Origin of the sequence: Yoonia sp., from assembly GCF_014859355.1 — a bacterium.
Taxonomy (GTDB): domain Bacteria; phylum Pseudomonadota; class Alphaproteobacteria; order Rhodobacterales; family Rhodobacteraceae; genus Yoonia.
Genome location: NZ_JACUUJ010000012.1, coordinates 1 through 57,364 on the forward strand (window position 1 = coordinate 1; position 57,364 = coordinate 57,364).

Genomic DNA, 57,364 nt, shown 5'->3' on the forward strand with positions numbered 1-57,364 from the left:
CCCCTTTGAAACAAAAAGAAAAAAGGACCCCGAAAGGGCCCCTGTGCAGATTCGGGAGGTCAAGGTGGCGGAGGAGGTGGGATTCGAACCCACGGTAGACTTTCACCTACGTCGGTTTTCAAGACCGGTGCATTCAACCACTCTGCCACTCCTCCGACCACGCCCTGTTAGCGACCAATTTCCGATTCGAAAAGCAGCTTTGCAGCGGCACCTGTTTTACAAAGGCTGCAGACCTGCCTTTCAAATGCGCCAAACCGGCGTTATCTTGCCAGAAGAGCCATGCAAAGTAGGTTGTTTTGCTGGCGCAATGTAGGCATCCGTGCGAAGAAACGCGAAGATCAAATCGGCGACGAACGGGCAAAAGCCCAGCGCAACGATCAATGGGCAAGGGGGCGGACAGATGATGTGCGAAAAGATCAGCGCGGGGCATAAATTCAGAAGTCTGGCATTTCTTGTCGCAGCGATGATTATCACGGGATGTAGCGAAGACGGTGGTTTTTCTTTTCCCGGCACATCCAAAACCGCGACAAACGAAACTGCGGCCCAACCTGCGGCGGCGCAAGGGCGCAGCGTGGAACAAGACGTTGAGCGGCCGGATATTTTCGCGATAACGGATCGGGGGCTATGGGATGGGCGGCCATCGCTGGGGGGCATCTGGGTGGCGCATCCCGATGTGACCGATCCAGAACGTGTGCGGATTACCAATCAGACCAATGGCCAGACAGTCATTGGAGCCTTGTTTCGCCGCGAACGTGAAAACCCCGGCCCATTGCTGCAAATGTCATCGGATGCGGCGGATGCATTGGGTATTCTGGCCGGCGCTCCAACGGAAATCAGCGTGGTGGTGCTGCGGCGCCAAGAGGTGCTGACAGCACCAACACCAGAGGAAAATCCGGTCGTTGCGGCCCTTGCTGCGCCTGTTAGCGTGCAGGAAACCGCGCTTGATCCGGTAGATGCAAGTGCCGTCAACCCCGAGGCCACTGGTGCGGTTATTGTGGCCGCGCAACCCCCGGACACAACTGCGGCGGGCGCGCCAGACCTAGCTGGTCGGCTGATACAGATTGGGGTGTTCAGTATCCAGGCCAACGCCGAAGCGGCGGCAGGCAGACTGCGCGCTGCCGGTCTTGCTGCACAGTCCCTGCCCGAAGAGGCCGGTGGCAGGACGGTCTGGCGCGTTGTTTCTGGCCCGGCGACCGATGCCGATGCGCAAGCGGCAATGCTTGCCCAAATCAAACAGCTTGGCTTTGCCGATGCTTTCGGTTTTGAAATTTGACACAGACCCACGATGCGGAGACCCGAACACATGCCCAGATCATCCATCCTCATTGCGATTTTCGGTTGCGTTCTCAGCGCGAGCGCAAGCGTGGCGCAAACCTTTGATACGCGGGCGACAGCGGCTTACGTCTTCGACCAGACCACCGGCACCGTTCTTTTGGCCAAGAATGAAGATATCCCCCTGCCCCCGGCATCCATGTCCAAGCTGATGACCATTTACATGGCATTTGAAGCAATCGTAGACGGCCGTTTGTTGATTGACGATATTTTGCCGGTTTCTGCCCATGCAGCCAGCTATGGCGGATCGTCGATGTTTCTGGACACCACTGATCGTGTCACGGTCGAGGATCTTTTGCGCGGCGTCATCGTCTTGTCGGGCAATGATGCAAGCACCGTGCTGGCCGAAGCCCTGTCACCCGACGGAACAGAGGCAGGGTTTGCGCTCATGATGACACAGCGGGCGCAACAGTTGGGGATGGAACATTCTGTCTTTGCCAATGCAAACGGCTGGCCTGCCGACGAACATCGCATGTCAATGGAAGATCTGGGGATTTTGACTGACCGGTTAATAACGGATTTCCCCACGTTCTATCCACTTTTTGCCGAAACCGAATTTGCCTTTGACAATCGCGTTCCGTCAAATTCGCGCAACCGCAACCCGCTGTTGACGCTGGGGATCGGGGCTGACGGTCTGAAAACGGGCCATACCCAAGAGGCAGGTTACGGGCTGGTCGGTTCTGCAAAACAAGACAATCGTCGGGTCATTTTCGTGATTACCGGATTAGAGTCGCAGGCCATCCGAGCCGAGGAATCCGAACGGATTGTCAACTGGGCCTTCCGGCAGTTCGCGCAAAAGGATGTGGCCAGCGCAGGCACCCGCCTCGCAGAGGCCCCCGTCTGGATGGGTGACGCAAACACCGTTGGGCTGACGGTGGCAAATGATCTGTCGTTGCTGGTTCCGATCCTGAACCAAGGCACGATTGATGCACAGGTGGTCTATCATAGTCCAATCGAGGCACCCATCACCGCAGGCCAGCCATTGGGAGAGCTTGTGATCACCCTGGATGGGCTGCCTGAAAAGCGTCTGCCGCTTGTGGCGCAAACCGATATCGGGCGCGGTGGATTTGCCGCACGTATGCGCACGGTCGCCGCCGTGCTATGGCAGAAGTTTGGCCCCCAGGCAGACCAGACCACCGAGGGCGCATGACCCTGCCGCGCTTTATCACTTTCGAAGGTATAGACGGTTCCGGCAAATCAACACAAGCCCGGCGTTTTGCACAACATCTTCAGGCGCAGGGCACTGGGGTCGTTCTCACCCGTGAACCCGGCGGCAGCCCCGGCGCAGAGGACATTCGCAAGCTGCTTTTGACCGGTGACCCCGATCGCTGGTCTGCCGAAACCGAAATACTGCTCTTCACTGCCGCACGCAGGGACCATCTTGAAAAAACGATCAATCCCGCGCTTGCGGCAGGAAAAACCGTCGTTTCAGACCGTTTCGCAGATAGCACAAGGGTTTATCAGGGCGCAACGCGCGGTGATCTACGGCCCATGGTGGATCAGTTGCATGCTTTGATGATCGCGCGAGAACCGGACCTGACCTTCGTCATTGACATGGACCCTGTGCTTGCCTTGGAACGCGGCCTTGCCCGCAAATCAGGCGAAGACCGTTTCGAAGATTTTGGCCTGCCCTTTCAGGAAACCCTGCGACATGGGTTTCTGGCGCTTGCGCATGCCAACCCGAACCGCTGTGTCCTGATTGACGGCAACCGCACCGCCGATCAGATCGCCTCAGAAATCGCAGCCCACGCATGACAGACGCGTCCAATCCCGAACCCGACCGGATCGAGGGCGCGCCGCATCCGCGCGAAACGCCGGTCCTGTTTGGGCAGGGCATGGCAGAACGCGATTTTCTGGATGCCTTCACCAACGGTCGTTTGCACTCAGGCTGGCTGATCACCGGGCCACGCGGTGTGGGTAAGGCGACGCTGGCGTGGAAGATCGCAACCTTTTTGTTGGCAGGGGCTGCGCCTTCGCTTTTTGACGATCAGACCCTTGCCGTTGATCCCCAACACCCCGACGCACGCTTGGTGCAATCCGGTGCGCACCCACGGCTGGCACTGATCCGCAGGCCCTGGGACGACAAGGCAAAGGCGCTGAAGGCCGATATCACGGTTGACGCGGTGCGCAGCCTGAAAACCTTTTTCCAACTTTCGGCGGCAGATGGCGGGCGGCGGGTGGTGATCGTTGATGCGGCAGATGAACTGAACCGCAACGCAGCCAACGCGATCCTGAAAGAACTGGAAGAGCCCCCAGCAAACACCACATTGCTGCTGGTCGCGCACCAACCGTCACGGCTTTTGCCAACGATTCGGTCACGGTGCCGGGAATTGCGCTGTGCCCCCTTGTCAGCTGGCGATCTGGAAAAAGCACTGAATCAGGCGGGCCATCCGGCAGGCAGTGCCGAAAGTCTTGCTGCGCTGGCTGGCGGATCGCCCGGTGACGCGGTGCGACTGCTCAATCATGACGGACTGACGCTTTACGCTGCATTGATCCAGCTTTTTGACGGCCTGCCACAGATCAACCGGCCTGCGGCGTTAAAAATCGCCGAAAGTTGCACAGGCCGGGCCGGCAGCACCCGTTTTGGACTGACACTGGACCTGATCGACCTGTTCCTTGCACGTGCGGCCAAGGCCGGCTTGATGGGCGCACCCAGCGTACAAGGCGCAAACGGCGAAGCACGCCTGTTGTCCCGCATCGCCCCCGATGATCGCGCCGCGCGCCGCTGGGCGCAATTGCAACAGGACCTTTCCGAAAGGTCGCGCCATGGGCGCGCAGTGAACCTTGACCCTGCCGCGCTGATCCTTGATATGATCTTCAAGATCGAACAGACGGCACAAGGTGTCGCCGCAGCCTGAAAGCCGCGATATGACCCAAGCAAAAATCGTTGACAGCCATTGCCATCTGGATTTTCCGGATTTCGACACCGAACGCGATGCCGTGATCGCGCGCGCGCTGGATGCTGGCGTGGAACGTATGGTGACGATCTGCACAAGACTGCGCCAAGAACCGCAGGTGCGCGCCATCGCCGAACGGTATGCCCCCGTCTATTATGCCGCAGGCACCCATCCGATGAGCGCAGCGGCAGAGCCGCTAGCCACGGTGGATGAGCTGATCGCCCTGGCAGAACACCCCAAGTTTGTCGGCATTGGCGAAAGCGGGCTTGATTATCACTACACCGCCGAAAGCAAGGATATCCAACAGCAATCGTTGCGCATCCACATTGCTGCGGCGCGGCAGACCCGTCTGCCACTGATCATCCACGCCCGTGCGGCGGATGACGACATCGCGCAAATCCTGTCGGAAGAATATGCCAACGGCGCGTTCACTTGCGTGCTGCATTGTTTTTCCAGCGGGGCCGCGCTCGCCAGAAAAGCGCTTGATCTGGGGTTTTACCTGTCGATGTCCGGCATCGCCACCTTTCCCAAAAGCCAGGACATCCGTGACATCTTTGCAAATGCACCGATTGACCGGATCCTTGTGGAAACCGATAGCCCGTATCTGGCGCCGCCACCCCATCGGGGCAAACGCAACGAACCAGCCTTTACCGCCCATACCGCAAAAATCGGTGCCGATATTTTCGGGCAGAGCTTTGCCGATTTTGCCGCACAAACAACCGCCAACTTTGATCGTCTGTTCTGGAAGGCCCACGCATGACTGACACCCTAAGTTTTACAATTCTTGGCTGTGGATCATCGGGCGGCGTGCCGCGTCTGGGTGGCGACTGGGGCGATTGTGATCCGGCCAACCCCAAAAACCGCCGTCAGCGGTGTTCGTTGCTGGTGACACGCACCAGTGGAAGCCATGTGACCCGCGTGCTGATCGACACATCACCCGATATGCGCAACCAATTGCTTGAAGCAGGGGTCGGGGTCGTGAACGGTGTGGTTTACACACATTCACATGCCGACCATGTCCACGGCATCGATGATCTGCGCATGATCGTTTTCAACACCCGCACACGGATGCAGGTCTGGGCTGATGGCGACACAACCGATGCTTTGCTGTCCCGGTTTGGATATGCTTTCGTGCAACCCGCAGGCTCTGCCTATCCGCCGATCTGTGACCTGAACACCATCATCGGCGATGTAACCATCGACGGGCCCGGCGGGCCGATCACGCTGACACCCTTTCAGGTCAAACACGGCAACATAGACGCCCTTGGTTTTCGCGTTGGCGGCGTTGCATATTTGCCCGATGTCTCTGACATCCCAGAACCGGTTTGGGCGCAGCTTCAGAACCTTGACTGCTGGATTGTCGATGCATTACGCCGCAAACCGCACCCGACCCATGCGCATCTGGCCAAGACACTTGACTGGATCGCGCACGTCGCCCCGGGGCAGGCGGTTTTGACAAATCTGCACAACGATCTGGACTATGACACCCTCGAGGCCGAAACCCCCGCCCATGTCCACCCTGCTTTCGATGGCATGACCTTGACCTTCCCTGTCCGGTAACGGCTTCTTTCGCGCGAAAATATCCCCGCCGGAGGCCTGAAAATAGAACGCGGCGCAGCCGCACCTTTAGGAAAATGGTGATGGCAGCTCTGCTTGATGTGATCCTGCCGGTCTTTCTGGTGATCGGCTTTGGCTATCTTGCCGTCTGGAAAGGTGGCTTTAGCGAGGCGGGCGTCGATGGCCTGATGAAATTCACCCAAGGCTTCGCAATTCCCTGTTTGTTGTTCCGGGCGATATCGACCCTTGATCTGGGCCAGAATTTTGATCTTGCCTTGTTGTTCAGTTTTTACGCCGGTGCGCTTGCCGGTTTCTTTGCAGGCTTGCTTGGCGCGCGTTTCATCTTTGGCCGCGATTGGGAAGACAGCGTTGCAATCGGGTTCTGCTGTCTGTTTTCAAACTCGCTTTTGCTTGGTCTGCCGATTACGGAACGGGCCTATGGGTCTGATGCGCTGATGGCAAATTATGCAATTATCGCAGTGCATTCACCCTTTTGCTATGCGGTCGGCATCACGGCGATGGAAATCGCACGCAACCGGGGCAGCAATATTGCCGCCCTGCCCGGCAAAGTGATCAGCGGCATGTTTCATAACGCCTTGATCATCGGGATTACGGCAGGGTTTATCGTCAACCTTGGCAATATCCCCCTGCCCGCTGTGCTGACCGATGGCATCGACCTGATGGTGCGCGCGGCACTGCCTGCAGCTTTGTTCGGGCTTGGCGGCGTGCTTTACCGTTATCGGCCCGAAGGCGACATGCGCACCATCCTTTACGTTGTAGCGGTGTCACTGGTTCTTCATCCTGCCGTTGTTTGGGGGCTGGGGCGCGCCAATGATCTCAGCGTTGAAGCATTCCGCTCGGCCATGCTGACCGCGGCAATGGCACCGGGGATCAACGCGTATGTCTTTGCCAACCTTTATGGCAGGGCCAAACGGGTGGCGGCCTCGGCTGTGTTGATGGGGACAGCACTTTCGATCCTGACAGTTTGGGTCTGGCTGGCTGTCCTTCCCTAACCCAATGCAAAAAATGCGGCTATTTTCACAGCCGCATTTTGCAACGATCAAACCGGCAATGGACAGGTCAGCCCGGCGACATGCCGCGCAACCGCTCGGATCGGCGGCGCAACATCTCGACCGTTGCCAGCAGCAGAATCGACACGCAGACCAGCACTGTCGCAACCGCCAGAATTGTCGGGCTGATCTGTTCACGCAGCCCCGTAAACATTTGCCAAGGCAGTGTTTTTTGCGCCGCGGCCCCGACAAACAAAACCACCACCACTTCGTCAAATGACGTGATAAAGGCGAAAAGCCCCCCTGAAATGACCCCGGGCAAGATCAATGGCATCTGCACCCGGAAAAACGTGACCGTGGGCGTAGCACCCATATTGGCAGCAGCGCGCGTCAGCGATTCATCAAAACCCACAAGTGTTGCGGTCACTGTGATAATCACAAAAGGAATTCCAAGCGCCGCATGGGCCAGGATCACCTTGACATATCCCGTCACGGACCTTGACATGCCCAGATATTCTTCCATCCACAGCCCCATCTGGCTGTAGAAAAAGAACATCCCCGTCGCAGAAATGATCAGCGGCACAATCATTGGTGAAATCATGATCGCCATGATCGCGCGCCGAAAGGGCACATGGCTTTGGCTCAATCCGATGGCGGCCAATGTCCCTAAAGACACAGAAATGATCGTCGCAAATGGCGCGATGATCAGCGAATTTTTCAGCGGCCGGGTCCATTCGGGGTTGCTGAAAAAATCGCGGTAGTGTTTCAGCGAATAACCTTCGGGATCCAGCGCCAACATTTTTGGCGTGAAGGTGAAAAAGTTTTCCGCGTTAAACGACAACGGAATGATCGTGACAATCGGTGCGATCAAGAAAAACAGAACTAAGCCAACAATCACGCGAAAGCTATAATGCCAGATTTTCTGGCCCGTTGTGGCGTATGGTGGCAATGTGCTCATCGCTCAGCCTCCCAGTTTGACGTTATCAATGCCTACGATCCGGTCGTATGCCCAGTAAAGAAGCAGGACAGCCGCCAGCAAAATTGCGCCAAGCGCAGCCGCCAGCCCCCAGTTAAGCGAGGTCGAGATGTGATAGGCGATCCGGTTCGAGATAAAGACACCCCGTGTCCCGCCCACGATTTCCGGCGTGATATAATAGCCGATCGACAGGATGAAACACAGGATAGACCCCGCACCGATCCCTGGAATGCTTTGCGGGAAATAGACCCGCCAGAACGCTGTCCAATTCGTTGCCCCCAGCGATTTCGCGGCGCGCAGATAGCTGGGCGGGATCGTTTTTAGCACCGAATACAGTGGCAAGATCATGAAGGGCAGCAGGATATGTGTCATTGCAATGATCGTGCCAGTCGCATTGTTGATTAACGAAAGTCGGTTGTCATCGGCAACCAGGCCGATCCAGACCAGCAGTGAATTGATCACCCCCTGATCCTGCAACAGAACCTTCCAAGCGGATGTGCGCACCAGCAGCGATGTCCAGAAGGGCAAAAGCACAAGGATCATCAAAAGGTTGGCTGTGCGCGCTGGCAGGTTGGCCAGCATCCAGGCGACAGGATAGCCAAGCAGAATACAACTGCCCGTAATGGTCAATGACATCACCAATGTGCGCCAGAACAAAGTCAAATATATCTGTTGGTTTTCCGGTCGCCATTCAATGCCGTTCGGGGTCTGTTCCAGATCGATCGAATTCAGGAAATACCCGGGTGTGAAAGGCGGGCTATACGTCTGGATGGTCTGCCACACACGGGGTTCCAGCCAACCACTGTCAATCTCGGCAAATGCGTCCTTATAAGATGGTGCAGCAATATCCGGCACAATCGCCAGCGCAGCCAAAAGTGAATCTGCACCCGGGCCGTCATACGCCGCCAACCGTGCGCCGGCTTCTGGGTCACGCAGATCATCCGCCAATGCGGCATAGACCGCTTCCCACGGGGTTTCTTCGGCGATGACGTCATTGTCGACATTCGCCGTATAAAGTGCCCAACTCGCGTATTGCTGGGCCGTCAAGGGCAGCGCCTGCGCAATGTCACCGCGCAAGGCAAAGTCAACGTCAAGACTGATGTCGGCGGATGTCAGACGTTTCAGCCGGTCGCGCTGCTGGATCATCAAGCCGCTGGCGATTGCCCCGCCATTATCGTTCATCAGGTCAAACCAGAACGCGCCATCACCCCAAGCGGGGTTCAAGTCTTCGAAAGCGTCTTGATAAAGCTCACCTATATCGCTCAGGCTGCGGCCAGATTTGCGAAACAGGGACGAAATCCCCGCCTGTTCATAATTCAGCCGCGACCCCAGTTTCGTGTGTTCCTTGGCCTCTGCAGCAACGAACATATCATAGAACAAGGCCTGAAACACCGTTTCGTCGGGGGCTTCATTTTGATCGGCATCCCACGCGGCCAGCGCCGCGACTGTCTTGGGAATCGTATTGCCCACGATCTGATTTTCGACAGACCGGAACAGCATCTGCCCGATCGGTATGACAAAGGTCAGCATGATAAAGAGCAGTAGCGGCGCGATCAGCATCAGGGCCCGCATCTTTTGACGCCGCAGGGCACGGTTCAGGCTGGACTTGAGCGGGCGGCCATCGGCGGCCAGAACTTGCTCACTCATGTGTTAAACCCCTTCTACCAGCACGATCTGGCTGGTTGCATTCTTGCGCCGTATTTCGGCGACTTCCTGATATTCCGACGAATAGTACAGCGCCTTTGCGCTTTCGTAGTCGGGAAATTCAAAAATCACATGGCGATCAAAGGCTGGTCCTTCGGGCACTTCGGATGTGCCTCCACGCACGATGGGGCGGCCGCCATAGGATAGGATCATGGGTGTGTCGCGTGTGATATATTCCTGATAGGCCTCAGGATCATTCACGGTGATATGGCCGATGATATAGCCTTTTGGCATCAGTTGTTTTCCACCCGCGCGACAAATCTTGAACATGCAGGGTGGGCAAAACCCACCCTGCAAAGGCTGTAGCTTAGCGTGCCAGCCAGCTTTGGAACTTGGCGTCCAGATCGTCGCGGTAATCAGCCCACCATTCGTAGTTGTAAACGAATATGTTCTGCGCGTTTGCCGGGTTGGTTGGCATGTGCGGGGCCATATCGATCCCCAGCGTGGCATGTTGACCAACCAGCGGTGCAGACGACTGACGTGCCGGACCATAGGCGATATATGCAGCCTGATCCGCCAGGCGCTGCGTATCGGTCGCAAAGCGGATAAAGTCCATGGCGCGCGCCAGGCGATCCTCTGGCAGGCCGGTAGGAATAATCCAACCATCAATGTCATACACCTGCGCGTCCCACAGCATGGCGACGGGCTGGTCCTGCTCTTCGATCAGGCTGAACAGACGGCCATTGTAGGTGGACCCGATCAGAACCTCGCCATCAGCCAAAAGCTGGGGTGTGTCGGCACCGGCCGACCACCAGACAACGCTGTCCTTGATGGTGGCCAGCTTGGCGAATGCCATGTCCTGGCCTTCTTCGGTTTCCAGCATGTCATAGACGTCTTCCTTGGCAACGCCAGAGCAGAGCAACGCCCATTCCATGTTATTGATCGGGCGGCGTTCCAGCGACCGCTGACCGGGGAATGTTTCCAGGTCAAAGACATCACAGATTTCGGTGGGTGTATTCCCGCCCCATGCTTCCACGTCCGTACGATAGCCGAATGCGGTCGAATAGGCGATTTGCGGAATAAAGCAATCAGACACCAGCAACTCACCAAAGTCTTGGGTTGGTGTGGAGCCATCGTCACCCGCTAACAGCACCTCGTCGACGTCGATTTCCATTGCCAGACCTTCGTCGCACAGGCGAATGGCGTCGGCTGCAACAACATCAACAACATCCCATGTGATATTGCCCGCTTCGTTCATCGCACGCAGCTTGGCAACCGCCTCGTTCGAGGATTCATCCCATACGGCGGTGACGCCCGGATTCATCTCAAGATACGGCTTGAGATAGGCTTCGTTCTGGCTGTGCTGATAGGCGCCACCCCAGCTGACAAGCGTCATCGAGTCGACCATATGCGCGTCTGCAAATGCTGATGCGCCCGCCAATGTCAGCGCGGATGTCGCCATTAGTGTTTTTGTCAGTTTCATTTTATACTCCCGTTAATCTACCCGTTATCCAGTTTATTTGCAGGGCCGCCCGTCGGGCATCGGCGGTCCATCATTCCGCTATGCATCAAGCGCGCGGCAATCCTCTGCCAGCCAGCCGATGTCGATCTGCTGGCCCGGCTCCAAGCGCACCTGATCAGGTGCGTTGCGTGTCTTGATGATGAAATCGTCGCGTCCGGCAACCCGCAGGCGTGTGCGGAAAATGTCACCCATATAGATGAATTCAAGCACTTCGGCTTTCAGCGTATGGGCACCTTCTTGCAGGCGGCTTTTATCAAATTCGACCCGCTCTGGCCGGATGGACACCAGCGTCCGGTCACCCACATTCGCCACATTCACCGGAACCGCGTCGATTACGTCACCGCTGTCTAGCTTGACGATGCAGGTATCGCCGCGGATTTCCTGCACGACGCCATCCAGCGTGTTATTTTCACCAATGAACTGTGCCACAAAACTGTTCTGCGGCTTTTCATAAAGCTCGTCCGGCGGCGCCAACTGTTGGATCCGGCCATCATCAAAAACGGCAACGCGGTCTGACATGGTCAGCGCCTCGGTCTGGTCGTGGGTCACGTAAACCACGGTGATACCCAAATCATGCGCCAGGTTGGTAATTTCAAACTGCAATGTTTCGCGCAACTGCTTGTCCAGCGCGCCCAGCGGTTCGTCCATCAGCACCAGCTCCGGTTCAAACACCAACGCGCGGGCCAAGGCGATCCGCTGTTGCTGACCACCCGAAAGCTGTGCCGGACGCCGCCCGCCAAAGTCACCCATCTGCACCATCTCCAGCGCGCGCTTGACCTTTTCCTCGCGCAGCGACTTGCCCATTTTGCGAACTTCCAACGGAAACGACAGGTTTTCTGCCACCGTCATATGCGGAAACAGCGCATAGTTCTGGAACACCATCCCGATGCCGCGTTTATGAGGTGGGATATCGTTGATAGATACGCCATCCAACCGGATCGCCCCATGCGTCGCCGTCTCAAAGCCGGCCAGCATCATCAGGCAGGTTGTCTTGCCAGACCCCGACGGGCCAAGCATCGTCAGAAATTCACCTTTTGGCATCGACAGGTTGAGATCTTTCACAACCAGTGTCTCGCCGTCATAGCTTTTTTGCACACGTTCGAATTCAACGAACGCTGCGCTGTTTCCAGCTTGTGACAAACTTTTTCTCCCCAGCGGTCCGGCAGTTTTTTCTGCTCGTCTTTGTGCCTTGACTAAAACAAGTGGTCTTTGGTTATGCAACCGGAAAGACAAGAAAGAAGGTAAAAATAGGTAAAGCAGGTCTTTTTGCCTAATTTTTACCATCATGTCAGGACATTTATCCGCCGCATACGCAGATGAAGGACGAATTAACGGGATGTGGTTTTCACAAAAAAGCGCGTATCCGGTAAATTTCGTGAATCGCCGGCCCGGCAACGGCTGACTTGGGGCCTGCCGCATCTGCAAAGGGTCAAGGTTGCCTTGGCCTGCGGGGGTCATTAGTAGTTGAAAAATACAGATGGATACCATGCATATGGCGCAGCCCGCCCGCCACGCACAGCCTTTCAATATTCTGATCATCGGTCAGGCGGGCCGCCTTGCGTATGAGGCAGTGCTTTTCTTGGCGTCATTGCGTTCGCATTCGCCCGGCTTTGCAGGCCAGGTCTATGTGGGCGAACCACAGCCCGGGCCGCTGTGGGATCACGACCCCCGGATGCCCGCCGATATCAAGGCGGTGCTATCAGACATGGGCGCACAAATCGTGCCCTTCACGTCGGTGCATTTCGGCCAAAGCTACCCCTACGGCAACAAGATCGAAGCATTGTCAGCCTTACCGGCGGGCGCGCCGTTCGTATTCTTTGACACCGATACGCTGATCACGGGCGATCTGGGCGCGGTTCCCTTCGACTTTACCCGCCCCGCTGCATCCATGAACCGCAGCGGCACGTGGCCGGTCGAGGAATTGTACTGGCCTGGCTACACCGCAATATGGAAATCGCTTTATGAACGGTTCGGGCTGGATTTTGACAGCACCCTGGACCTGACCCAGCCCGATGAATACTGGGAACGCTATCTCTATTTCAACGCAGGCTGGTTTTTTGGCGCCGATCCTGTTGCATTTGGCAGGCGGTTCACCGAATACGCCGTATCCGTGCGCGATAACCCGACCGCAGAAATGGTGATCCAGCCGCTTGACCCGTGGCTGGACCAGATTGTTCTACCATTGGTCATTCATGCGCTTGGCGGCGGCAGACCGGGGCCGGACCTGGCCGGGCTGGACGGCGACGTGACCTGCCACTACCGGGTGCTGCCACTGTTTTACGCCCGCGCAAGCGATGCTGAAATCACCGCACTGGAAACCGCCGCCGCGCCCAACAAGGTGAAAAAGTGGCTCAAGCAATATGACCCGTTCAAGCGGATAATCTATCAAGGGCGCGGGCAAAAGCTGCGCGCGTTGTTTGACCGCGATAACCTGCCCCGCCATGAAAAGGCATTGCGCAACCAGATCAAAGCGGCCGGGTTCTGGATTCGGTAAAGGCCAGACCCGCGCGACGCCAGCCGAGGCTGCATGAAACCCTCGGCGGAATATGGCCGAGCATGCCACCCGGGGTTCAGGCTGGCCTTACATCTTTCATGGTCCATGCACACCTATCATCTGATCGCGACGGCAGCCCCTGAACATCAGGCAGGCACCCCTGCGGCTCGAAAGGAATATTCCATGAAATCTTTGACCCTTGGCCTCGCTTCGGTGATCGCGTTGACTGCTGCCGCACCGAGTTTTGCGCAATCAACCGAAGCACGCGCCGGTGCCGAAATCTCTGCCCGTGTGACACCAAGCGAATTCGCCCCGTCCGTCGGTGTCCTTGAACTGAACCAAGCCGTTATGATCGAAGGTTGCCTGGAAGATGTCAGCTGGTGCCAGATCAGTTTCGACGAGCAGACAGCTTGGGCCTCAGCCGAATATCTATACGTGGAGGAAGACGCAAAGCCAGTGGCGCTGATCAACCGCCCCGGTTCGTTGTCACTGACCACCGTGACGGTGCCAGATGTGGATGCAACCCAAGCGGAACAGAATTCCGCTGCGGCCCTTGGCGCGACGCTGGGGTCACTGATTGCCTTTGCGGCGGGTGGCCCATTGGGTGGCATCATCGCAGGCGGGGTGATTGGCTCTGCCGTTGCCGTATCGACCGTCGAGCCATCCGAGGAAACGCTGGTGTTTGTGACCGCCAATCCTGTCGATACGATCTACCTCAACGGTGAAGTCGCCATTGGTGCCGGCGTTCCTGCCGAGGTCGTGATGTTTGATGTGCCTGCACAGCCCGAATTCCGGTATCTGAACGTCAACAACCAAACTGTTCTGGTCGATGCCGCAACGGGCACGATCGTGCGCGTTATCCGCTAAACGGCAACAACACGATCGGGCCCGGTGTTTGCATCGGGCCCTTTGTCATGCGGTCATTGATTGACTTAGCCCTTTGCAAAAACGCCGCTTTCTTTTGCAAAGCCTTTGACCTCGATCGGGTTGCCGGACGGGTCGCGGAAAAACATTGTCCATTGCTCGCCCGGCTCGCCTTTGAACCGCACGGATGGGGCGATGATGAAATCGGTCTGGCGGTCCTCCAGCCGGCCGGCCAGCGCCGTCCAGTCATCCAAGGGCAGCACGACACCAAAATGCGGCATTGGCACCATGTGATCGCCCACCTTGCCAGTGGGCGCGTTGGCAAATGCTTCGCCCAGATGCAGGCTGAGCTGATGACCGAAGAAATCGAAATCGACCCATGTGTCGGTGGACCGTCCTTCAACCGCGCCCAGCGCGCCGGAATAAAATTCCCGTGCGGCGTCCAGATCAGTGACGTGAAAGGCAAAATGAAAGGGAACGGGCATGGTTTGATCCTTTTTCGCATGAGTCGTTGAGCAGGCCATGGTTTCCGCCTACACCTTTCACAAAATGATTTCAAAGGGAGAGAGACAGATGACCGACACCCCCCACTATGGCTTTGACACGCTGCAAGTGCACGCAGGCGCCCGCCCTGACCCTGCCACAGGTGCGCGGCAGGTGCCGATTTATCAAACCACCGCCTATGTGTTCCGCGATGCCGACCACGCGGCGGCATTGTTCAACTTGCAAGAGGTCGGCTATATCTATTCGCGCCTGACCAACCCCACGGTGGCCGCATTGCAGGAACGCATCGCCACGCTGGAAGGCGGCGCAGGCGCGGTGTGCTGTTCGTCGGGTCACGCAGCCCAGATCATGGCGCTGTTCCCGCTGATGGCACCTGGGCGGAATATCGTGGCCTCCAGCCGGCTTTACGGTGGCACGGTCACGCAGTTTTCACAGACGATCAAACGCTTTGGCTGGTCCGCAAAATTCGTCGATTTCGACGATCATGACGCCGTGGCCGCCGCGATTGATGATGACACCCGCGCTGTGTTCTGCGAGGCGATCGCCAACCCCGGCGGTCATATCACCGATCTGGATGCGATTTCCGCCATCACCGATGCGGCAGGTATTCCACTGATCGTCGATAACACCAGCGCGACGCCCTATCTGTGCCGCCCTATCGAACATGGTGCAACGCTGGTGGTGCATTCGACCACAAAATACCTTACCGGCAATGGCACGGTAACGGGCGGCTGTGTCGTGGACAGCGGTAAATTCGACTGGGCTGCGAATGACAAGTTCCCGTCACTGTCCGCACCGGAACCGGCCTATCACGGGCTGAAGTTCGCAGAAACATTCGGCCCGCTGGCATTTACGTTCCACGGTATCGCCATTGGCCTGCGCGACCTTGGCATGACGATGAACCCGCAGGCGGCGCATTACACGCTGATGGGCATCGAAACCCTGTCGCTGCGCATGGATCGCCACGTGCAAAACGCCATGACCATCGCCAAATGGCTGGAAAATGACCCTAGGGTTGATTACGTCACCTATGCCGGGCTGGATAGTTCGCCCTATGCGAAACTGGTGCCCAAAATCTGCCCCAAAGGCGCAGGCGCCTTGTTCACCATTGCCGTCAAGGGCGGCTATGATGCTTGCGTGAAACTGGTGGATAGTCTGGAAATATTTAGCCATGTGGCTAACCTTGGTGACACGCGCAGCCTGATCATCCATTCCGCCAGCACCACCCACCGCCAGCTGACCCCCGAACAGCAGATCGCCGCAGGCGCCGGACCGAACATTGTGCGCCTGTCTATCGGGATCGAAGATGCCAAAGATCTGATCGCAGATCTGGATCAGGCGCTGGCCAAGGCTGTATCCTGAAAACCATGTCCCCGCCCATGCATTGACATGGGCGGGGACATGGGCGGGTTTCCGCTAGAATTTGCCTGATTGGCGACAAAACGCGTTTTCTCGTTGAAACCAAAATGCTAGATGTTGGGCATGACAATTAACTTCGCGCTATCGCTGTCTTTTGAAGGGATTGACCTGCTTGTTCGCGTGCCAGGCGGCTGGCGGCTGATTGGCACCGCCAGTCTTGATGACCCTGACCTGGGTACGGCCCTGGCACGGATGCGCGAACAGGCACAGGGCCTTGCCGATGGCCCCTTGCGCAGCAAGATCGTCATCCCGTTGGAACAGATTAAATGTCTTGCAATCGACAGCACACAGACTGACCTGACCGACATCCATGCGATCCTTGACGGGACAACGCCTTATCGCCTTGATGAACTGGTTATTGATTATGAACGCTCCGGCGGGCGCACCCACATCGCAGCCGTGGCCCGCGAAACCCTGAGCGAAGCTGAAAACTTTGCCATGGACCATGGGTTCAACCCGGTGTGTTTCGTGGCCGTGCCGGAACCTTTTACCTTTCAGACAGAGATATTTTTTGGCCCAACGTCGATGATGCACGACCTGCTGGGCACAGACGCAACGGTGACACGTGACCCGCTGCCGGTGCTGGTGGCGGGGACGTCAATCAAATCCAGGATGCTGGTTTTGCATGCCGACAACGGCGCGGCTGACCTTGATCTGACCGCCTTGCTTGCGCGGGGGGCCGGTGACAGGCCAGAAGAAACCGACGCGCAGGCGTCGAACCAACAGACCGCAAAAGCCAGGTGTGGCGATGTGTTCATGTCTGACCTTTCTGCGGACAGCACCGGGGCGCATAAGGCAATGCAATCAAGCGATGCAACCGCGACGATCAGGGCCGATGCGATTGTCGCGGAATATTATCCGCATCGCCCTGAAGCGATCAACCGGTTGCAGCGACCGGCCAAATCAACAACGCGGGTTGACCGCATTATCCCCGAATATTGCCCCATGCTGCGGACAACCACGGCCCATATCCTTACGGCCACACCGCCCCCCGCAGCAACGCCAAAAACACGCAATTTTGCAGCCCCGTCGGGCCAATCCCGGCGCGCACCTGTTGCGTCCAGCCATCGCAGGCTGATCGCCGGCTCTGCCGTTGCAGCGGGGGTTCTGCTAATTTTCGGGCTGATCTGGGCGCAAGACAAATTTCCTGACACGGCGACGCGGGGCATCTCGGCACAACAGGCCGACAACCTGACCGACGCCGCCCCGTTGCCACCACTTCAAACCATCACGGCCAGCCCCCGGCCGAGTCTGCCTGATCTGGCGCTGGCAGCGCCGCGCGCCATTGACGCACCGATCACCCCGACCCCCCAAGGTGGCGCAGACGTCCCTACTGCCGATGCACTGCGCGTAGACATGCCGCCTGCCAATACCCCGCTGGGCCAAGTGCTAAGCCCCGATCAAGCTGCCGGAATTTACGCGGCTACGGGCGTTTGGCAACGGGCGCCGCGCTTTGCCAGTGTCCCCCGCGCCACGTCTGAGATATCTGTTACGCCCCCCGCACCATTGCCTGCGGCGGGCCGGATAACGCAGCCGGCAACTGTCGCCCTGCCGCTGGACGAAACCGACATGAGCTTTCTACCCCCCGCTGACCCACCACCGGCTGACGTCCGTTTTACCATTGATGAAAACGGCTTTGTTCAGGCAACACCCGAAGGAACGCTCACGCCAGAAGGTGCCATTGTCTTTGCGGGGTTGCCTGACATTCAATTGCGCCTGCGTCCGGAACGGGCCGAAACGGCGCCGGCTGAAACGGCAACGCCTGCGGAGGAAACAAATGGCGTGGTCGTCATCGCTGGCGCGCCTTCTGTCCAGCCACCGCTGCGCCCTGATGAAATTGCCCCTTCGATCAGCCCCGGGGGCGTTGCCCTGACGCAGCTTGAACCTGCGACAGCCGATGTCACAGAATCATCCCAGTTGGCCCCGGTGACCGCTTCGCTGCGCCCTCGTCTGCGGCCGGCCAGCATCGCGTCAGCAGTTGCAAGCGCCACGGCACCTGCAAACCCCGATATCACCGCCGTCATTTCCGAAATTGAACGAGACAGCGCGGCGCGGGCATTCATCGACATGACTCCGCGCGCGGTCGGTGCATCAAAACGCCCCGAAGCACGCCCCCGGAATTTCGACCGTGTTGTTGCCGTTGCCCAATCACGCCCACAGCCCGCCGCCGCCCCGGACAGATCAGCACCCGACACAAACGCGCCCATAGACGAGGCACCGCCTGAACTGACACTGCCACCAACCACCACGGCAATTCCGGGGGGTGTGGCCCGTGCGGCAACGCAAGAAAATGTGATCTCATTGCGGGACATGAACCTGATCGGCGTTTATGGTCGCTCCAATGCCCGCCGGGCGCTGGTGCGCCTGAACAATGGGCGGTATGTCAGGGTCGAGGTTGGCAGCACGCTTGATGGTGGGCAGGTGACAGCAATCAGTGAAAAATCACTGAACTTCGTCAAACGCGGGCGCACTTACGCACTGGAACTGCCATCTGGGTAATTTGGCCGATTAACTTGATGAAGCATCGGGAAGCAGCACACCCCGCGCGATCTGGTCTGCCTCAATGCTTTCAAAAAGCGCTTTGAAATTACCTTCGCCAAAGCCGTCGTCGCCTTTGCGCTGGATGAATTCAAAAAAGATCGGGCCGATTACAGTTTTGCTGAAAATTTGCAGCAAAATGCGGGTTTCGCCGCCGTTTACGACGCCTTCGCCGTCGATCAGAATGCCGTATTTCATCATCCTGTCTTTTGGCTCTGTATGGCCAGGAACGCGTGTTTCGCTTTGGTTATAATAGGCTGCGGGCGGTTTTGGCATGAATTTGATGCCGCGGCGGGCGATTTCATCGGTCGCAGTGTAAATATCGCGGGCGCCAACGGCGATATGCTGGATCCCTTCGCCGTTATAGCGTTTGAGGTATTCAACGATCTGGCCTGTCTCTCCACGGTCCTCATTGATGGGAATACGGATGCGGCCGCAGGGCGATGTCAGCGCGCGTGACAAGAGCCCGGTGAATTTTCCTGCGATATCGAAAAACCGGATTTCCTTGAAATTGAATAGATCACCATAAAAGGCGAACCATTTATCCATGTTCCCCTTATGCACATTATGCGTCAGGTGATCGAGATAATAGAAACCAACGCCGGTTGGATGGGCATCTGCGACCCAGTCAAATTCTGCATTGAACGGGTTGGTGTCGTAATATTGGTCGATAAAATAGATCAGGCTACCGCCAATCCCTACGATGGCAGGCACCTCCAGTGTTCTGCCAGATCCTTCGTAGGGCACCGCACCTTTGCTGACGGCATGATCAAAGGCGTGCTGCGCGTCGATAACCCGCCAGCCCATCGACGGCGCACAGGGGCCGTGTTGCGCAATAAATTCTGCCGCATGGCTGCCCGGTTCGCTATTGATAATATAAGTAATATCGCCTTGCTGCCAAAGCTCTATTGCCTTGGACTTGTGGGTGGCTGTCCGTGTATAGCCCATTTTGCTGAACAGATCGCGCAGCGTATCAGGTTCGGGATGCGCAAATTCAACAAACGCAAAGCCATCTGTTCCGGCCGGGTTCTCTGTCGTGATCTTTGCTTTGGGGGCGTCGTGCGGGAAAGGGCCCATCGTGAATCTCCTGATGTCGCGTTTTTCGGATTATACCGCGTCATTTTCGCGTAATTTAGCCAATTTAGACTATATTTTCTGTTAATTATGCAATATTTAAGCGTATATTTTATCAAATAAGCGGAGTTCACGCATGACGCTTGATACAACAGACCGGCGATTGCTCGCGACACTGCAACACGATTCGACCCAAACAGCACAGGATCTGGGGGCCACATTGCATATGTCACCCTCACAGGCCGGGCGGCGGCGTCAGCGGCTGGAGGTCGAAGGGTATATCGCGGGCTATCGTGCGCATCTGAGCCCTGAAAAGGTTGGCCTGCATGTCGAGGCATTCATCCGGGTGGTCATGGCAACGCATACCGCGCAAAACGCGCAGGATTTTGTGCGGATGACCCGCACCAGGCCCGATATTGTTGGCGCATGGACCCTGACCGGCGAGGCTGATTACCTGCTGCGCGTGTATTGTGCGGATCTTGCGGCACTCAATCTTTTGGTGCAGCAGGTCTTGCTGCCGCATCCGGCCGTCAGCCGGGTGCAAAGCCAGATCGTCATGGAACGTATCAAACCCGACGCGCCGTTGCCGGTTTAGCATCGCAAAGGTGGGCCTGTTGGCCGCAGCCGGCCATCAACCGTCGCTGACCCCCGCTTCGGCAAAGGTTGCCATACCCGAATGGCAGGCGACCGCCCCTTGCAAAACGGCAATCGCCAAGGCTGCGCCCGACCCTTCACCCAGCCGCAAGCCAAGGTTCAAAAGCGGTGCCTTCCCAAGTGCATCCAGCAAGGCCTGATGCGCGCCTTCGGCACTCAGATGTCCGGCAACGGCGTGATCAAGGGCACCGGGATGGGTTTTTTCCAGCACAGCGGCAGCAGCACAGCAGATGAAACCGTCCAGAATGACGGGAATCCGGTAATGGCGGGCTGCTGCGATCGCCCCCGCCATAGCCGCCAGTTCGCGCCCCCCAAGGCACCGCAGCGCCATCAGCGGATCGGATGTGGCGTGCAACGCCAATCCGCGCGCAACGACTGCGATCTTTTGCGCAAGGCCCGCATCATCGACACCGGTGCCGCGCCCGGTCCAGCGCGCGGCATCCCCGCCAAGCACCGCGGCGGCAACTGCGGCGGCAGCCGTGGTATTGCCGATCCCCATTTCCCCTGTCACCAGCAAATCCGCCTGTGGGTCCACTGCCGCCCAGCCCGTTTGCAAGGCCGCGATGAGTTCTTCTTCGGTCATTGCGGGCGCTTGGGTGAAATCGACGGTCGGCACATCCAGGGTCAGCGCGTGAACGTCCATGCGCGCACCAAATACCTTGCACAACTGGTTGATTGCTGCCCCACCATGTTGAAAATTCGCCACCATCTGCGCCGTCACCTCGGGCGGAAAAGCCGAGACCCCCTGCGCACAGACCCCGTGATTGCCTGCAAATATCACCACCTGCGGCGCTGTAATGGTCGGCTGGCCTGTGCCACGCCAGCCCGCATACCAAATTGCCAGATCTTCCAAGCGCCCCAGCGCGGCTGGGGGCTTGGTCAACTGCGCGTTGCGATGCTGCGCAGCCCGCGTTGCATCCCCATCAGAAGCGGGGCTTTGGGCCAAAAGATTACGAAAAGCAGTTAGGGTTTCAAAGGGCGCTTGCATCACATCCTCGTTGCATCAATTCTGCACCCTGTCTAACGATCAGACATGAGATGAAAAGAGCCACAAGGGGCAGATGCTTGGAAAAACGCAACAATATCTTGATTGACCCGCGCGATCTAGCGGCGGCCTTGGGCCTGCTGACACGGTTGCCTGTCCCGATCGAGACGACCCGTGCGGTGGCGCGGGGTGCGGCGGCCGCATGGGCCTATCCTGTGGTCGGCATCGTCGTTGCGGTGATTATTTCAGCAACAGTCGCAGTCATGCTGACGCTGGATTTGCCCGCGCAGATCGCCGCCGCATTGGGGCTGGGTGCTGGTGTTGTCCTAACCGGAGCCATGCACGAAGACGGGTTGGCCGACACGGCCGACGGGCTTTGGGGCGGCTGGGACCGGGCGCGCAGGCTCGCGATCATGAAGGACAGCCACATCGGCACCTATGGCGTCATTGCATTGGCGCTGACCCTGCTGATCCGCTGGCTGGCCCTGACGGCGCTGATCGCATCCGGCAGCCATTGGGCCGCGCTGATCGGTGCTGCCGCACTGAGCCGTGGGGGGATGGTCGTGCTGATGGGGGCCATGCCCAACGCCCGCGACACCGGCCTTAGCCATCACGTCGGCAGGCCCAGCACCGCAACAATCTGGCTGGCTGTGGCAATTGCCGGGGTCATCGGCCTTGTGACCACGGGCTTTGGCGTTGTTTTGATGGCTGCATTGGCTGTGCTGCTGTGTGGGATGATCGCAAAAGCCAAAATCGGGGGGCAGACCGGCGATATTCTTGGTGCGACACAACAGATGACCGAAATCACGGTGCTTTTAGCAGTGGTTGCCGCAAGCGCCTAATCAGACAGCATGTCGCACCGCAGCGCCGCCGCAAAACTGTTGCGGTCAACATGCGCGCCAATATCGCGGGTTTGCAATGCACCATCACGCAGCAGCGTCGCCATGATGCGACTCCAATCCGCGTTCGCTGTAATCAGCTCTGGCCCCTGCCCGCAATCACGGATGCCGCCACCGATATCGGTTTCGCCAATACGGTGATTGGTCAGCCCCTCCAACTGCGCGACCGGCACCAGTGTGTCATCGACAAAGCGCCAAACTTTTAGCGTTTTTGCTAAGTGTGGGCGATCAATGAAAGCAAGCTCGATCGCGCCGTCACCGTCCAGATCGGCCGCGCCGATTGGCGCCAGCCAACGGAAGGGTTGCCCGATCGCCGGGGTTTGCGCCAGTTTGCCGGCCGGTCCATAGACTGCCAGCGCGGCCCCCGCGCGTATGTCGGTTTCAATCACGACGATTTCGGGTGCCCCGTCACCGGTCACATCCCACAAACGTGGTTGCCAGTCTTCGAAAACATGTGTGTCAGGCAGCGTAATGTGATACTGACGCCCATCCGCCACAAACCCCAAGCGCGACCATTCCGCATGATCACCCAATACACCATGGGCATAACGGTCGCTTGGGGTGTCAAACCACGCTTGCGACACTGTCTGTGCCCCCGCCATTGCAGGCCAGCAAGCAAGGGCAAGGGCGCAAAGACGCATCAGATTTGTTTGACGGGCATTTGCACGCGCAACCCGTCAAGTTCATCAGTGACCTTGATCTGGCAGGTCAGGCGTGACCTGACCGGGTCCGGTTCATACGCGAAATCAAGCATATCTGCTTCCATCGCATCCTTGGCGGGCAGTTTATCGACCCAGCTGGGATCCACATAGACATGGCAGGTCGAACAAGCGCAGGCACCGCCACAGTCTGCTTCGATGCCGGGAATCCCGTTGTCGCGGGCGCCTTCCATCACGGTCAGCCCCGTGGCGACATCAACAACGTGTTCCTTACCGCCATGTTCAACGTAGGTAATCTTAGCCATTCAAATTATTCCCTCGGATTTTTTCGACGTTGCGCGTTATTTAGTGCAGCACCTCAGGTTCTGCCAGTCCCATTCCGAAATGGTTTCCCGATCCACAGACCCGAGTCACCGGCCCGCTATTTGATCCTTGAAACTGATGTTGGCGCTATCATCCGTGCGGAATACCGCACACACCCTGCGTGACCAGTATATTTTTTTCTTATTTTATTATTATTTTCAATTATTTGTCCGCATTTTGTCGATAGCCCTTGTTCTTGTCAGGACACCCATGTTTCTTTTTCCTGTCAGCGCAGAAAACTGGGCGACACCAAAACGACAATGGGAGGAGACATCATGAACGTCCTGAAAGCCGCCGTCGCGGCAACTTTTGTGTTGGCGGCTCCGGCTGCGCAAGCCGAAGAAGCAAACTATATTCTGGCAACCGCATCAACGGGGGGCACCTATTATCCAGTGGGCGTCGCACTTTCAACCTTGGTAAAGGTGAAACTGGAACCCAGCGAAGGCATCGGCATGTCCGCAATCAGTTCCGCCGGATCAGGAGAGAACGTCCGGCTGCTGCGCGAAGGCGAGGCACAGTTTGCCATTTTGCAAGGGCTTTATGGTTATTACGCGGCCAGCGGCACTGGCCCGCTGGAACAGGCAGGCCCGCAAGACCATCTGCGATCTGTCAGTATGCTTTGGCAGAACGTAGAACAATTCGTCATTTCATCTGATGCCGCCACCACCGGCACAATGTCTGACCTCGTTGCGCTCAAGGGCGCGGCAATGGCGTTTGGCGCACAGAACTCTGGCACGATCGGGTCCAACGGTGCCCTGCTGGAAGGGCTGGGGGTTGATATCAATACCGACTACGAACTTGTTTATGGCGGCTATGGCCCGGCGGCGGATGCCCTGCAAAACGGGCAGGTCAAAGGGTTGGGTGCCCCCGCAGGTGTGCCAACCGGTGCCATCGCGCAATTGATGGCCTCTGCCGGTGACAGCGTGACGCTTTTGTCATTTACCGAGGAACAGCGGATCGCTGCCGACAATGGCCGCGACTTGTGGACGCCTTACCTGATCCCGGCAGGCACCTATCCGGGCCAAACCGCCGATGTGATGACCGTCGCACAGCCAAACTTCCTGGCCACGAACGCTGATATCCCAGAAGAAAATGTCTATCTGATTACCAAGGCGATTTTTGAAAACCTGCCATTCTTGCAGGCCATTCACCCCGCCACCAAGGTGATGGCAATCGAATCCGCCATTGCAGGTTTGCCGCTGCCGCTGCACCCCGGCGCGCTGCGCTATTATCAGGAAGTCGGAATTGATGTCCCCGCGCGCCTGATCGCCGACTAAGCTGACATGCGGCCCATGGATTTGCTGTGGGCCGCATTTGCCAAGGGGTTTCCACCATGTCCGAAGAACGCCCGTCCGAGGGACTGATCCTCCGCGAATTCAACCGGCTGCCCAATCTCGCCCTGACGATCATTTGCCTGATGATCGCTGTCGGGCACATCTATGTGGCCTTCGACCCGATCATTTCGGAATTTCAGCGCAACGCTTATCACTTTGCCGGTTTCGCCTTTCTGGCAGCTCTGCTGTATCCGTTGGTCAGGGGTCGCACACGCAGCCGTGCGATGCTGGCATTTGACCTGACACTGGGATGCGTGATTGCGGCTGCCGCCATTTACCTGCCTGCCGCCGAAAACGCGATTTATGACCGCGGGGTGAAACTGGCCCCGCTGGATTGGGCCGCGGCCATCGCTTGCGTTCTTGGCGCAATCGAACTGACGCGCCGCCTGACCGGCTGGATCATACCGGGGCTGATCATCATATCGCTGAGCTATATCGGGTTTTGGGGCAAATATGTCGGAGGTGTTTTCAGCTTTCCCGGCCTGCGATGGGAAACGATCGCGTTTCGGTCGATTTATGGCGATGATGCCATGTTCGGCACAATTGCGCGAATTTCATCGACCTACGTTTTTCTATTCATCATTTTCGGGGCGTTCCTGCTGCGCTCTGGTGCGGGGGATTTCGTCATCAACCTTGCCCGTGCTGTCGCGGGGCGCATGGTCGGCGGGCCGGGTATTGTCGCGGTCATCGCAAGCGGGTTGACAGGCACGATTTCCGGGTCAGCCGTGGCGAACACGGCGTCCACCGGGGTCATCACCATTCCGCTGATGAAAAAGGCAGGCTTCCCCCCTAAATTCGCAGGCGGGGTCGAGGCCGCATCATCAACCGGTGGCCAGCTCATGCCGCCGATCATGGGTGCGGGGGCCTTTGTGATGGCCAGTTTTACCCAGATACCCTATGAAACCATCGTTGCCGTCGCAGCCCTGCCTGCGCTGCTGTATTTCCTTTCGGTCATGTTTTTCGTGCGGATCGAGGCGCGCCGCCTTGGCCTGCCCCCGATGGACGATAACGGCGAAACCCTGCGGTCGGCCTTTGTCAAAGGTGGCGCAAGCTTTATGCTGCCCATCGGCGGGTTGATCGGCTTGTTGGTGTCAGGGTTTACGCCTGCCTATGCTGCCGTATTCGGTATTCTGGCTGTCATCGTATCAAGCTGGCTGACCACCACGCCAATGGGCCCCAAGGCCGTCGTCGAGGCGCTGGTGATGGGCACGAAGGGTATGATCATGACGGCCGTGCTTTTGTGTTCGGTCGGTCTGGTGGTCAACGTGATCGCCACTGCGGGCATCGGCAATATATTTAGCCTGATGATCGCTGACTGGGCCGGTGGCAACCTGTTTATCGCAATCGTGCTGATCGCTCTGGCCAGCCTTGTGCTGGGGATGGGGCTGCCGGTGACGGCGGCCTATATCGTGTTGGCGACCCTGTCCGCACCGGCTTTGGCCGGAATGATCGCGGACCGTTTTGTCATTGATGCATTGGCCAGCGGCACCCTTCCCGATGCGGCCCGTGCGATTTTGATGTTTGGTTTGCCCGATCCTTCGGTCTTGGCCGGGCCATTGACCACCACCGAAGCGGGGGCCATCATCAAAAGCCTGCCCCTGGAAATTGCCGCACCCCTGCGCGACATGGTGGTTCCCGCGCAGGTGATGATAGCCGCCGTGCTTTCGGCGCATATGATCATCTTTTGGCTGTCACAGGACAGTAACGTCACACCACCCGTCGCATTGGCCGCCTTTACCGCCGCCGCGATAGCCAAGGCACCTGCCATGGCCACGGGATTCGCCAGTTGGAAGCTGGCCAAGGGGTTGTATATCGTGCCGATGATGATGGCCTACACGCCGTTTCTGTCAGGCGACTGGGGGGTGATGCTGGTGATCTTCAGCTTTGGCGTTGTCGGCATTTATGCGCTCGCCTCGGCGATGCAGGGCTGTATGGAACGACCGATTGGTCCAGTGTCAAGGATTGTTCTGGGGGTCGCCGGACTGGCCTGCATCTGGCCCGGTGCGCTGCTGCTGCATTTGGGTGCAGCCGCGGCCGTGATCGGTCTGTTGGTCTGGAACCTGCGCCAGCCAGAGGTCAGACAGGCAGACCTGGCCTGATCGCATAAAAAAAGCGGCCCAAGATGGGCCGCTTGTTATTTTTGAAGGGTTGCTCAGTCTTCCAGAACCAGCGCCACAAAGCGTGGGTCGCCCCCGCGCCGCACCAACAGCAGGATTGACCGCCGCCCGGCTTCTGTCGCAACCGCGATCTGATCTTGCAGATCAATGACCGAAGCAACGGGTTTCTGTCCGGCTTCAGTAATCACATCGCCCTGCAACAACCCCTTGGAGGCGGCATCGCTTTCAGGATTGATTGCCGTGATAACCAGCCCTGTTTCAGTCGTCAAAGAATATTGCTCGGCCAGTTCAGGGGTGATTTCCGATAGGGTCAGCCCCATGATTTCAGCTTCTTCAGGTTCTTCTTGCTGATCGCTCGACGCAGGGAACGCGACAGCTTCGGATGTTTCACGCCGTCCCAGAACGACGGTCAGTTCGACCATACGCCCGTCACGCAGCACACTGACCGGCACTGATTTACCAACCGGTGAATTGCCCACGATACGGACCAATTCGCGGGTGTCTTCGATCGCGACAGCATCAAAATTCACGATCACATCGCCCGACATCATGCCGGCATCTTCGGCCGGGCCAGCAGGCACATCCGTGACCAGCGCACCGCGCGCCAGATCCAGCCCGTCGATGGCATCCACCATGTCCGGTGTCACATCCTGAATGCGCACGCCCAGCCAGCCGCGCCGGGTTTCACCAAATTCGATCAACTGGTCCACAACATTGGACACGACAGCAGATGACATCGCAAAGCCGATCCCGATCGACCCGCCATTGGGCGACAAGATGGCCGTGTTCACACCGATCACGTCGCCGTCCATGTTGAACAGCGGCCCGCCAGAGTTTCCCCGGTTGATCGCTGCATCTGTCTGGATGTAATCGTCATAGGTTCCCGACAAGGCCCTGTTGCGCGCCGACACGATACCGGCCGACACAGAAAACCCCTGCCCCAACGGGTTGCCCATCGCCATCACCCAGTCACCGACCCGCGCACCTGCCGCATTGCTGTCACCGAATTGCACAAACGGCAGATTTTCAGCATCCACCTTCAAGACAGCGATATCTGTGTTGGGGTCCGTGCCGATCAATGTGGCAGGCATTTCTTCGCCCGAGAAGAATTCGATCTGGATTTCGTCAGCACCTTCAATCACGTGGTTGTTCGTGACGATAAACCCGTCTGCCGAGATCACGAAACCTGACCCTAGTGCAGATGACCGCCGCGGGGCACCATCTGGGCGGCCACGGTCAAGATCGTTGAAGAAATCTTCGAATGGGGATCCTTCAGGAACGATCCCGCGTGGCATGGTGCGGCCGGCAACCATTGTGCTGGTCGTGATGTTCACCACCGATGGGCTGACCTTTTGTGCAAGATCGGCAAAGGTATTCGGGCGGTTTTGCGCGGTGGCCGCCGTCACCTGGGCCAACAGCAGCGCGAGCGCAACCGCCAACACCGAAAAAAGCGCGGTCAACACGCGCCGGGCCTGTGCCTGATTTTGCTGAATTGCGATTGCCGTTTGTTTCACAGGCTGTCTCCTTGTGGGGTTGGAATGCCCATGACAATATGGGCGCCGATGATCTGTCTTTAGATATTTAGGGCAAGACGGACAGAACACAAACCCTATCACCGCCCTGTGAAGTCATTGCCATGCCCCCAAACGGGAAAGGGCCAGCGCAATGGCTGGCCCTTTGGTGGCTTCTGAACAGATCAGCGCGTTGCCGCACTACCCTGATCTGACTTCAAATAATTGAAGAATTCATTATCAGGTGACAAAACCATCGTTGTATTGCCGGCCTGTAGCGCCCGTTGATAGGCCGTCATGGACCGATAGAATTCAAAGAATTCCGGATCTGCCCCGAAGGCCTCTGCGAAAATTTCGTTCCGCAGCGCATCGGCTTCACCCTGAACGATCTGACTTTCGCGTTCCGCGTCGGAAACCAGTTCGATCACTGTCCGGTCGGCCTGTGCCTCGATCCGTTGCGCGGCTTCACGACCACGCGCGATTTCGTCGGCGGCTTCACGTTCACGTTCAGCTTTCATCCGTTCGTATGTTGCGTTCAGGTTGGCCTCGGGGAGGTCTGTCCGTTTCAGGCGCACATCAAGAACCTGCAATCCAAGCGCGGATGCCTGTGCGATTGCGCTGTTTCGAATGCGCAACATCAAAGCCGCACGATCCACAGACAAGATATCGTTAGATGATACCGACCCCAACACCTCTCGGGTGCCGGCGCGCAGAATGCTGTCCAACCGCTGGGACGCGGCGGGCAAACCACCCGCACCCACGGCGCGGCGGAACTGTTCTACATCCACGATCCGGTAACGCGCAAAGGCGTCAACGACAAGCCGGCGGTCATCGGCTGGCGTGACCTCGATCGGGTCAAGATCCCGGCTCAGGATGCGGTCATCGTATTTTACAACCTCCTGTATCAGCGGTATCTTGAAGCTGAGACCGGGGTCTTCCTTGACGCGGACAATCTGGCCGAATTGCAGCACCAGAGCCTTTTCACGTTCATCGACAATGAAAATGGACGATACTGCAACGACCAAAACGACAACGATTGCGGGGATAATAAGAGCTGTTTTCCGCATTAGTTTGACCCTCCTGTCGTAGCAGTGGTGCGGCGCATTTCATTCAGTGGCAGATAAGGCACAACACCCTGGCTGCCGCCTGCGTTATCATCCATCAGGATGATCTCGACATCGCGCAACACACCTTCCATTGTCTCCAGGTACAAACGCTTGCGCGTCACTTCCGGTGCTTTCTGGTATTCTGACAATACAGCCGAGAAACGGCTTGCTTCACCCTGTGCTTCGTTCACGACGCGGGCGCGATAACCTTCGGCCTCTTCCAGAATTTGTGCCGCACTACCGCGGGCCTCTGCGACGACACGGTTGGCATAGGCGTCGGCGACGTTCTGCACGCGGTCACGCTCTTGTCGGGCGTCCTGCACCCGGCGGAAAGATGCAATCACGGGATCCGGCGGGTCGGCCTTGTCAAAGTTGATCCGCACGACGTTCACACCTGAATTGTAGCTGTCCAGCGAAGACTGGATATCATCGCGCAAACGGTCCGCGATGGCACCCCGGTCCCGGTTCAGGATCGGCGCCAGTTCGGACTGCGAAATGATTTCCCGCATGGCTGATTCAGACACCGCAGCAATGGTTTGTGGCGGATCTGACAGGCTGAACAGGAACATCTGCGGGTCAATAATGTTCCAGACGACCTGGAATTCGATATCAACGATGTTTTCGTCACCCGTCAACATGAGCCCGGTTTCCTGGCGCATGCGGTTTGTGCCGATTTCGATGTTGCGTTCGGTTGAAACTGCCACAACTTCGCGCGTCACAACCGGCCATGGTGCAAAATTAAGACCTGGCTCTCCGGTTTTGTAATAAGAGCCAAGAAACAGCTCGACTGACTTTTCCTCAGGTTTGACGGTGTAAAAGGACGCAAAAAGCCAAAGCGCGACAATCGCGACCAGCCCAAGCCCGATCGACCCGCGCGTCAGTTGCGGCCCGGGGCCACCATCGCCACCCGGTCCGCCCGCGCCGCCCCGGCCCCCGCCGCCCATCAGAACACGCAATTGTTCGCGGCCTTTGTTTACCAGGTCATCAATTTCAGGAATATTCGGTCCGTCGTTGCCGGGTCTGCGGCCACCACGGTTACGGTCATCGTCACCGCCGCCTGACCCATTATTTCCGCCACCCCCCCAGGGGCCTCCAGTATTTCCTGCCATGTTCTTACTATTCTTCCCTTTTCATCGGTCCGGCCTTTAAGGCCTCTGTGTTGTGTCATGTGTGGTCTTTGCCCACGAAATCAAGCGCTGCGCACCGGATCCTTCATGGTAACAAGTTCTTCGGCCATCGTCGGATGGACAGCAACGGTGCGATCAAAGTCTTCCTTGGTCGCCCCCATCTTGACCGCAATACCCGCCAACTGAATCATCTCGCCCGCATGATCTGCGACGATATGACAGCCCAGCACCTTGCGGGTTGCCTTGCTGACGACAAGTTTCATCAGCACCCGGTCGCTGCGCCCGGAAAAGGCATGGTTCATGGGCTTGAAAGACGTGCAATAGATATCAACCGGTTCCATTGCTCTGGCGTCTTCTTCTGACAAACCCACCGTACCAAATTCGGGTTGCGTGAAAATGGCCGACGGGATCAGGTCGTGATCAACCGGCGTTGGGTTACCCTTGAACACCGTTTCAACAAAGGCCATCGCTTCACGGATGGCCACGGGGGTCAGCTGCACCCGGTTCGTCACATCGCCGATGGCATAGATAGACGGCACCTTGGTCTGGCTAAAGGTGTCGACGATAATTTCACCACTGCGGCCAAGCGCGACCCCGGCGGCTTCGAGCCCCATTCCTTCGGTATTGGGCGCACGTCCGGTCGCGAACATCACTTGGTCAAACACCTGTTCGATCCCGTTGGTGGCCTTGACCCATATGCCACGGCCACCCCCGCCAGAGGCCACGGTCGCCGGTTTTCCCTGTTCCATCGGGGTGCCCATGGAATCGGAAAAATCGGCATCCTTGGCGGCGCGGATATCAACGATATTCGTGCCAAGATGCAGGTCCACACCCTTTGCGCGCATCCCTTCGGCAACAAGACCGCGGGCCTCTTCGTCAAAGCCGCGCAGGATTTGCGCACCGCGATAGAATTGCGTCACAGCCACGCCCAGACCGTTGAGAATTCCCGCAAATTCCGACGCGATATAACCGCCGCCAATAATCAGGATGGATTTGGGCATATCTTCAAGATTGAAAATCTCGTTCGAGGTGATGCCCAGTTCAGCACCCTGAATGTCCGGCAGGACCGGCCGCCCGCCCGTGGCGATCAGAATATGTTTCGCGGTCACGTCCCGCCCGTCGCCCAGCGCAATGGTGTGCGGGTCTTTGAGCGTGGCACGACAATCGAAAATTGCCACATCGGACCCATCCAGCAACTTGCGATAGACGCTTTCCAGCCGGTCCAGTTCACGGTGCAGGTGGCTGCGGAATTTCGACCAGTCAAACGGCCCATCTGTCACATCCCAGCCATAGGCGCGGGCATCCTTAAACATTTCCGAATAACCTGACGCATAAACCATCAGTTTTTTTGGCACACAGCCCCGGATCACACACGTGCCGCCCATACGGAACTCTTCCGCCAGCCCCACTTTGGCACCGGTTGCCGCAGCAGTCCGCGCGGCGCGCACCCCGCCAGAACCGCCGCCAATAACAAAAAGGTCGTAGTCAAATGCCATGGTCTGGCTCCCTCGCGTGTTTTGGTCGATCAATCGGCAATGTCGAAAAAGATGTTGTCATCATCGCGGACGTCAAAGCGCAGTTCCTGATGGCTGTCATTGGTCAGGTCGGTCACTTCTACGCGACCATCCCCGTAACCAAGGATCACAACGTCGCAAATATCTATGAACAGGCCATTCTCGACCACTCCGGGGATCTGGTTCAAGATCAGGCTCAACTGGCGCGGATTGCCAATGCGCCTGAGATGCAGGTCAAAGATGAAATTGCCTTCGTCACTGATGAAAGGCATATCACCCGCCATCCGCTGGGTCACATCGCGGCCCAGAACATCCATGCCGATCAACGTTTCTTCGATCAGGGCCTGGGTCGTTTTTGCCCCGAACGGGATCACTTCGAGCGGTAACGGGAATGAACCCAGCGTATCCACCTTTTTGCTGGCATCAGCGATCACGATCATCTGATCGCTGGCTGTCGCCACGATCTTTTCCTGCAAATGTGCGCCACCGCCGCCCTTGATCAGGCACAGATCCGCATCAAATTCATCCGTTCCGTCAATGGTCACGTCCAGCCAGCGCGCTTCATCCAGCGTGATCACATCGATACCAACTTCACGGGCCAGTTGCGCGGTCCTGCTGGAGGTCGGCACAGCCTTGATCTGCAAGCCTTCATCGCGCACCATCTCGCCAAGACAGCGGACCAGCCAAGACGCAGTTGACCCTGTCCCCAGACCAACCTTCATGCCGGATTTCACATACTCTGTCGCCTGCTTGGCGGCGATGAATTTCGCTTTTTCAATGGGTGACAATTCACTGGTCATGGTCTTTCTCCAACGCTTCTTGCCGACGTTATATCAATTTCCGCCGCAGGTGCGAGACCTCAAATGCGCGCCGCACGCACCCGGAACCGCGTTTTTGAAGGCAAAGGTCGCATTTGGACGGATTGTCCGGCGCGGCTGGGCTAGGGTTGGAGGATGACAAAGCCCCTGATCTTGCATTACGCGCCCGACAACGCCTCGTTTTGTGTGCGTCTTGCCTTGGAAGAATTGCACCTGCCCTACCGCACGGTTCTGGTGGATCGGGCAACAGGCGGCCAGAAATCTGCCGACTTTCTGACGTTGAACCCCAACGGGCTGATCCCCGTGCTGGAAACGCCGCATGGGCCGTTGTTTGAAACCGGTGCAATCCTTTTGTGGCTGGCCGATAGGTCTGGCATCTTGATGCCACCGCCGCTTGATCCCGCGCGCGGGCCTGCGCTGCAATGGCTGATCTGGCTGGCGAACACGCTGCATCCCACACAGCGGATGCTGTTTTATCCCGATCAATACACTGCCACCGCCCCAGAGGCGCTGCGCACACGGACACGCACGCGCCTGACCGCCCTGTTTGATCTTCTGGAAAGCGCAAGCCAGGCTGACTGGCTAGACACAGAGGCGCCATCGGCGCAGGGCTGTTATCTTGGCCCGCTGTTGCGCTGGCCCGCGCTTTATGGCGGGCAGACAGACTGGTTTGACCTGCGCCGCTGGCCGCGCCTGATGCGCTTTGCCCAAAGCTATGAGGCACGACCGGCTGCCCGGCGCGCCTCTGATGCCGAAGGGCTTGGCCCACAACCGTTTTCCGCCCCTCTGCCCTGCCATCCCCCGGAAGGAAGTGCCGTCTGATGTTTCTTTCTGTCTTTGATATGTTCAAGGTGGGCGTCGGCCCGTCATCTTCGCACACCATTGGGCCAATGGTGGCGGCGGCGCGTTTTCTTGACCATCTGCGCGCGCAGCCCTTTGGCGTGGCGGGCGTGCGAGCGTCGCTGCATGGCAGTCTGGCCTTTACCGGCGTCGGCCACGCCACCGACCGGGCCGTGATCCTTGGTCTGGCGGGACTGCGCGCCGAAGACTACGACGCCATAAAGGCCGCGGCGGAACTGGCCCGCATCAACGCCGAACACACCGTTTTGCCGTCAGGGCTTGGCCCGCTGCGTTTCCACCCCAAGGATGATCTGCTGTTTGATTACGGCCCCGCCCTGCCCGGCCATCCCAATGGGTTGATCCTGCGTGGCGTAGACGCCCAGGGTGATGTGATCACGCAAGTGACCTATTATTCCATCGGTGGCGGCTTTGTTCTGACGGACACAGAACTGGCCACAGGCGAAGACACCGATACCGGCCCGGCCGTCCCTTATCCCTTTCAAACGGGGCAGCAGATGCTGGATATGGCCGCGGCCAGCGGCAAAAGCATCGCAGCGATGAAACGCGCCAATGAACTGTCGCGCATGCCCAGCGCCGATCTGGACAGGGGGCTGCTGCGGATATGGGAGGTGATGAACACCTGCATCGACCGTGGCCTGAAGACCGACGGCATTTTGCCCGGCGGATTGCAAGTGCGCCGGCGCGCGAAAGGGATTTACGATGCGCTGCTGGCCGAACGCGGCGTGAACCTGTCTGCGCCCCACACGATCAACGACTGGATGTCCACCTATGCTATGGCGGTAAACGAAGAAAACGCCGCCGGTGGGCAGGTCGTCACCGCGCCAACAAACGGCGCGGCAGGCGTGGTGCCTGCGACGATCCGCTATTGGCTGGATCATGTGCCGGGGGCCAGTGCATCGCGGGTGCCGGAATTCCTACTGACGGCAGCGGCGATTGGCGGGCTGATCAAGTTCAACGCCTCGATTTCCGGTGCCGAATGCGGCTGCCAGGCCGAGGTGGGCAGTGCCGCCGCCATGGCCGCCGCCGGTCTGGCCGCGGTGCTGGGCGGCACGGTCGAACAGATCGAAAATGCCGCTGAAATCGCGTTGGAACATCATCTTGGCATGACATGCGATCCGGTGCGCGGCTTGGTGCAGGTACCCTGCATCGAACGCAATGGCCTGGGTGCGATCAAGGCGGTTTCTGCGGCCTCGCTGGCGCTGCGCGGCGATGGCAAGCATCTGGTTTCGCTGGATGTAGCGGTGGAAACCATGCGCCAGACAGGCGCGGATATGTCCGAAAAATACAAGGAAACCGCATTGGGCGGGCTGGCCGTGAACGTGCCGAATTGCTAGGGCCTGTTACGCACCGTGTTCAGGCGCGATCTGCACCGATGGCGCGCAAGACCTCCGCCAGATGCGCCCGTGGCAACGTGATCAGCACCGGACCCTGCGCTGAAATTTCGACGTGCTGCTCTGCCACTGCATTTGACGCGCTGGTCATCCCCGCAGGCTGCATCTGCGCCCGGTTCAACGGCCACCGCAGACCTGTTGCCGTGACAACCGTATCGGCCAGCGGCATCAGCGAAATGCGGCTGCCTAGCGGCAAGTCCAGCCTGACCGGCGATTGCGGCGCGACAAAACTGGCATCACTGCCATCCAGCAAGACAACCGAACGGTGCGCATGCCGTGCCAGAACATTCAGCACAGCCAGCGCATGATCCATGCGCCCGCCCGTAAACCCCAAGGCAAGCACACAGGCGGCGCCAATGCGTGTTAATGCCTTTTCAAAATCCGTCGTTTCCTGTTCGCCAATGCGGTGCAGGCGATCCTTGAATGCGCGCTGCGCCCGGTCGGTGATGCTGTCCATGTCGCCGATCACCGCCGCCGGAATCAGCCCCGCAGCAAGAAGATGATCTGCCCCCCCATCAGCGGCAACGATATCTGTGATCAATGGCAAAAGCTGTTTTATTTCAGTAACTTCTACCTTGGCCCCGCCGATCAAACCAATGACACCGGAGCTGGAAACAATATGTTCATTTGACATTAATTTGACCCCAATTCACAAACATTCCCCAAAACGGTCACAAAATGATCCCGAATGGAACGTCTTACTGGTACCGGGTCTGGTTCAGGTTAGGCCTTGGAATTAAAGCCGACAACAGTGGAAAGCAATGACCTCATGAGCGACACGCATCAAATTCTGGACGTCAGCTATGGCACCTTTTCTTGCCGGCTGGAAGGTTTCGATGATTCTGTGGAAACAATGAAAACCGTCGTCACATTCTTTCATCAGCTTGCCGGTCACGACCGTTTTATGGACATGGCCCCGCAGGCCCCTGACCTTGACGCCTTGGCTGAGATGACCGCCCGGAAAACCGGCGTATCCGTGCAAGTAGAGGCAGAAACAGATGCGCAGCGGCTTAACCTGCATGTGCGTCGTTCAGCGGCAGACAACCTGACAGAAAAGCCCGACCTGCGCATCAAGCCGTCGGTCGCACCAGACCACACCGCGCCTTTGCAGGAAACCGCCGCAGAAGATTCGGAACCGGCAGACGCGGTTGCCCCGGAATCGAACGCCAAAGCGGACGAGGCGGGTGATATCGCCCCTAAAGATGACATGTTCGACGAAGAGTATGAGGACGAAGACGCCGCGCCGGTGGTTGCGATGGTCCAGCCTGCGCTGGCCCAGACTGACATTGCGCCTGCAAAGGCCGGTCGGCCGTCGGCTGATACTGCCGAAAGCGTGGCGGCAAAGCTTCAGCGTATTCGTGCCATCGTTGGACGTGCGGCCACAACCGGAACGCACGATACCTTGGTCGAAGATTCGACCACAGACACTGACACAGATGACATAGCCCCAGCCGCCAATCCGCTGACGCAGCGGTTGGCAGAACTGGCCCAACGGCATGCAGCGCAATCGGTCATTCAGAAAAAGGCGGTTTCCGAAAGCACAGGAGCCATACGCAACGCCGCCGATGCTGAGCTACAAGAAAGCGATTCAGTCACGGAAGTTGACCACACAACTGACGATCACCCTGCGTCCGACACCGCAGATGCGCCCGCCAATGTTGCCGTTACATCGTCCGAAAATGTGCCGGACATGACTGACGACCGCATTGAGCTGAGCAAACAAGTGGCCGAAGTTGAACAGGCCATCGCGATGCGCCGCGAAATCAAGTCTAAACGCGATGAGTTGCCCGGCAACGTTGATGCGGCCATCAGCCGGATCCTGTCACAGGCCGACCAACGGCTGAACGAACCCCTGGGCCGACGCCAGCGCGATGCCTTTGCACAGCTCAAGGCGGCCGTCGCGGCAACCGAGGCCGCACGCCAGCTGGGCGACCCCGGCACCGAAGCAGAAGACCCCGGTGAAGCGTTCCGCGACGATCTGGATGCGCAAAAGGCCGAAGACGAAGAAATCGTCAAAAACGAAAGCAAGGAGGCGTCCAGCCCAAGCCCCCTGAGACTGGTTCCGTCACAGCGCGTCGATGAACCCGCGTCCAAGATTGAGCGCACGGCAGACCGATTGCGCCAGATCGCAGCCCAAAAAGACAGCGAAGACTCGCCAAACGGAGATTTTGCCGCATTTGCCGCAGATAAAGGAGCCACCGAACTTGGCGATTTGCTGGAGGCTGCCGCTGCCTACATTGCTTTTGTAGAAGGCGATGAAGAGTTTTCACGCCCGCAGGTCATGAAGAAGGTGCAAGTCGCATCGTCTGATGAAATTACGCGTGAAGACGGTTTGCGCTGCTTTGGTCAGTTGTTACGCCAAAACCGGATCGTCAAGTTGAACAACGGCCGTTTTACCGTTGCCAAGGACACGCGGTTTCGTCCGGATGAAAGATCTGTCTGAAACTGCTGGTCCTGTCAGCGCGAATGAAAAATAGGCGGGGCCACAGCCCCGCCTTTGTCATTTTAACCGCGCTGGCCTGCCCAAAATGTCAATCATTGGCATCAGGGTCGGGCTGGCCGATCCCGCGAAACACCCATTTCAGCGGAAACACCCAGCCAATCCCAAGTGCAACATAGATGAAAAACTCAATGACCTTATGAAAGCGCGCCGCCTCGCTCATCAAGGTGACGGCCAGCACGATATAGGCGGGCAGCCCCAAAACCAGAACGGCAAGCGCCAGTCGCTTGCGGGCTTTATATTCCATCGCCATCAATCTGCGAAAGGGTCGGTCACAAGAATCGTGTCTTCACGCTCGGGCGATGTGGACACCAATGCGACTGGACAATCGATCAGCTCCTCAATTCGGCGCACATATTTGATCGCCTGCGCAGGCAGATCCGCCCAGGACCGCGCGCCTTCGGTCGATTCTGACCAACCCGCAATTTCTTCGTAGATCGGCGTGCAACGGGCCTGTTGGTCAGCCGCTGTGGGCAAATAGTCCAGCGTTTTGCCGTCAAGGTCATAGCCCACGCAAATCCGCAAGGTTTCAAAACCGTCCAGCACGTCCAGTTTGGTCAAAGCGATTCCGTCGATGCCCGAAGTGGCACAGGTTTGCCGCAACAGACAGGCATCAAACCAGCCGCAGCGCCGTTTGCGGCCCGTGGTAGTCCCAAACTCGTGCCCGCGTTCACCCAACCGCTGACCATCATCATCGTGCAGTTCCGTCGGAAACGGCCCTTCGCCCACACGGGTCGTGTAGGCTTTGACGATTCCCAAAACAAAATCAATCGCCCCGGGGCCCATGCCAACACCGGTGGCCGCTTGCCCTGCGATCACGTTCGAAGAAGTCACGAACGGATATGTGCCGAAATCAATGTCCAACAGGGCGCCCTGCGCGCCTTCGAACAGGATACGCTTGCCAGCCTTGCGCTGTTCGTTCAGCACCTTCCACACCGGGGCAGCGTACTGCAAGATCTTGGGCGCGATTTCGCGCAAGCTGGCAAGCACGGAATCACGGTCGATCGCGTCCAGCCCCAAACCGCGCCGCAGCGCATCATGATGCACCAGCGCCCTGTCCAGACGCAATTCCAGCGTCGCGTCGTCGGCCAGATCAGCCACCCGGATCACGCGGCGGCCAACCTTGTCTTCATAACACGGCCCAATCCCGCGTCCCGTTGTGCCGATCTTGGCGACAGAGGACTGGCTTTCGCGGGCGCGATCCAATTCGCCGTGAAACGGCAGAATCAGCGGGGTATTTTCCGCGATCATCAACGATTCCGGTGTAATACTGACGCCCTGCCCGCGAAGTGTTTCAATTTCACCCAGCAAGTGCCACGGGTCCAGCACCACACCGTTACCAATAACCGAAAGCTTACCCCCGCGCACCACACCCGAGGGCAGCGCGTGCAGTTTGTAAACCTTGCCGTCGATCACCAGCGTGTGGCCGGCATTGTGCCCCCCCTGAAAACGGGCGATCACATCGGCGCGTTCAGACAACCAATCTACGATCTTGCCTTTGCCTTCGTCGCCCCATTGGGCCCCAACGACCACCACATTTGCCATAAGATGTCTGTTCCTTCTGTGCTGACGGTCCCCCTATATCGTTGCGTCCGCGCTTGCGAAACAGGAAATTTGCTGCGCAGCATCAGCGGATGCGTCCCCACGAACCGCAGCCGCACCGGTTTTTTACCGCTGTGACCGGACCCAGGCGCAACACGCCCCAGATCATCGGGCAGAAACTGAGGCATATCAGGGGTTGCGGGACCGGACGGCAGCTTTTAGATACGGCTGGATCGCACCCGCGCCCTGAAAGGCAGCTTTGTATGGAAAACGTCGTTCTTATCGTCCATTTGATCCTGGCGCTTAGCCTGATCGGCACCGTTCTTTTGCAACGGTCCGAAGGTGGTGGCCTTGGCATGGGCGGCGGCGGCGGCGCAACGGGCGGGCGCCCTGCACCCACCGCGATGAGCAAATTCACATGGGCATTGGCGATTGCGTTTATTGCGACATCCATAACACTGACGCTGATTGCCGCCGAAAAATCCGCGGGAACATCAGTGGTCGATCGTCTGGGTGGCGGGTCTTCTGCGGTGGAAGGGTCTGGCGTGCCAGATCTTGGCGAAAGCTTGCTGCCACCATCAGCGGATGAAACGCCTTTGCTTCCATCTGGCGACTAAACACAATCAGTTGCACAACCGGCGCGCAAGTTAACATGATCTTGCGGCATCGGTTGCGCATCTGTGGCGAATCCGCTATATGCCAAATCCCGTGATGATGTGAATTTGACGGTTCGCCTTTCCACAAATTTTGGAATTTTTCTCGGGGGCTCCAGCCAATGGCGCGTTACATTTTCATTACCGGCGGCGTTGTGTCATCCCTCGGCAAAGGGCTTGCCTCTGCGGCTCTTGGTGCCTTGCTTCAGGCGCGCGGCTTTTCAGTGCGTCTGCGCAAGCTTGACCCCTATTTGAACGTCGATCCCGGCACCATGTCGCCCTTTGAACATGGCGAGGTGTTCGTGACCGATGACGGCGCCGAAACCGATCTGGACCTTGGCCATTACGAACGGTTCACAGGCGTGCCTGCGCGGCAAACAGATTCGGTCAGTTCCGGACGCATCTATTCCAACGTGTTGGAAAAGGAACGGCGCGGCGATTATCTGGGTAAAACCATTCAGGTCGTCCCCCATGTCACCAATGAAATCAAGGATTTCCTGAAAATCGGTGACGAAGAAGTCGATTTCATGCTGTGTGAAATCGGCGGAACCGTCGGTGATATCGAAGGCCTTCCATTCTTCGAGGCGATCCGCCAGTTCGCCCATGACAAACCGCGTGGCCAGTGTATTTTCATGCATCTGACCCTGCTGCCATATCTGGCCGCATCGGGGGAATTGAAAACCAAACCGACCCAGCACAGCGTCAAGGAACTGCAATCCATCGGGATCGCCCCCGATATCCTTGTCTGCCGGTCCGAACATCCGATCCCTGAAAAAGAGCGTGAAAAAATCGCGCTGTTTTGCAATGTGCGCAAGCAATCCGTTGTCGCCGCCTATGACCTGAAATCAATCTACGAGGCGCCGCTCGCCTATCACGAACAGGGGCTGGATCAGGCGGTGCTGGATGCCTTTGATATTTCGCCCGCGCCTGCACCGAAACTGGATGTCTGGCACGATGTCTATGACCGCATTCACAACCCCGAAGGCCATGTGAAAATCGCCATCGTCGGCAAATACACCCAGTTGGAAGACGCCTATAAGTCGATTGCCGAGGCGCTGACCCATGGTGGCATGGCCAATCGGGTCAAGGTGAAAATCGAATGGGTCGATGCGGAATTGTTCGACCGCGACGATGCCGCCCCGCATCTGGAAGGCTATCACGCGATCATCGTGCCCGGTGGTTTTGGCGAACGCGGCACCGAAGGCAAGATCAAGGCGGCACAATTCGCCCGCGAAAAGAAAATCCCCTATCTGGGGATCTGTCTGGGTATGCAGATGGCGGTGATCGAGGCGGCGCGCAATGTGGCCGGCCTGACTACCGCCGGGTCAGAGGAATTTGACCACGAGGCCGGGAAGAAACGTTTTGAACCCGTGGTCTATCACCTAAAAGAATGGGTGCAGGGCAACGAAAACGTGACGCGCAAGGCAGATGATGACAAGGGCGGCACGATGCGCCTTGGGTCGTATCACGCCACACTGGCCGAAGGATCAAAGGTCGCTGCGATCTATGGCACCACCGCCATCGACGAACGCCACCGCCACCGCTATGAGGTGGATATCAAGTATCGCGAGACGCTGGAAAAGGTCGGGCTGAAATTCTCTGGCATGTCGCCTGACGGAAAACTGCCTGAAATCGTGGAATGGGAAGACCACCCTTGGTTTATCGGCGTGCAATTCCACCCCGAGCTGAAATCGAAACCTTTTGCGCCGCATCCGCTGTTCGCGGATTTCGTGCGGGCCGCTGTGGAAACGTCGCGCTTGGTCTAAGGGGGCCGTGTGCGCAGGCGATATCGCCAGTCGTTCATGTGCTGTATAATGCGATATGATGCACCCTTGGCCTTGGTCTGATTTGTTATGACTGCACTACCAAACAAGGGGGCGGGCGATGCTTTCTTATCAACACGGCTATCACGCGGGCAATCTGGCGGATGTGCATAAGCACAGTCTGCTGGCTTGGGCGCTGGACTATATGACGCAAAAGGACAAGCCGCTGTCTTACCTGGAAACGCACGCCGGGCGGGGGCTTTATGATCTGGCCGATGCAGCCGCCACCAAGACAGGCGAAGCGGCCAAGGGGATTGTAATCGCGGCAGACTGGTTCGCCCCCGATCACCCCTATGCAAAGGTTCTGGCGCGCATCCGTGCCGCCCACGGGCCCAACGCCTACCCAGGATCGCCTCTTGTCGCCGCCGAAATCCTGCGCCCGATGGATACGATCCACCTGTCAGAATTGCACCCGCAGGAATTTGCCGGCCTTCATGCAAATATGGCCCCCTATGGCGGCATTTTCCGCCAGCGCGATGGCTGGGAAATGGCCCTGTCGCTGTGCCCGCCCGACCCGCGCCGGGGGCTTTTGCTGATTGATCCGTCATATGAAGTAAAGGCGGATTACCAGACGATCCCCGACACCATCGCCAAGATCCATCGCAAATGGGGGGTTGGGGTCATTATGCTGTGGTATCCCATCCTGACAGATGCCCCGCATCTGCCGATGATCAGCGCCCTGCGCGCCGCCATCCCTGACGCGGTCGTGCACGAGGTGCGCTTTCCCCCGGCGCGTCCCGGTCACCGCATGGTCGGATCAGGGCTTTTTGTCGTGAATCCGCCATATGGTTTTGCACAAGAAGGCGCACGGCTGGGCGCGCTCTTTCAACAGCAACTGAAGGGGGCTATGTAAGGCATATGTTTGCTGATCTTCTAAGGCGCTTGGCCGCCCCCGCTCCTGAGAAACTCCCCGATCCGGACGCTCGGCTGGCGCTTGGTGCACTTTTGGTGCGCATCGCGCGGGCGGATGGGGATTATGCGGATGTTGAAATCGCCCAGATCGACCGGTGCCTTGTCAGCCGTTACGGCCTGTCCCCTTTCGCTGCGGCAAGCCTGCGCGCAAAATGCGAGGTTCTTGAAGCCGAAGCGCCTGATACAGTGCGGTTCACCCGCGCAATCAAGGACGCCGTTGACTATGAAGACCGGGTCGCTGTGGTGGCGGCGCTTTGGGCGGTGGTGCTGGCGGATGGGGTCCGCGAGGATGAGGAGGACAGCATGATGCGGATGACCGCATCCCTGTTGGGCGTCACTGATCAGGACAGCCATAAAGCACGACTGCGCGCAATGCTGCCCAAGGCATGATCCTGCACCGAAGATTTGCAAGCGCGCGACACTTTGCACACAGACCTGCCTTGAGTGACTAAAAATCAGGCAGATGCGCGAAACAATCCATAAAAAGTGTTCAAGAGTGATTGCATCGCGCATGGAAATGGGCAGACTTGACAGAAATGCAATAAAAAGATGACACGACGTGGAATCCGACGCCCCTGTTATTGAAATCCGTGACCTGCATAAATCCTATGGCGCGCTAGAGGTCCTGAAGGGTGTTGATATCGTCGCCCCTGCAGGTCATGTGGTATCTCTTATTGGGTCTTCTGGATCGGGAAAATCGACGCTGTTACGCTGCGCCAACCTATTGGAAGACAGCCAGCAAGGGGATATTTTGTTTTGCGGTGAAGCTGTCACCTGGAAAGGCCACGGCCTGGCCCGCCGGCCGGGCGACCACGCCCAGATGATCCGTATCCGCACTCATCTGTCGATGGTGTTCCAACAGTTCAACCTTTGGGCGCATATGACCATTCTGCAAAATGTGATGGAGGCCCCTGTGACCGTGCTGAAGCGCAACCGGACAGAGGTTGAAGCCGCCGCACGGCGCTATCTGGACAAGGTCGGGATCGGCGACAAATGCGGGGCTTATCCGGCGCAATTGTCCGGTGGTCAGCAACAGCGCGCCGCTATCGCGCGCGCGCTTTGCATGGAACCAAAGGCGCTGTTGTTTGACGAACCAACCAGCGCGCTGGACCCCGAACTGGAACAAGAGGTTGTGAAAGTGATCAAGGATCTGGCCAACGAAGGCCGCACCATGATCATCGTCACCCACGACATGCGACTGGCGGCTGATGTCAGCGACCACGTCGTATTTCTGCACCAAGGCAAGATCGAAGAAGAGGGCCCACCCGCCACCCTTTTTGGCCATCCCAAAACCGACCGGCTGCGCGGATTTCTATCTGCGACCGTATCTTGATTATCATGAACCGGAGAAAACAATGAAGAAACTGATGCTAACCCCACTCGCACTGACCCTGATGGGCGGCATGGCCCTTGCCGATGCGCATAGCGTTGTCCGCATGGGCACTGAAGGTGCCTACCCTCCTTACAATTTCATCAACGACAACGGTGATGTTGACGGATTCGAGCGCGAAGTCGGCGACGAAATCTGCGCCCGTGCCGCATTGACCTGCCAATGGGTCACGAACGACTGGGACAGCATTATCCCCAACCTTGTGTCCGGCAACTACGATACGATCATTGCGGGCATGTCGATCACGGATGAACGCGCCGAGGTCATCGACTTTACGCAGGATTACTACCCGCCGACCGCTTCGGCCTATGTGGCAGCCACCGACGGCGTTGATCTGTCAGGCGGCGTGATTGCCGCACAGACGGGCACGATTCAGGCCGGTCACGTCGTGGACAGCGGTGCCAGTCTGCTGGAGTTCCCAAACCCCGAGGAAACCGTCGCCGCCGTGCGTGCGGGCGAAGTTGATGCCGTTCTGGCCGACAAGGATTTCCTTGTGCCGATCGTGGATGCGTCCGGCGGTGCCTTGATGTTTGTCGGCGATGATGTGGCACTTGGCGGTGGCATCGGCATGGGTCTGCGCAAAAGCGACCCCGCGTTGCGCGAAAAAATGGATGCCGCAATCACCGCGATGAAGGAAGACGGCACGCTGAACGCCCTTCTGATCAAGTGGTTCGGCGAAGAAACCACCACTTACTAAAAATCCTTGCGCCCCGGTCACCCGATGCCGGGGCGCGAAAACCTTTTCCCTGTCACATTTGACCTGACCCAAAGGCCCCGCCATTTTCAGTTATTGCACCGACCCAGCCACCCTTGACGGCCTGACGTGGCTGTCGTGCTACCTGACAACAGGCAAGCATATGGGAATCTATTGGGCGGTCGGCACTGTCCTATTGTTGCTGGCAATCACAGCACCGTTGGCGCTGGTCTTCGGATTTGGCGGTGCAGCGGCGGCGCGCAGCCATGTGACCCCGCTACGCTGGTTTGGCAAGACATATATCGCCATCGTGCGCGGCGTGCCGGATATTGCGTTTTTCCTGTTTTTCGTCATCGCGCTGGATCAGGGGATCGAATACCTTCGCCATCTGATCAAGTGCCCGGACTGGCCAGATGAAGTGTGGCAAGGCAGTGATTTTGTCGTTTGTCAGGCTGCCAAGATGCCTTTGGGCAATGCCCCGCAATGGGTGCATGAAACTTATGGATTTTTCATCGCGGTGTTCACCTTTGCGCTGGTCTTTGGCGCCTTTGCGGCGAATGTGCTTTATGGCGCAATGACTGCCGTGCCGCGTGGTCAGCTGGAAACTGCCGAAGCCTATGGTATGTCAAACCGCCAGACATTCTGGCGCGTTCTTGTGCCGCAAATGTGGGTCTATGCCTTGCCCGGCCTGTCAAACCTCTGGATGGTGCTGATCAAGGCCACGCCGCTTTTGTTCCTGCTGGGTGTGCAGGACATCGTCTATTGGGCGCGCGAATTGGGTGGCACCAAAACGCCGCAGTTTACGGATTACCCACACTCTGACTGGCGGATGTGGTATTTTCTTGCCCTGCTCGTCTTTTACCTCTGCTTTACAAAGGTATCCGAGATTGTGTTGGACAGGATCATGGCGCGCTTGACCAAGGGTCAAGCCACCGCCGCAGGTGAACGCCAGCGAAAGGCCACCGCATGAGTTGCTGGGAAACGGTGCTTGATTATGGTTTGCGCAGCATCGGCTATGGCGAACGACTTTTGCCGCGTAGTGATTTCACGCTGTGCCAACAATTCACACTGATCGGGTCGGGCATGATCTGGAACGTGTATTTTGGCATTGTGGCACTTTGCACCGGTTTTTTTCTGGCGACGGCTGTTGCCATGGGCAAAGCTGCACAGAACCCGTTTCTGCGTAAACCATCGGAATGGTTCATCTTTATCTTTCGCGGCTCGCCGCTGTTTATCCAGTTCTTTTTTGCATATTTCCTGTTTCTTAGCCTCAAAGGCTCCTATCCGTTTTTCAGCCCGCTGACATCGGCCTGGGCCGGTGCATTGCTGGTGCTGTTTTTGAACACCGCTGCCTATACGGGCGAAATTTTCTATGGTGCGCTGCAATCCATCCCCAAAGGCGATATCGAAGCGGCAGATGCCTATGGTCTGTCAGGCTGGTCGCGGTTCCGACGGATTATCTGGCCCACAATGCTGCGGCTGGCATGGCCTGCCTATACAAACGAAGCGATTTTCCTGTTTCATGCCACGACACTGGTTTATTTTTCCGGTTTTCCGGCGGCACAACAACGGGGTGACGCACTGTATTATGCCAGCTATTTCGCTGACAAAACCTTCAATCCGTTTGTACCCTACCCCATCCTTGCGGGCTATTTCATTTTGTTGACACTGCTCATCATAACAGGCTTCAATATGGTGAACCGCCGCCTGAACCGGCATTTGCCACAGGAGCAAAGGCGCAGACTGCGAATTCGTCCACAGGTGATCAGATGAGCTGGCTTGACGACCATCCAGAGGTGCGCAATGTGCGCTGCGGCGCGGCTGACCTGAACGGGCAGGCACGCGGCAAACGTGTTCCCCGCCGTTTCGCCGACAAGCTGGAAAAAGAAGGCACGCGGTTTCCTTTGTCGGTGCTGAACCTTGATATCTGGGGCGAAGACATAGACGATAGCCCACTGGTGTTCGAAAGCGGCGATGCCGATGGGGTGCTGCTGCCCACCGAACGCGGCTATGTGCCGATGCCGTGGCTGTCATCGCCATCCGCGATACTGCCGCTGTGGTCGTTTCACGAAGACGGCACGCCCTTTGGCGGCGATCCACGCCATGCGCTGGCCAGCGTCGTCGCGCGCTATGCCGAACGGGGGCTAACCCCGGTTGTTGCCACCGAAATGGAATTCTATCTGATCGACGACAGCGGTCGCGACATCCGCCAGCCCAAATCCCCCAGATCCGGCAAACGCCGCGCCGGGGCCGAGGTGCTGTCGCTCCGCGCGCTGGATTCGTTCGACCAGTTCTTTAACGAGCTTTACGACGCCTGCGATATCATGGACATCCCCGCCGAGGCGGCGATTTCCGAAGGCGGGATCGGCCAGTTCGAGGTGAACCTTGAACATGTGCCCGACGCGCTGAAAGCCGCCGACGATGCCTGGCTGTTCAAGATGCTGGTGCGGGGCACGGCGCGCAATCACGGTATGGCAGCCAGTTTCATGGCAAAACCCTATCCAGATTATGCAGGCAACGGGCTGCATATGCATTTTTCGGTGATCGACAGCAAAGGCAACAATGTCTTTGCCAACGACACCCACGAAGGCAGCCCGCTGCTGCACAATGCCATTGCCGGATGCCTTGCTGGCATTCCTGACCTGGCGCTGATCTTTGCACCGCACGGCAACAGCTTTGAACGCTTGGTGCCGGGCAGCCACGCGCCCACCGGCATCTGCTGGGCCTATGACAACCGCACTGCATCGGTCCGCGTGCCTGGCGGCAGTTTCCAGGCGCGGCGGATCGAACACAGGGTCGCAGGTGGTGATGTAAACCCCTATCTGTTCATCGCCGCCGTGCTGGGGTCGGCCCTTGTCGGAATCGAGGATGACATGAAACCGTCTGACCCGATCACCGGAAACGCCTACACCCAAAAACTGCCACAGGTGCCGCACAGCTGGGGTGCCGCGATTGACGCGTTCGAAGGCAGCACGCTCGCACGGCGGATTTTCAATGACGAACTGGTGGTCAACTTCGTTCGCACCAAACGACAGGAAATGCATTATTTTCAGGAACTCAGCCCTGAAGAACAGCTCGAACTTTACCTTGATACCGTGTGAGCGGGCACAGAAATTTCGCGAAATTTCTGTCTGACGGACACGCTTGCGGCAGCCAAGCAGTCAAGGTAGCCTGTGCTGAAACAAATCCACGGATCATCCATGAAAATCGGCATTCTGCAAACTGGTCACGCGCCCGACAAGCTTTTGGCGGGCTTTGGCGATTATGACGACCTGTTCAAAACGCTTCTGGCCGGGCAAGCCTTTGAGTTCGCAACCTATAACATCGTGGATATGCAATTCCCCGATGCAGTCACCGACCACAACGGATGGCTCATCACCGGTTCCAAACACGGAGCCTATGAAGATCACGCCTTCATCCCCCCGCTCGAGGACTTGATCCGCCAGATCTATAACGCCGAAATTCCGATGGTTGGTATCTGCTTTGGTCACCAGATCATCGCACAGGCGCTTGGTGGCAAGGTTGAAAAATTTGCAGGCGGTTGGGCTGTCGGGCGACAAACCTATGACTGGGACGGCCAGACCATCGCGTTGAATGCCTGGCACCAGGATCAGATAGCGGTGCGCCCTGCTGATGCCACAGTGGTTGCCAGCAACGCCTTTTGCGAAAACGCGGCACTGATCTATGGCGACCGCGCATTCACCGTGCAAGCGCATCCTGAATTCAGCGCTGAATTTCTGGCTGAACTTGCCCGGCAGCGCGGCCCCGGTGTTGTGCCTGATGCGCAGCTTGACGCAGCCCATGCCAGCGTTGGGGAACCCACCGACAACGCAAAGCTTGCCGAAAAAATCGCCGGTTTCTTCAAGGAAAGAAAACTCTTATGACCTGGACGAACCATATCCCCGAAGCCGCAAAACGTTACCTTGAAAACAACCGTCTGGACGAGGTTGAATGTGTCATCGCCGACCTGCCCGGCATTGCCCGCGGCAAGGCGGTTCCAGCCATCAAATGGGACAAGCAGACCCATTTCCACCTGCCCAATTCGATCTTTTTCCAGACCATCACCGGCGACTGGGGCGAGGCCGCCGGCCCCGATGGATTTCTGGAACCCGACATGATCCTGAAACCCGATCTGGCCACCGCCACCGCCGCCCCCTGGGCCGCAGATGGCACGCTGCAAGTGATCCATGACGCGTTTGACCAAAAGGGCAATCCGGTGCCGTTTTCGCCGCGCAACGTGCTGCGGCGCGTGGTCGATCTTTACAAGGCCGAAGGCTGGACCCCCGTCGTCGCACCGGAAATGGAATTCTACCTTGTGGGCCGCAACATTGACCCCGCCAAACCGATCGAGCCGATGATGGGCCGCACCGGGCGCCCCGCCGCAGGGCGTCAGGCCTATTCGATGTCGGCAGTGGATGACTATGGCCCGGTGATCGACGATATCTACGAATATGCCGAAATTCAGGGGATCGAGATCGACGGCATCGCGCAGGAAGGCGGCGCAGGGCAGTTGGAAATCAACCTGCGCCACGGCGACCCGATTTTGCTGGCCGATCAGGTGTTCTATTTCAAACGCCTGATCCGCGAGGCCGCGCTGAAACATGATTGCTTTGCCACCTTCATGGCCAAACCGATCGAGGGCGAGCCGGGGTCGGCCATGCATATCCACCATTCGGTGCTGGATGAAAAAGGCCGCAACATCTTTACCGGCCCGCAGGGCGGCGAAACCGATGCGTTTTTCCACTTTATCGGCGGATTGCAGGAACACATGCCCAACGTGATCGCCATGATCGCGCCTTATGTGAACAGTTTCCGCCGCTACGTGCGCGACCACGCCGCCCCGATCAATCTGGAATGGGGCCGCGACAACCGCACAACCGGTATCCGAATCCCTATTTCCGATCCGACTGCACGGCGCGTCGAAAACCGGCTGGCGGGTATGGATTGCAACCCCTATCTGGCGATCGCCGCATCGCTGGCTTGCGGCTATCTGGGCCTGCGTGACGAAATTCGCCCCGACAAACGTTGGCGCGGTGACGCCTACGAGGCCGAGGATGAAATCCCGCAGGGGCTTTACGCCGCTTTGGAGCTGTTCGACAACGCCACGGCGATTCACGACGTGATCGGCCCCGATTTCGCCCGCGTCTATTCCATCGTAAAACGGGCCGAATATAACGAATTCCTGCAAGTGATCAGCCCGTGGGAACGCGAACATCTACTGCTGAACGTCTGATCCGATGAACCCGCTTTACCGCAACGACCGCCCCGGCCAGTTCCCCAAAAGCTGGTACGCCGCAACCACCGATCTGCCGCCCGAACGCCCGCCGTTATACGGGCAGACGGTGGCGGATGTCTGCGTGATTGGCGCGGGCTTTACCGGTCTGTCAGCGGCGCTGCATCTGGCGCGCAAGGGGCTGGATGTGGTTGTGCTGGATGCGCATCGTGCGGGTTTTGGTGCCTCGGGGCGCAACGGCGGGCAGGTCGGCAGCGGCTATAACGCCAGCCAAAGCACGCTGGAAAAAAAGCTGGGGGCTGACGCCGCGCGCGCGCTTTGGGCGCTGGCCGAAGAGGCCAAGCAGGATATCCGCGACACCTGTGCGCGTGACATCCCCGAGGCGCGATACACCTCCGGCGTCGCCCATGGGTTTTACAGCGCAAAAGAGGCCCGCGAAGCCGCGACCGAAGCGCGGCATCTGGCCGACACATATGGCTATGACCAGATCGCGCAGCTTGATCCTGAAGAAATGCGCGCGCTGGTCAAATCGCCGGTCTATCAGGGCGGCGAACTGGACATGGGCGCGGGCCATATCCACCCGCTGCGCTATGCGCTGGGGCTGGCGCGACTGGCCGAGGCTGCGGGCGCGCGGCTGTTCGACCGATCAGAGGTACATCACATCGCCCATGGCGACCCCGCCGAAGTGCGCACTGACAAAGGCTGTGTCAAGGCGCGGCATGTGGTCCTTGCCGGCAATGGCTATCTGCCGAACATCGCCCGCAAGGTGAATGCCAAAGTCATGCCGATCAACAGCTTCATCTGCGCCACCGCGCCACTAGGCGACCGTGCAGCGGATGTGCTGGCGCGTGATATCGCCGTCGCGGACAGCAAATTCGTGGTGAATTACTACCGCCTTTCCGAAGACAAAAGGCTGCTGTTCGGCGGGCGCGAAAGCTATTCTATCGGTTTTCCCAGTGATATCAGCACCGCACTGGTCGCGCGGATGACGACGCTTTTCCCGCAACTTGCCGGTGTGCCGGTGGATTACGTCTGGGGCGGCACGCTGGGCATCACCATGACCCGCCTGCCCGCGATCCAATGTGTCGCGCCAAATGTGCTGTCAGGTGCAGGATTTTCGGGCCATGGTGTTGCCCTGTCCGGTTTGGCAGGCAAGGTCATGGCCGAGGCGATCGCCGGTCAAGCCGGTCGGTTTGATACGCTTGCGGGAATCAAGGTGCCCAATTTCCCCGGTGGAACCGCATTTCGTGCACCGCTGCTGACGCTGGCGATGACGTGGTATGCATTCCGTGACAGGCTTGGTATCTGACGCCGCCGCTGTTCAGGCGCAGACGACGCCGCACAGCGCCCCTGAATGATCTTGTCATCGGCCCATTGTAAGACCACATACGCCAGCTTATTCTTTCATAAACAGAAGCAAAAAGGTTGCCCGCCCATGTCTGACACATCCCCCAACAGCTGGGAAGCCCGCGCCGACGCCAGTTCCTTTTACGGCTTCACCGATCTGCCCACGGTCCATGACCGCGGTATGATCGTGGTCACCCACGGCAAAGGCCCTTATGTCTATGACACAACCGGGCGTGAATACCTTGATAGCAACTCTGGCCTGTGGAACATGGTTGCCGGATTTGACCACCCTGGCCTGATCAAGGCAGCGCAAGACCAATACGCCAGATTCCCAGGCTATCATGCGTTTTTTGGCCGGATGTCGGACCAGACCGTGATGCTGTCGGAAAAACTGGTCGAAGTATCACCGTTTGACCGGGCCAAGGTATTTTATACCAATTCCGGGTCCGAAGCGAACGACACGATGGTCAAGATGCTGTGGTTTCTGGCCAAGTCAGAGGACAAGCCGGATCGCCGCAAGATCCTCACTCGGATCAACGCCTATCACGGGGTCACGGCGGTTTCTGCATCCATGACGGGCAAGCCCTATAACAGCGTCTTTGGCCTGCCGTTGGACGGGTTTATCCACCTGTCCTGTCCGCATTACTGGCGCTATGGCAAACAAGACGAGACCGAGGCGCAATTCACTGTCCGCATGGCGCAAGAACTGGAAGACACCATTCAACGCGAAGGCCCGGATACCATTGCGGGATTCTTTGCCGAACCTGTCATGGGGGCTGGCGGCGTGATCCCCCCGTCTGCGGGGTATTTTCAGGCGATCCAGCCGATCCTGCGCAAATACGGCATACCCCTGATCGCGGATGAGGTCATCACGGGCTTTGGCCGCACCGGCAACACCTGGGGCTGTGAAACCTATGATTTCATCCCCGACGCAATCATTTCATCCAAGAACCTGACAGCCGGGTTTTTTCCGATGGGCGCGATCATCCTTGGCCCCGATCTGGCAGACAGGTTGCAGGCCGCCGCAGAAGAGATCGAGGAATTTCCCCATGGCTTCACCGCATCGGGCCATCCTGTCGGTTGCGCCATCGCACTGAAAGCCATCGACGTGGTTATGAACGAAGGATTGGCCGAAAACGTCCGCACCCTGACACCATTGTTCGAAGAAGGCATGGCGCGGCTGGCAGAAAACCCCAATATCGGCGAATGGCGCGGCAAGGGCCTGATGGGCGCGCTGGAGGCCGTGGCCGATAAGGCGACCAAACGGCCGTTTGACGGATCGTTATCGGTCAGTGAACGCATCGCCAATGCTTGCACCGATCAAGGGCTGATCTGTCGCCCGCTGGGGCAAGCCGTTGTCCTGTGCCCACCTTTCATTTTCACCCCCGCCCATATGGACGAAATGTTTGGTAAACTGGAAAAGGCATTAAAAGGCGTCTTTGCAGAGGTCGCTTAACGCGGTTTTAACCAATGTGACTGGACTGTCGCGCCGCCCAAATGGGTGGAATTATTCGTCGTGAGGTGGTGGATGTCGAACGCGAGGTCGGGACAGCAGCATTTGTCGCAGAGGTCCGCAGCAGAGGTTTTCGGCTGATCCGGACAAGGCATTACTTCATCATTGTCTGTAACAATGACCCTATCGAAATTGTCATGTAAAAGCCGGCAGATTTCTAAAAATCTGCCGGCTACACACAAAGGAATTTTGCAAAATTCCTTTGGTCTTATTTGTTCAATTTTGAAAGTTTTTCCTGCAATTCAGCAAGCTGGCTTTTGATTTCAACAAGGTCGTCCTCTTCTTTTGCCGGTCCACTGCTGCCGGGAATCATACCCCCGGTCATGGCCTTGAAGAACGCAGCTTGCTGGGCGCGCATCGCCTCGAATCCCGGCATAGCGGCCATGGGGTTAGCTTTGCCCATATTCTCCATGGCTTTGGACTGACCATCGCGTAGCATTTCGAAACTGGCTTGCAGGAATTGCGGCACAACGGACGCGGCCTGTGTTGTATAACTGCGCACCAGATCTGTCAGCACATCAACTGGCAGCACATTTTCTCCGCGGCTTTCGTGTTCAGAGATAATTTGCAACAGATATTGGCGGGTAAGATCATCGCCGGATTTAAGGTCAACAATCTGCACTTCACGGCCTTCGCGAATAAACAGAGCGATATCTTCCAACGTCACGTAATCGCTGGTTTCCGTGTTATAAAGACGCCGGCTTGCGTAACGCTTGATCAGTAGCGGTTTATTTATCTCAGCCACGTCTGTCTCTCCCCGAACATGTTGCAGTGCAGAGAAGCCTATGCCGCGTCTTTGCAAAAAGAAAGAGGCAAGCGCAGAAAACAAAAGGCGGCCCAAAATTGGACCGCCTTTCAAATCAAACCCTCAGGGAGGCAAGGGCAGATTAAAACAATTTACTTGGCAACAGTCGTGGCTTTTTTCGCAGCAGCCGTCATATCGGTCGATGCCTTCTTGGCAGCGGCGGTCATGTCTTCGGACATGTCTTTGCCTGCAGCCAGAACCAGTTCCATCGTCTGTGTCTGCACTTTTTTCGCAATTTCAGCAAATGCAGCCATATGCTCGGCGGCAGCTTCAGCAGAGGCAGATGCGAAATCGGTCATTGCCTTGGCATAATCGGCAGGCTCAGCCTTTGCTTTTGACATTGCTTCGATTTTAGCCAGCGTATCTTGTGCCCATTTTGCCGACAGTTCGGTTGACTTGCCAGCCGCGTCGATGGCAACACCGGACATTTTTTCAGCCAGCGTTGTTTGTGTTTTAAAGGTTTCTTCCATTGACTTTGTGTCGACGGGGAATGCGCCCATCATGTCCTTGAACACGGCGGTGAAGTCTTGCGTTTTAGTTGTCATAATATGCAGCCTTTCCTGGTGCGGCGCGGTTCGTAAACCGCTGTTATCTCTCACACCAATATGTATGCTGCAGTGCGGCATTTCAAGTTTTTTTTCTGCACTGCGGCATATTTTTTGCAGTGCAGCATATTGCCGAAATTTTACAGCTACTTAGAAACAACGTATGTACCCGGCGCCGGGGCAAGCACCGGATGATTTGCAGCGCCAGGTTGGCGTGCAGGGACCATTTTACCTGATTTCTTGGACAACCACGCATCCCAAAGCGGCCACCAAGACCCATCGTGCCTGTCTGCTGATTCCCGCCAATCATCGGCGCTCAACGCCAGTTCAGGGTTGGTATAGTGGCCGTATTTGTTCTTGGATGGCGGGTTCACGATGCCCGCAATATGGCCGGATTCCGACAGGATGAATGTCTTGTCCTTCGATCCCATCTTCTGAATGCCGTGATAGCTGCTTTTCCATGCGGCGATGTGATCGGTTTCGCAGGCGATGGCGATCAGGGGAACGGTCACATCCTTGATATGCACCGTCGTGCCGCAGACATCAAAACCCGTGGTGGCGAATTTATCCCGCTGGCACAGCCCGCGCAGATATTCCATCGTCATGGTGGCGGGCAGGTTCGTGCCGTCGCCGTTCCAATACAGCAGATCAAAGGCCGGGGGGGCCTTGCCCATCATGTAGCTTTTGATCGCAGGCCCATAAATCAGATCATTTGCGCGCAGATAGGAAAACGTGCGCGACATGAAAAAGGAATCCAAAATACCGTTTTCCGCCACCTCTGCGGCGATCCCGTTGACGAAATCATCTTCAAGGAACACACCCACCTCGCCCCGGTCGGAAAAATCAGTCAGCGTGGTGAAAAAGGTCGCAGCATTGACGGATGTATCCTTGCGCTGCTTCATCAGGGCCAGCGTCAGCGACAGCGTGGTGCCCGCAATGCAGTAACCCACGGCGTTCACCTTTTTCACGCCGCAAATCTTTTTCACCTCTTCAATCGCGGTCAGATAGCCGTCTTCGACGTAATGCGACATGGATGTGTCGCGATATCCCGGATCAGGATTGACCCATGACACGATGAACACAGTGTAGCCCTGATCGACCGCCCATTTAATCAGGCTGTTTTGCGGTTTCAGGTCAAGAATATAGAATTTATTGATCCACGGCGGAAAGATGATCAGCGGCGTTTCATACACTTTTTCTGTGGTCGGGGTATACTGTATCAACTCGAACAGTTTATTGCGATAAACGACGGCCCCGGGCGTGGTGGCCAGGTTTTCGCCCAGTTTGAACGCGGTTTTATCTGCCAGCGTCACCACCAGATCGCCGTTGTTTGCCTCCAGATCAGCGACCAAATTCTCCAGGCCCGTTACAAGACTTTCGCCATCGGTTTCAGCCGCCAACGCCAGCGCCTCTGGGTTGGTGGGCAGAAAATTTGTGGGGCTCAGCATATCAATCAATTGCTGACTGAAATAGCGCAGCCGCTTCTTTTCTTCAGAATCGAGTGTATCAATATCTTCGACCGCCTGCTGCACTGCGGCAACGTTGATCAAATATTGCTGTTTGATAAAATTAAAATACGGGTGGGTATCCCATAGTTCGTGCGAAAAACGCCGATCCTTGGGGGTTTCATCGTTCGGCGGTTCCAGTTTACCTTGGGCCAGCAGATGTTGCGCCGCAACATAATGCTTGACAGATTTACCCCAAAATTCCAGTTGATGTTCCAACAGTTTCGCCGGATTGTGCATCATTTCAGACAGATACCCGGTCGCCGCCTTGAGATAGAGATCCTGGCTTGGCCCCTGCAAAGCAGGTGGCACAGGGCGCGCCTGACCAAGCGCAGAAATAAGCCGTTGTGTCAGTTGTTCGACCCGTGCCAAGTTCGCTTCAAGTTTGGCAACATTCTGTTGGGAAGTGACACCGTGTTCCAAATCGTTTGTTGTCATTTTAACCTTCCTATGCATATGCTGCATGCGCAGCATATTGCCTGTGACCGCGTGACCGGAGATCTTAAATGAAGTATATGCTGACCTACGACCTGATGGAAAGTGCGCGCAACACAAACCAATGGCTTGGGGCGACAGCCCGCGCCTTTGCGTCATACCCCATGATGTCGATGGCAGCTAACCCGGCAATGGACTGGTTGAAGGCCTGGGGCGAAGTCACCGAACGCACATTTGAACGCATGGTGGTCAAACCAGACTGGAACCTGCCGCCCGTGACCTGCGAAAAGGGCCGTGACCACATGGTTGTGATCGAAACTGTCGTTTCACGGCCATTTGGCGACCTGATCCATTTCACGACCCCCGGACGCAAGCCCAGCAAACGCCGGGTGTTATTGGTGGCCCCCATGTCCGGCCACTATGCCACGCTATTGCGCAAAACTGTCATTAGCTTACTGCCCGATTGTGACGTCTATATTACGGATTGGCACAATGCCCGCGACATTCCCGTCAGCGCCGGGAAATTCGATGTTGAGGATTACACCCTTTACCTTGTGGATTTCATGCGTGAACTCGGGTCAGATCTGCATGTGATCGCTGTGTGCCAACCGGTGCCGCTCACGCTGGCCGCTACGGCCTATCTGGCCGAACAAGACCCCAACGCGCAGCCTCGGTCGCTGACCCTGATCGGCGGCCCTGTTGACCCAGAGGCGAACCACACCGAAGTCACGGATTTCGGCCGGTCGGTGACAATGGGCCAGTTGGAACAGACAATGATCCAGCGTGTTGGATTTAATTACAGCGGGGTGGGCCGTCTGGTTTACCCCGGCCTGTTGCAGCTTGCATCCTTTATTTCAATGAACCTTGAAACCCATGCAACGGCGTTTCAAAATCAGATCATCAAGGTGGCCAAGGATGAAGCCGGTGATTTTGACAAACACAATGCGTTTTACGATGAATACCTTGCCGTGATGGATATGACCGGCGAATTTTACCTTTCCACCGTAGAACGGGTTTTCAAGGGCCGCGAAATTGCCCGAAATGCCTTTGTTGTCGATGGGCACAAGGTTGATTTCGGCAAGATCACAACCGTTGCCGTGAAAATCGTAGAAGGCGAAAACGATGATATTTCAGCGCCCGGACAATGCCTTGCCGCCCTGCCCCTGCTGACGGGCCTGCCGGACGAAAAGAAAGCATCGCATCTGGAACCCGGCGCGGGGCATTACGGTATTTTTGCAGGGGCAAGCTGGCGTAACAATATCCGCCCGCTTGTCCTGAACTTTATCGACGTCAACGC

General features: G+C 57.6%; 53 protein-coding genes and 1 tRNA gene (1 of these 54 cut by a window edge). 32 read left to right on the forward strand and 22 right to left on the reverse strand.

Annotation, left to right across the window (positions count from 1 at the left end):
* Window positions 1–65 precede the first annotated feature (65 nt).
* Window positions 66–155 (reverse strand) — tRNA-Ser (locus IBX59_RS06260).
* Between the two features lie 245 nt (window positions 156–400).
* Between IBX59_RS06260 and IBX59_RS06265 the strand changes: the two genes are divergently transcribed.
* The 7 genes from IBX59_RS06265 (at window position 401) to IBX59_RS06295 (ending at window position 6,799) form a co-directional block, all read left to right on the forward strand.
* Entirely contained in the window at window positions 401–1,273 is an 873-nt protein-coding gene (locus tag IBX59_RS06265; RefSeq protein WP_296373523.1) for an SPOR domain-containing protein, read from the forward strand.
* Window positions 1,274–1,303: 30 nt separating this feature from the next.
* Window positions 1,304–2,482, forward strand: a complete 1,179-nt coding sequence (locus IBX59_RS06270) for a D-alanyl-D-alanine carboxypeptidase family protein (RefSeq protein ID WP_296373525.1) — start codon at window positions 1,304–1,306, stop codon at window positions 2,480–2,482.
* Window positions 2,479–3,087 carry a dTMP kinase gene (gene tmk / locus IBX59_RS06275; protein WP_296373528.1) on the forward strand — a complete coding sequence of 203 codons (609 nt, stop codon included), beginning with the start codon at window positions 2,479–2,481 and terminating at the stop codon, window positions 3,085–3,087. Before IBX59_RS06270 ends, tmk begins: the two co-directional genes overlap by 4 nt.
* Window positions 3,084–4,190, forward strand: a complete 1,107-nt coding sequence (locus IBX59_RS06280; protein ID WP_296373530.1) for a DNA polymerase III subunit delta' — start codon at window positions 3,084–3,086, stop codon at window positions 4,188–4,190. The genes tmk and IBX59_RS06280 overlap by 4 nt, the downstream gene beginning before the upstream one ends.
* A gap of 10 nt (window positions 4,191–4,200) precedes the next feature.
* Window positions 4,201–4,989 (forward strand): TatD family hydrolase, encoded by a 789-nt coding sequence (locus IBX59_RS06285; RefSeq protein ID WP_296373531.1) that lies wholly within the window; start codon window positions 4,201–4,203, stop codon window positions 4,987–4,989.
* Window positions 4,986–5,789 carry an MBL fold metallo-hydrolase gene (locus tag IBX59_RS06290; RefSeq protein ID WP_296373533.1) on the forward strand — a complete coding sequence of 268 codons (804 nt, stop codon included), beginning with the start codon at window positions 4,986–4,988 and terminating at the stop codon, window positions 5,787–5,789. Before IBX59_RS06285 ends, IBX59_RS06290 begins: the two co-directional genes overlap by 4 nt.
* Window positions 5,790–5,869: 80 nt before the next feature.
* Window positions 5,870–6,799 carry an AEC family transporter gene (locus tag IBX59_RS06295; protein ID WP_296373535.1) on the forward strand — a complete coding sequence of 310 codons (930 nt, stop codon included), beginning with the start codon at window positions 5,870–5,872 and terminating at the stop codon, window positions 6,797–6,799.
* A gap of 67 nt (window positions 6,800–6,866) precedes the next feature.
* Here IBX59_RS06295 and IBX59_RS06300 read toward each other — a convergent pair whose 3' ends face one another.
* The 5 genes from IBX59_RS06300 to IBX59_RS06320 all read right to left on the reverse strand — a co-directional run bounded on the left by IBX59_RS06300 (window position 6,867) and on the right by IBX59_RS06320 (window position 12,078).
* Window positions 6,867–7,754: an ABC transporter permease gene (locus tag IBX59_RS06300; RefSeq protein ID WP_296373537.1), complete on the reverse strand. Its 888-nt coding sequence runs from the start codon at window positions 7,752–7,754 to the stop codon at window positions 6,867–6,869.
* A gap of 3 nt (window positions 7,755–7,757) precedes the next feature.
* Window positions 7,758–9,419, reverse strand: a complete 1,662-nt coding sequence (locus tag IBX59_RS06305) for an ABC transporter permease (protein ID WP_296373539.1) — start codon at window positions 9,417–9,419, stop codon at window positions 7,758–7,760.
* Window positions 9,420–9,422: 3 nt separating this feature from the next.
* Entirely contained in the window at window positions 9,423–9,710 is a 288-nt protein-coding gene (locus IBX59_RS06310) for a DUF1330 domain-containing protein (protein ID WP_296373541.1), read from the reverse strand.
* Window positions 9,711–9,783: 73 nt separating this feature from the next.
* A complete protein-coding gene (locus IBX59_RS06315; RefSeq protein WP_296373543.1) occupies window positions 9,784–10,899 on the reverse strand; it encodes an extracellular solute-binding protein in 1,116 nt (371 codons plus the stop codon).
* Between the two features lie 78 nt (window positions 10,900–10,977).
* On the reverse strand, window positions 10,978–12,078 hold the full coding sequence (locus tag IBX59_RS06320; RefSeq protein WP_296373547.1) for an ABC transporter ATP-binding protein: 1,101 nt from the start codon (window positions 12,076–12,078) through the stop codon (window positions 10,978–10,980).
* Between the two features lie 352 nt (window positions 12,079–12,430).
* Here IBX59_RS06320 and IBX59_RS06325 point away from each other — a divergent pair, with 352 nt between their 5' ends.
* Together IBX59_RS06325 and IBX59_RS06330 are read left to right on the forward strand one after the other, a co-directional pair.
* Window positions 12,431–13,432 carry a hypothetical protein gene (locus IBX59_RS06325; protein WP_296373670.1) on the forward strand — a complete coding sequence of 334 codons (1,002 nt, stop codon included), beginning with the start codon at window positions 12,431–12,433 and terminating at the stop codon, window positions 13,430–13,432.
* A gap of 183 nt (window positions 13,433–13,615) precedes the next feature.
* Window positions 13,616–14,299 carry a DUF1236 domain-containing protein gene (locus IBX59_RS06330; protein ID WP_296373549.1) on the forward strand — a complete coding sequence of 228 codons (684 nt, stop codon included), beginning with the start codon at window positions 13,616–13,618 and terminating at the stop codon, window positions 14,297–14,299.
* A gap of 65 nt (window positions 14,300–14,364) precedes the next feature.
* Here IBX59_RS06330 and IBX59_RS06335 read toward each other — a convergent pair whose 3' ends face one another.
* On the reverse strand, window positions 14,365–14,781 hold the full coding sequence (locus IBX59_RS06335) for a VOC family protein (RefSeq protein ID WP_296373551.1): 417 nt from the start codon (window positions 14,779–14,781) through the stop codon (window positions 14,365–14,367).
* An 88-nt stretch (window positions 14,782–14,869) separates the two neighbouring features.
* On the opposite strand from IBX59_RS06335, the gene IBX59_RS06340 reads away from it, so the two are divergent.
* Window positions 14,870–16,162 carry an O-acetylhomoserine aminocarboxypropyltransferase/cysteine synthase family protein gene (locus IBX59_RS06340; RefSeq protein WP_296373553.1) on the forward strand — a complete coding sequence of 431 codons (1,293 nt, stop codon included), beginning with the start codon at window positions 14,870–14,872 and terminating at the stop codon, window positions 16,160–16,162.
* Window positions 16,163–16,282: 120 nt separating this feature from the next.
* Complete coding sequence (locus IBX59_RS06345; RefSeq protein WP_296373555.1) at window positions 16,283–18,718, forward strand: hypothetical protein; 2,436 nt, start codon at window positions 16,283–16,285, stop codon at window positions 18,716–18,718.
* Between the two features lie 9 nt (window positions 18,719–18,727).
* On the opposite strand, the gene hppD is transcribed toward IBX59_RS06345, so the two are convergent.
* Window positions 18,728–19,834 (reverse strand): 4-hydroxyphenylpyruvate dioxygenase, encoded by a 1,107-nt coding sequence (hppD, locus tag IBX59_RS06350; protein ID WP_296373557.1) that lies wholly within the window; start codon window positions 19,832–19,834, stop codon window positions 18,728–18,730.
* 133 nt (window positions 19,835–19,967) lie between these two features.
* Here hppD and IBX59_RS06355 point away from each other — a divergent pair, with 133 nt between their 5' ends.
* Window positions 19,968–20,426, forward strand: coding sequence for an Lrp/AsnC family transcriptional regulator (locus IBX59_RS06355; protein ID WP_296373559.1), 459 nt, complete (start codon window positions 19,968–19,970; stop codon window positions 20,424–20,426).
* Between the two features lie 36 nt (window positions 20,427–20,462).
* On the opposite strand, the gene cobT is transcribed toward IBX59_RS06355, so the two are convergent.
* Complete coding sequence (gene cobT / locus IBX59_RS06360) at window positions 20,463–21,473, reverse strand: nicotinate-nucleotide--dimethylbenzimidazole phosphoribosyltransferase (protein WP_296373560.1); 1,011 nt, start codon at window positions 21,471–21,473, stop codon at window positions 20,463–20,465.
* A gap of 77 nt (window positions 21,474–21,550) precedes the next feature.
* Here cobT and cobS point away from each other — a divergent pair, with 77 nt between their 5' ends.
* Window positions 21,551–22,312: an adenosylcobinamide-GDP ribazoletransferase gene (gene cobS, locus IBX59_RS06365; protein ID WP_296373561.1), complete on the forward strand. Its 762-nt coding sequence runs from the start codon at window positions 21,551–21,553 to the stop codon at window positions 22,310–22,312.
* Here the strand turns inward: cobS and IBX59_RS06370 are convergent.
* Both IBX59_RS06370 and IBX59_RS06375 read right to left on the reverse strand, forming a co-directional pair.
* Window positions 22,309–23,010: a VCBS repeat-containing protein gene (locus IBX59_RS06370; RefSeq protein ID WP_296373563.1), complete on the reverse strand. Its 702-nt coding sequence runs from the start codon at window positions 23,008–23,010 to the stop codon at window positions 22,309–22,311. The genes cobS and IBX59_RS06370 overlap by 4 nt on opposite strands.
* Complete coding sequence (locus IBX59_RS06375) at window positions 23,010–23,333, reverse strand: 2Fe-2S iron-sulfur cluster-binding protein (protein ID WP_296373565.1); 324 nt, start codon at window positions 23,331–23,333, stop codon at window positions 23,010–23,012. Before IBX59_RS06375 ends, IBX59_RS06370 begins: the two co-directional genes overlap by 1 nt.
* A 333-nt stretch (window positions 23,334–23,666) precedes the next feature.
* Between IBX59_RS06375 and IBX59_RS06380 the strand changes: the two genes are divergently transcribed.
* Both IBX59_RS06380 and IBX59_RS06385 read left to right on the forward strand, forming a co-directional pair.
* A complete protein-coding gene (locus IBX59_RS06380) occupies window positions 23,667–24,668 on the forward strand; it encodes a TAXI family TRAP transporter solute-binding subunit (protein ID WP_296373567.1) in 1,002 nt (333 codons plus the stop codon).
* A gap of 56 nt (window positions 24,669–24,724) precedes the next feature.
* Window positions 24,725–26,824, forward strand: a complete 2,100-nt coding sequence (locus IBX59_RS06385; protein WP_296373569.1) for a TRAP transporter fused permease subunit — start codon at window positions 24,725–24,727, stop codon at window positions 26,822–26,824.
* A gap of 53 nt (window positions 26,825–26,877) precedes the next feature.
* On the opposite strand, the gene IBX59_RS06390 is transcribed toward IBX59_RS06385, so the two are convergent.
* From IBX59_RS06390 to rpiA, 5 genes are all read right to left on the reverse strand, one after another.
* Window positions 26,878–28,305 (reverse strand): Do family serine endopeptidase, encoded by a 1,428-nt coding sequence (locus tag IBX59_RS06390; protein ID WP_296373673.1) that lies wholly within the window; start codon window positions 28,303–28,305, stop codon window positions 26,878–26,880.
* 233 nt (window positions 28,306–28,538) lie between these two features.
* Window positions 28,539–29,420, reverse strand: a complete 882-nt coding sequence (hflC, locus tag IBX59_RS06395; RefSeq protein WP_296373571.1) for a protease modulator HflC — start codon at window positions 29,418–29,420, stop codon at window positions 28,539–28,541.
* Window positions 29,420–30,568 (reverse strand): FtsH protease activity modulator HflK, encoded by a 1,149-nt coding sequence (gene hflK, locus IBX59_RS06400; RefSeq protein WP_296373573.1) that lies wholly within the window; start codon window positions 30,566–30,568, stop codon window positions 29,420–29,422. Before hflK ends, hflC begins: the two co-directional genes overlap by 1 nt.
* An 80-nt stretch (window positions 30,569–30,648) precedes the next feature.
* Window positions 30,649–32,082 carry a glutathione-disulfide reductase gene (gorA, locus tag IBX59_RS06405; RefSeq protein WP_296373575.1) on the reverse strand — a complete coding sequence of 478 codons (1,434 nt, stop codon included), beginning with the start codon at window positions 32,080–32,082 and terminating at the stop codon, window positions 30,649–30,651.
* 29 nt (window positions 32,083–32,111) lie between these two features.
* Window positions 32,112–32,900 carry a ribose-5-phosphate isomerase RpiA gene (rpiA, locus tag IBX59_RS06410; protein WP_296373577.1) on the reverse strand — a complete coding sequence of 263 codons (789 nt, stop codon included), beginning with the start codon at window positions 32,898–32,900 and terminating at the stop codon, window positions 32,112–32,114.
* A gap of 153 nt (window positions 32,901–33,053) precedes the next feature.
* On the opposite strand from rpiA, the gene IBX59_RS06415 reads away from it, so the two are divergent.
* Together IBX59_RS06415 and IBX59_RS06420 are read left to right on the forward strand one after the other, a co-directional pair.
* Window positions 33,054–33,740 carry a glutathione S-transferase family protein gene (locus tag IBX59_RS06415; protein ID WP_296373579.1) on the forward strand — a complete coding sequence of 229 codons (687 nt, stop codon included), beginning with the start codon at window positions 33,054–33,056 and terminating at the stop codon, window positions 33,738–33,740.
* Window positions 33,740–35,113: an L-serine ammonia-lyase gene (locus IBX59_RS06420; protein WP_296373580.1), complete on the forward strand. Its 1,374-nt coding sequence runs from the start codon at window positions 33,740–33,742 to the stop codon at window positions 35,111–35,113. The genes IBX59_RS06415 and IBX59_RS06420 overlap by 1 nt, the downstream gene beginning before the upstream one ends.
* 19 nt (window positions 35,114–35,132) lie before the next feature.
* Here the strand turns inward: IBX59_RS06420 and IBX59_RS06425 are convergent, their stop codons facing one another.
* Window positions 35,133–35,804 (reverse strand): thiamine diphosphokinase, encoded by a 672-nt coding sequence (locus tag IBX59_RS06425; RefSeq protein WP_296373583.1) that lies wholly within the window; start codon window positions 35,802–35,804, stop codon window positions 35,133–35,135.
* Between the two features lie 135 nt (window positions 35,805–35,939).
* Between IBX59_RS06425 and IBX59_RS06430 the strand changes: the two genes are divergently transcribed.
* Window positions 35,940–37,613: a hypothetical protein gene (locus IBX59_RS06430; RefSeq protein WP_296373585.1), complete on the forward strand. Its 1,674-nt coding sequence runs from the start codon at window positions 35,940–35,942 to the stop codon at window positions 37,611–37,613.
* An 88-nt stretch (window positions 37,614–37,701) separates the two neighbouring features.
* On the opposite strand, the gene IBX59_RS06435 is transcribed toward IBX59_RS06430, so the two are convergent.
* Together IBX59_RS06435 and IBX59_RS06440 are read right to left on the reverse strand one after the other, a co-directional pair.
* The gene (locus IBX59_RS06435) at window positions 37,702–37,923 is read right to left on the reverse strand and encodes a DUF2842 domain-containing protein (RefSeq protein ID WP_296373587.1); all 222 of its coding nucleotides are present in this window, start codon (window positions 37,921–37,923) and stop codon (window positions 37,702–37,704) included.
* Window positions 37,923–39,215, reverse strand: a complete 1,293-nt coding sequence (locus IBX59_RS06440; protein ID WP_296373589.1) for an adenylosuccinate synthase — start codon at window positions 39,213–39,215, stop codon at window positions 37,923–37,925. Before IBX59_RS06440 ends, IBX59_RS06435 begins: the two co-directional genes overlap by 1 nt.
* Before the next feature lie 260 nt (window positions 39,216–39,475).
* Here IBX59_RS06440 and secG point away from each other — a divergent pair, with 260 nt between their 5' ends.
* The 13 genes from secG to IBX59_RS06505 all read left to right on the forward strand — a co-directional run bounded on the left by secG (window position 39,476) and on the right by IBX59_RS06505 (window position 52,720).
* Window positions 39,476–39,829 carry a preprotein translocase subunit SecG gene (secG, locus tag IBX59_RS06445; RefSeq protein ID WP_296373592.1) on the forward strand — a complete coding sequence of 118 codons (354 nt, stop codon included), beginning with the start codon at window positions 39,476–39,478 and terminating at the stop codon, window positions 39,827–39,829.
* Between the two features lie 158 nt (window positions 39,830–39,987).
* The gene (locus IBX59_RS06450; protein ID WP_296373594.1) at window positions 39,988–41,631 is read left to right on the forward strand and encodes a CTP synthase; all 1,644 of its coding nucleotides are present in this window, start codon (window positions 39,988–39,990) and stop codon (window positions 41,629–41,631) included.
* A 118-nt stretch (window positions 41,632–41,749) separates the two neighbouring features.
* Window positions 41,750–42,541 (forward strand): 23S rRNA (adenine(2030)-N(6))-methyltransferase RlmJ, encoded by a 792-nt coding sequence (locus IBX59_RS06455; protein ID WP_296373597.1) that lies wholly within the window; start codon window positions 41,750–41,752, stop codon window positions 42,539–42,541.
* A 5-nt stretch (window positions 42,542–42,546) separates the two neighbouring features.
* Window positions 42,547–42,990 carry a TerB family tellurite resistance protein gene (locus tag IBX59_RS06460; protein WP_296373600.1) on the forward strand — a complete coding sequence of 148 codons (444 nt, stop codon included), beginning with the start codon at window positions 42,547–42,549 and terminating at the stop codon, window positions 42,988–42,990.
* A 169-nt stretch (window positions 42,991–43,159) separates the two neighbouring features.
* Window positions 43,160–43,933, forward strand: a complete 774-nt coding sequence (locus IBX59_RS06465) for an amino acid ABC transporter ATP-binding protein (RefSeq protein WP_296373602.1) — start codon at window positions 43,160–43,162, stop codon at window positions 43,931–43,933.
* A 22-nt stretch (window positions 43,934–43,955) separates the two neighbouring features.
* On the forward strand, window positions 43,956–44,687 hold the full coding sequence (locus tag IBX59_RS06470) for a transporter substrate-binding domain-containing protein (RefSeq protein WP_296373604.1): 732 nt from the start codon (window positions 43,956–43,958) through the stop codon (window positions 44,685–44,687).
* A gap of 82 nt (window positions 44,688–44,769) precedes the next feature.
* A complete protein-coding gene (locus tag IBX59_RS06475; protein ID WP_296373675.1) occupies window positions 44,770–45,654 on the forward strand; it encodes an ABC transporter permease in 885 nt (294 codons plus the stop codon).
* Window positions 45,651–46,457 carry an ABC transporter permease subunit gene (locus IBX59_RS06480; RefSeq protein ID WP_296373626.1) on the forward strand — a complete coding sequence of 269 codons (807 nt, stop codon included), beginning with the start codon at window positions 45,651–45,653 and terminating at the stop codon, window positions 46,455–46,457. The genes IBX59_RS06475 and IBX59_RS06480 overlap by 4 nt, the downstream gene beginning before the upstream one ends.
* Window positions 46,454–47,785 (forward strand): glutamine synthetase family protein, encoded by a 1,332-nt coding sequence (locus IBX59_RS06485; protein ID WP_296373628.1) that lies wholly within the window; start codon window positions 46,454–46,456, stop codon window positions 47,783–47,785. The genes IBX59_RS06480 and IBX59_RS06485 overlap by 4 nt, the downstream gene beginning before the upstream one ends.
* Window positions 47,786–47,884: 99 nt before the next feature.
* The gene (locus IBX59_RS06490) at window positions 47,885–48,568 is read left to right on the forward strand and encodes a type 1 glutamine amidotransferase (protein WP_296373630.1); all 684 of its coding nucleotides are present in this window, start codon (window positions 47,885–47,887) and stop codon (window positions 48,566–48,568) included.
* Window positions 48,565–49,917, forward strand: a complete 1,353-nt coding sequence (locus IBX59_RS06495; RefSeq protein WP_296373631.1) for a glutamine synthetase family protein — start codon at window positions 48,565–48,567, stop codon at window positions 49,915–49,917. Before IBX59_RS06490 ends, IBX59_RS06495 begins: the two co-directional genes overlap by 4 nt.
* 4 nt (window positions 49,918–49,921) lie before the next feature.
* Entirely contained in the window at window positions 49,922–51,226 is a 1,305-nt protein-coding gene (locus IBX59_RS06500) for an FAD-binding oxidoreductase (RefSeq protein WP_296373633.1), read from the forward strand.
* Window positions 51,227–51,352: 126 nt separating this feature from the next.
* Window positions 51,353–52,720: an aminotransferase gene (locus tag IBX59_RS06505; RefSeq protein ID WP_296373635.1), complete on the forward strand. Its 1,368-nt coding sequence runs from the start codon at window positions 51,353–51,355 to the stop codon at window positions 52,718–52,720.
* Window positions 52,721–52,985: 265 nt separating this feature from the next.
* Here the strand turns inward: IBX59_RS06505 and phaR are convergent, their stop codons facing one another.
* The 3 genes from phaR to IBX59_RS06520 all read right to left on the reverse strand — a co-directional run bounded on the left by phaR (window position 52,986) and on the right by IBX59_RS06520 (window position 56,070).
* Complete coding sequence (phaR, locus tag IBX59_RS06510) at window positions 52,986–53,522, reverse strand: polyhydroxyalkanoate synthesis repressor PhaR (protein WP_296373677.1); 537 nt, start codon at window positions 53,520–53,522, stop codon at window positions 52,986–52,988.
* Between the two features lie 152 nt (window positions 53,523–53,674).
* A complete protein-coding gene (locus IBX59_RS06515) occupies window positions 53,675–54,127 on the reverse strand; it encodes a phasin family protein (RefSeq protein WP_296373681.1) in 453 nt (150 codons plus the stop codon).
* 146 nt (window positions 54,128–54,273) lie between these two features.
* Window positions 54,274–56,070 carry a class I poly(R)-hydroxyalkanoic acid synthase gene (locus IBX59_RS06520; RefSeq protein ID WP_296373638.1) on the reverse strand — a complete coding sequence of 599 codons (1,797 nt, stop codon included), beginning with the start codon at window positions 56,068–56,070 and terminating at the stop codon, window positions 54,274–54,276.
* 68 nt (window positions 56,071–56,138) lie between these two features.
* Between IBX59_RS06520 and phaZ the strand changes: the two genes are divergently transcribed.
* Window positions 56,139–57,364, forward strand: the 5' portion of a protein-coding gene (gene phaZ / locus IBX59_RS06525) for a polyhydroxyalkanoate depolymerase (RefSeq protein ID WP_296373640.1). The gene runs 43 nt beyond the window's last position; only the first 1,226 of its 1,269 coding nucleotides appear in the window; its start codon is at window positions 56,139–56,141; its stop codon lies off the right edge, out of view.

Coding starts and splice junctions, on each gene's coding strand:
- IBX59_RS06265 (WP_296373523.1), top strand. CDS start 401: ATGATGTGCGAAAAGATCAGCGCGGGGCATAAATTCAGAAGTCTGGCA.
- IBX59_RS06270 (WP_296373525.1), top strand. CDS start 1,304: ATGCCCAGATCATCCATCCTCATTGCGATTTTCGGTTGCGTTCTCAGC.
- tmk (WP_296373528.1), top strand. CDS start 2,479: ATGACCCTGCCGCGCTTTATCACTTTCGAAGGTATAGACGGTTCCGGC.
- IBX59_RS06280 (WP_296373530.1), top strand. CDS start 3,084: ATGACAGACGCGTCCAATCCCGAACCCGACCGGATCGAGGGCGCGCCG.
- IBX59_RS06285 (WP_296373531.1), top strand. CDS start 4,201: ATGACCCAAGCAAAAATCGTTGACAGCCATTGCCATCTGGATTTTCCG.
- IBX59_RS06290 (WP_296373533.1), top strand. CDS start 4,986: ATGACTGACACCCTAAGTTTTACAATTCTTGGCTGTGGATCATCGGGC.
- IBX59_RS06295 (WP_296373535.1), top strand. CDS start 5,870: ATGGCAGCTCTGCTTGATGTGATCCTGCCGGTCTTTCTGGTGATCGGC.
- IBX59_RS06300 (WP_296373537.1), bottom strand. CDS start 7,754: ATGAGCACATTGCCACCATACGCCACAACGGGCCAGAAAATCTGGCAT.
- IBX59_RS06305 (WP_296373539.1), bottom strand. CDS start 9,419: ATGAGTGAGCAAGTTCTGGCCGCCGATGGCCGCCCGCTCAAGTCCAGC.
- IBX59_RS06310 (WP_296373541.1), bottom strand. CDS start 9,710: ATGCCAAAAGGCTATATCATCGGCCATATCACCGTGAATGATCCTGAG.
- IBX59_RS06315 (WP_296373543.1), bottom strand. CDS start 10,899: ATGAAACTGACAAAAACACTAATGGCGACATCCGCGCTGACATTGGCG.
- IBX59_RS06325 (WP_296373670.1), top strand. CDS start 12,431: ATGGCGCAGCCCGCCCGCCACGCACAGCCTTTCAATATTCTGATCATC.
- IBX59_RS06330 (WP_296373549.1), top strand. CDS start 13,616: ATGAAATCTTTGACCCTTGGCCTCGCTTCGGTGATCGCGTTGACTGCT.
- IBX59_RS06335 (WP_296373551.1), bottom strand. CDS start 14,781: ATGCCCGTTCCCTTTCATTTTGCCTTTCACGTCACTGATCTGGACGCC.
- IBX59_RS06340 (WP_296373553.1), top strand. CDS start 14,870: ATGACCGACACCCCCCACTATGGCTTTGACACGCTGCAAGTGCACGCA.
- IBX59_RS06345 (WP_296373555.1), top strand. CDS start 16,283: ATGACAATTAACTTCGCGCTATCGCTGTCTTTTGAAGGGATTGACCTG.
- hppD (WP_296373557.1), bottom strand. CDS start 19,834: ATGGGCCCTTTCCCGCACGACGCCCCCAAAGCAAAGATCACGACAGAG.
- IBX59_RS06355 (WP_296373559.1), top strand. CDS start 19,968: ATGACGCTTGATACAACAGACCGGCGATTGCTCGCGACACTGCAACAC.
- cobT (WP_296373560.1), bottom strand. CDS start 21,473: ATGCAAGCGCCCTTTGAAACCCTAACTGCTTTTCGTAATCTTTTGGCC.
- IBX59_RS06370 (WP_296373563.1), bottom strand. CDS start 23,010: ATGCGTCTTTGCGCCCTTGCCCTTGCTTGCTGGCCTGCAATGGCGGGG.
- IBX59_RS06375 (WP_296373565.1), bottom strand. CDS start 23,333: ATGGCTAAGATTACCTACGTTGAACATGGCGGTAAGGAACACGTTGTT.
- IBX59_RS06380 (WP_296373567.1), top strand. CDS start 23,667: ATGAACGTCCTGAAAGCCGCCGTCGCGGCAACTTTTGTGTTGGCGGCT.
- IBX59_RS06385 (WP_296373569.1), top strand. CDS start 24,725: ATGTCCGAAGAACGCCCGTCCGAGGGACTGATCCTCCGCGAATTCAAC.
- hflC (WP_296373571.1), bottom strand. CDS start 29,420: ATGCGGAAAACAGCTCTTATTATCCCCGCAATCGTTGTCGTTTTGGTC.
- hflK (WP_296373573.1), bottom strand. CDS start 30,568: ATGGCAGGAAATACTGGAGGCCCCTGGGGGGGTGGCGGAAATAATGGG.
- gorA (WP_296373575.1), bottom strand. CDS start 32,082: ATGGCATTTGACTACGACCTTTTTGTTATTGGCGGCGGTTCTGGCGGG.
- rpiA (WP_296373577.1), bottom strand. CDS start 32,900: ATGACCAGTGAATTGTCACCCATTGAAAAAGCGAAATTCATCGCCGCC.
- IBX59_RS06415 (WP_296373579.1), top strand. CDS start 33,054: ATGACAAAGCCCCTGATCTTGCATTACGCGCCCGACAACGCCTCGTTT.
- IBX59_RS06420 (WP_296373580.1), top strand. CDS start 33,740: ATGTTTCTTTCTGTCTTTGATATGTTCAAGGTGGGCGTCGGCCCGTCA.
- IBX59_RS06425 (WP_296373583.1), bottom strand. CDS start 35,804: ATGTCAAATGAACATATTGTTTCCAGCTCCGGTGTCATTGGTTTGATC.
- IBX59_RS06430 (WP_296373585.1), top strand. CDS start 35,940: ATGAGCGACACGCATCAAATTCTGGACGTCAGCTATGGCACCTTTTCT.
- IBX59_RS06435 (WP_296373587.1), bottom strand. CDS start 37,923: ATGGCGATGGAATATAAAGCCCGCAAGCGACTGGCGCTTGCCGTTCTG.
- IBX59_RS06440 (WP_296373589.1), bottom strand. CDS start 39,215: ATGGCAAATGTGGTGGTCGTTGGGGCCCAATGGGGCGACGAAGGCAAA.
- secG (WP_296373592.1), top strand. CDS start 39,476: ATGGAAAACGTCGTTCTTATCGTCCATTTGATCCTGGCGCTTAGCCTG.
- IBX59_RS06450 (WP_296373594.1), top strand. CDS start 39,988: ATGGCGCGTTACATTTTCATTACCGGCGGCGTTGTGTCATCCCTCGGC.
- IBX59_RS06455 (WP_296373597.1), top strand. CDS start 41,750: ATGCTTTCTTATCAACACGGCTATCACGCGGGCAATCTGGCGGATGTG.
- IBX59_RS06460 (WP_296373600.1), top strand. CDS start 42,547: ATGTTTGCTGATCTTCTAAGGCGCTTGGCCGCCCCCGCTCCTGAGAAA.
- IBX59_RS06470 (WP_296373604.1), top strand. CDS start 43,956: ATGAAGAAACTGATGCTAACCCCACTCGCACTGACCCTGATGGGCGGC.
- IBX59_RS06480 (WP_296373626.1), top strand. CDS start 45,651: ATGAGTTGCTGGGAAACGGTGCTTGATTATGGTTTGCGCAGCATCGGC.
- IBX59_RS06485 (WP_296373628.1), top strand. CDS start 46,454: ATGAGCTGGCTTGACGACCATCCAGAGGTGCGCAATGTGCGCTGCGGC.
- IBX59_RS06490 (WP_296373630.1), top strand. CDS start 47,885: ATGAAAATCGGCATTCTGCAAACTGGTCACGCGCCCGACAAGCTTTTG.
- IBX59_RS06495 (WP_296373631.1), top strand. CDS start 48,565: ATGACCTGGACGAACCATATCCCCGAAGCCGCAAAACGTTACCTTGAA.
- IBX59_RS06500 (WP_296373633.1), top strand. CDS start 49,922: ATGAACCCGCTTTACCGCAACGACCGCCCCGGCCAGTTCCCCAAAAGC.
- IBX59_RS06505 (WP_296373635.1), top strand. CDS start 51,353: ATGTCTGACACATCCCCCAACAGCTGGGAAGCCCGCGCCGACGCCAGT.
- IBX59_RS06515 (WP_296373681.1), bottom strand. CDS start 54,127: ATGACAACTAAAACGCAAGACTTCACCGCCGTGTTCAAGGACATGATG.
- IBX59_RS06520 (WP_296373638.1), bottom strand. CDS start 56,070: ATGACAACAAACGATTTGGAACACGGTGTCACTTCCCAACAGAATGTT.